This is a genomic window from Bradyrhizobium lablabi (assembly GCF_900141755.1).
Lineage (GTDB): Bacteria > Pseudomonadota > Alphaproteobacteria > Rhizobiales > Xanthobacteraceae > Bradyrhizobium > Bradyrhizobium lablabi_A.
Map to the genome: position 1 here is coordinate 2002656 of NZ_LT670844.1, position 57249 is coordinate 2059904.

Below are 57249 nucleotides of genomic sequence, written 5' to 3' on the forward strand. Positions count from 1 at the left end.
ACGGGTGACTTGCTGCGCCTCTCTGCCGGCGGCACACTAAGGGAGGATGCCAATTACCAGCGAGATCTCCTCGATGACACCACTTTCTTCTTACACGATCGGCAGACTCCGACAGAAGCCTCATTTGCAATGTCCGCCGCGGCCTGCATGATTCCTCTCGCCTTTATCAGTTAGATTGCGACCCTACAAAAATTCGGAACCAGCTTTGCTAATGGGTACATTGGCAGGTTACATAGAACTGCTGGATGTGAGCGTTGGGTTGTTGCAGCTGGAATGAGCTCGGCATTTAGTTATCATCCGCATGGGCAACAAGGCGCCCGCGCGATTTATAGTCGGTGAGAAATTTGTACGACGCAACCTCATCCGCCAAACGTCGCAAAGTAGCGGCTGCGGCCGGTCCCAAGACGGCCTCCACGCGGCGATTGGCTGAATCCCATAACACCAACGCCTTTCGGAGCCTGGTTTTTGCCCGAGCGCGTCAGGACAGCGCGTTTGGTCCGCGCATCTTAGTCATCCTTTCGCAGCTCGACGAGCCCGTCGCGTACTAGCCCGTCCTATTCGTGAGGGTACGGTTTTTTTGGTCCGATTGACGCGGCCGCAGGCTTGCTCTGACGAGGCGCACAGGATCGCCTTCGGCTTTTCACCGCCTGTGACGACCGGTACTTTGCAACGCGCTTGAGGGATGAGTTGGGCGTCCAGGGGCGCACGCCCCGCCGGTCAAGGACCGAGCGGGAGCAGTGCACCGGGCAAGCTGCGGAAGAGATCGGCTTCGGGACATGCCGCGACGAACGCAAGGCGAATGCGGCTCGTGGTCTCGACGACCCGGGCTGCGACTTTCAGAGACGAAGACGCAGCGTCGCGAACTCGGCAGTGGCCAATTCCCGGACTTTAGGAATGGCGTCACCCACGGTCAGCATCAACCAATAAGCCGCGGTGTGGAGAACGAGGCGAACTTGATTGGCGAGCGCCGAACGGCAGCTGGTGCGATCGGAGGCGAGCTGCGTCTTATGCAGCTTGATCAAATTCTCGGCTTGGCCGCGCGCGCAATACAGGCTGTCGTAGATCCACTCGGCCGAGCCGACATCGAGGCTGGTGACGACGAAGCGGATGTCGAGGCCGAGCATTGTCGCCTCAATACGGGCGACGGTGCGTCGTTCGCGATCCCAGGACTTTGCCTTGTGGCGCGTCTCGGTATAACCGCGCAGAACAGGCAGGTTCTCGATGGCGCGTCGCGTGCGGATGTCGTCAGCGGCCTCGTCGACTTTTCTGGCGAGAGGCTTGGTACCGGACAGACCGAAGATGTAGTCGATGCCGTTGTTCTCACACCACGTCATCGCCTCCGGCCGAGCATAGTGCCCGTCGCCACGGAACGTAATTCGCGTCTTGTTTCATCGCGTCCGGATGTGCCGTACCAGGCGTCGAAGATGGGCACGCACCTCGACGCCGCCCGGGGTCTTGCCGGACCGCAGCACGACCGCCACGGGTCGGCTCTTCTCCGTGTCGTAGATGTGAATCGGCAGGAAGCAGCGTTCGTCATAATGAGCGTTGAACAGCGAGAGTTGCTGATGGCCGTGGACGACATCGCAGGTATCGTCGATTTCGAGCGTGACGGATGCCGGCTCGCGCGGATAGCTATCCATCCATGCATCGACCAAAGTGTAGGTCAGGCGGATCACGTCACGCAGGCGCGGAGCATTCTCCAGGCGCGACAGCCGGTTGGGAACACAGATCGCGACCCGTATCCGGCAGCCGTCCGCAGGCCAGCTTGAATGCGGGATCGGACCGCAGATGATCGAGGTCGTCGGCGTCCTCGTAGCCGCAGCAGATCGCGAACATGCGGGCGCGGAACATATCGACAAGGCTGTGCACGACCCGCGTCGGATCGCGCCGATCCGGGAACACCCGGGCCAGATTGTCGGCCAAACCGAGACGCCGCTCGGCCATCGCCAGAAGCATCACGCCCCCGTTCGAGGTCAGGCGACCGCCATCGAAGGCAGCTGTGACTTTCTTGGAACCGCTGGAAACGAGAATGGCAGCATCGTATCATCGGTCATGGCGGGCGTGGCGTTCGCGGTTGAAGGTGATGGGGTTGGCTTCGCAACCGAATCCTACGCCGCATCAGCGCTTTACACCACGCTCGCCAGCCTCTCAGGCGCCCTCTGGCGAATAAGACGGGCTAACGGCTGACCGGTGGCATATCCTTGAAGCAATCGCGCACAAATCAGTCCAGTCACCGCGTCGGCCGCGGCGAAAACAAGCATTGCTAAAGTGTTGGCAAGCAGTGAAGCAAATATGACCGGACGCCGTCCGACATAGTCCGAGACACCGCCGACGGTAAGCAGCGCCAGCAGAAGGCTAAATGCGTAGACGGCAAAGATAACGGTCAGCATGACGGGCCGGAATGCCCTGTGCCTACCGCAAATCAAGCCCGGGGGATGGTAGAGACGAGCCTTGAAGCGGTAGCCCTTTGCGGAGCCTCGCTGTTATCTGACGCTTTCGCGCCAGTGCCCTCACCGAGCGAGCGTGGCTTCTTGAACTCGTCTCCCCAAGCAGAACCCAGCGTGCAGATTTCCTGCACTGGGCTCGTGCCGGTTTTTCGCTCGACGAAGACCGCAGCAGCCGCGCACGCAAGCCGGGTCGCGGCGACCACATTCAGAAGTAGCAGTGACTCTATTACTTCAGGATCTTCGCCAAGCAGAGCGGGACCCGCAATGCCCGCATTGTTCACGAGCATCGCCAGCTTCGGATCGGTACATACGCGGCGCTCAACCTGTTTGAGACTGGACGCATCGGTAAGGTCGGCCCTCATTACCTCGACAATGATTCCTGCCTCGGCACGGAGACGTCGTGCCAAGGTCTCAAGGTTTTGCTGATTGCGAGCAACCAGAATCAGGTCGTAACCGCGGCGTGCAAGCCTGTCGGCGTATGTAGCACCAATTCCTGTCGAGGCCCCTGTTATCAGGGCGGTACCGAGTGGTGGGAGCATGGCTTCCTCTAGATCTCAGGATCTCAATCGTGTTGCACAATCGAAATCACGCTGTCTGGCTGATGTGGGTGGCCGGAGCGCAGTCAACTCCCCCGAGGGCAAGAACTTAAATGTCGTTCTTCAGCACGATCCGGTAGCGGGCATTACTGGAGCGTAGATGATCCAGCGCGTCCTTCACCTGTGAGATTGGGGACATCTCGAACGTAGCATAGGACGCGAGCAGTTTATGGGCACCAGGAGGGCTGCATTACGTGGATAGTCCCATTGGGACGCGAATAAAGGCGACGGTGAGTCCGTCAGGATGGCGTGCAATATGGCCCTTGCCTTCGGTATCTTCAATAAGCGCAACGTCGCCAGGGTTGATCATCCTGACATCGCCATCGCTTACTTGGAACTCCATACGTCCCGACAGGACGATGCAGAGCACACGTGTCGGTGGATTGTGGTAATCTAAGTCTTTGTCGCTAGGGGCTACGGTTATAAACTGTACGCCTTCCGCTGCATACATTGAAGAGATCTTAGTAGGTATGCCGAACATAATATTCTCTAGCTGCGGCGCTTCCACTTCTCCGATGTGCGACTCCCCGTCAGGGCTTGAGTAGATATGTAGACACTTCATTTTATCACTCTCATGTTCCCATTGGTCTTCAATTTGATGCCGGGGTGAACGCTTCAGCCTGTACTCATTTTCCGGCTCCTCATACTCGAGCGGCTTTAATCATACCGAGCGGGAAGCCGGTCACCGGCCGTATGTCGTCCATCCGCCAACCACGTGATGCGCCCAGCCGCAGCGTCTCGCCGCGTTTGCCATCGCTCGACCTGAACGCGTGCACGTCGCAGCCCACGTGTTCAAGAATTGCAGCGCCAGATGTCCCAGGCCACCGATGCCGATGACCCCGACACGATCCGACGGCTTCACGCCGAATTGCACCATCGCATTGAACACGGTGATGCCGGTACAAAACAGCGGTCCGGACATTTCGAAAGTGAGCGTCTCTGGCAAAGCCAGGGCAAAGGTCCAATCGCAACGGACCCGATCGGCGAAACCGCCGTGTCCATGCGCGATGGTGCGCTCTTGCTGCGGGCGAAGATTGTGTTCGCCCGACCGGCGTTGATGGCAGAACATGCAGCTCGCCGACTGCCAGCCCAAGCCAACCCGCTGGCCCATTTGTAGGTGTTACACCTGCGGCGCAGCCGAGGCGATGGGTGCCTACGACCTCGTGGCCCGGCACCAGTGGAAAGGCGCTAAATCCCCAAGCGTCCTCGATCATCGAGATGTCGGACGGAGAGACACCGCAATAGTTCACGGCGATATCGACCTGTTCGGCACCAAGCGGACCGGGACTGTATTTGAAGGGGAGGAGGGGCGCGGCTCGAGAGAGCGCGGCGTAGCCTTTGAAAGTCGTAGGCGTATTCATAATGGCATCTCTGCAAACGGACCCGCACCGGTGTCGCAGAGAAATCTAGGTCACGGGCCGGTCGGCGTTATGACCCTAAACCGCACTTTCACTATTGGTGGTGCGCACTGTTCCATTGACGCCGCGACCATCTCCATCGGAGTGGGCGCTCGGCGCGTAACCGACGACGGAATTGTTGTGCAAAATTAGTGTAGTCGCGAAAGCCGCAGGTATAGGCAATCTCGCTGAGAGACTGGCCTGTCTTTATGTCTGGCCTCTCCACAACGTCGAACTTGCCTTGTACTTGTTTCGGATCTGGTGGTCGGAAAGCCCACTACAAGCCGTCCCGACGGCGGCTGTTCGACATTCAGGGCGACGCAATAAAGTTGCGATAATTCCTGCGATGTCATAACCGCCTCAACCGGCCCGGTCATGAAGCGATCGTTACCAAGTATCCGACCCTATCGGCAATCACAAAAGCATGTTCGGGCTCGTGGGTCGATAGCACGATGGTAAGGCCACCCTCGGGGCGGGGGTACGGTATCCGACAATTCGACGACGATATCCGCTCCGTTCTCTCCAGCGAAGATTTTCAACTTCGCCATGCCGTCCCGGTCGGAAGTGGGAAAGTAGTTCGACGGAAAGACAATAAGCCTCAACGACATGGTTTTTGCTTTCGCTGCGTCGATGGCCTTGCGCGCAACATCCAACACTGCCCCCCACGGATCCAATTGATGCCCTGGATCGACCGTTATCTGTTACTGCAACAAAGCCTGTTCCCTCGCACTCGCGCGTAACCGAAATCTTCTTTTCCATAAATTATCTTTTACTCTTGTACCTACCAATTGCACCAAAGCGCTTGGCTTTGTCATGTGGATTACACATTCGGAAACATACTCTCGAACGTGTCAAATCGCATTACGAAATTGTCAGTTGGCCTTGATAAGGAGTGGGTTAGGCTGAGCAGCGACCGGAAAGCCCATGTATTCAAAAAAACAGTTCGCAGCGTTGGAGGCCATGTGCCGTGAGCTGGCTGCACTTGCCAGAAAGGAAATGGAATACTCGCTGATGGAATACTGGCTGGCAGAAGCGGAGGAATGGAAGCAATTCAGGCAGTCTGACCCATTCAAAGAAAGAATTGCGAACCGCTCGAATGACCTAGCGGAGACGAGCAACGCCTAAGTCGAATGACACGCGATGGAAGACGATTGCTGGAGCATTGGGGCTTCCAGATGTGAACAGCTTGGCGGCTTCTATCGCGCTTAAAGAAGAATTCATTGGAACTATCAATTACCGAAAAAGCCCAAGATTCAATAACAGCCGAATGTTCTTCAAGCTGCATTCGGTTATCCCTGCGAGGTCACGCGACGCACGAGCTCGGGATCACCAAGAGCGCTACCGGGCTCGATCAGCTGGCGAACCCCCATCATAAGCTTATGGACGGTCGCGTCCTGGCCCGCAAGACGCAGAAGCCCTCCTCCAAATCGGAGCGAATCGTCCAAATCGGCAGGCCGTTCTCCCCGGGTCTGCGGATGCGCAAAATCGGGTACCGCCGACTGCGACCACGCATCCGTGAGCAAGGGTTGGATCCCCGCAAGGAAGGCCTGTCCCAGTCCAGCGAGAGGATCCTTCGACCCTGCCCGCTTTGCAAGCAGATCTCTGAGGATGCAGGCTTCCCCTGCGGCGACGGTCATGCCCTGGCCATAGATCGGATTGAAGCGGCAGATCGCGTCACCGATCGGAAGCAGTCCTCGCGGGAAGTCCCCGAGCTGTTCGTAATGCTGCCACGAGTTTTCCGGGATGCTGAAGCGGTGGATGCCGTCCAGCCGCCGGGCATCCTTGATGGCGTCATAGATCGTTGACGTCCGGAGCTGCTGCATTCGGCCCATGAACTCGTCCGGATCCGGGGAGGGCATTTCGATATGCCGTTCGCTGATCAGCGCTATCCAGCGGTTGCCTTCGATCGACACCAGATAGCCGGTTCTGCTGCTCGCCGGTATTTCAGGGATCGTTACCACAGCCTTCCAGTTTCTCGAGCCCTCCGGAATCGCAAAGGTCGCGGTGGCATAGGAGAGATCGACGCCGATCTCGGTCTGTGCGGGTCGCGGACGCCCGGTCGCTTCAAGGAAAGACAACGCAAGGGCCCCGCGACGAGACGCGTCAATGACGAGATCGGCCGGAAGCGTCTCATCAGTTCTGTCTTTGGTCTCAAGCCGAACCCCAGTTGCGGAGCCGTCTTTGCTGGCAACTATATGCAGAGCGCGGCAACCGTCGCGCATGGCGATATTGGGTAGTTTCCGCGCGTTTCGTCGCACGATAAGTTCGAGCAGTGGTCGCGACATGCCATATAAGTCCCAGCCCAGATCGCGCTGCGGGAAGAAGGGGTCGAAGCCCGGGAACTCTTCGCGAAAATCAAGATTTAGCCGAATCGGCACAGCTCCAGCTCGGGCAAGATCATCAGCAAAGCCCGGGAAAAGCTCGCCGAGCGCACGCTGTCCGCCGGTGAGCAGCACATGTAATTGGTTGTCCTGGGGCGTGCCCGGCCGTGGAGAAGCGTCAAGCGGGAGCACGTCACGTTCCAAAACGGTAACACGTTCGAAGTGGCCGGCGACCGCAGCAGCGGCTGCCAAGCCGCCGATTCCCGCGCCTATCACAATCGCATGCTTAGCTATGGGGGTGAGTATCACGATGATGGCCTCGCATCATTTCCTGTGCCTTATGGTCGAGCAAACAGCGAAGTCTTCGGAAGCGAAGCGCGCTGGGGACACAAGTTGGTCAGCGATCCACTGCTCATGCCTTTGACGGACACAGAATCAAGGGTCCGAACTACAGCAACATTTCTACTTTGGAAAAGCGCGTTACGGCTGTAATATAGTTTTATTAATAAACCTGTCCTAGGTGCAATCGTACTGCGCGGATACCGAAACCTGCCGTTGGGTCGATGCGGCTGGGAGCCTGTGGCCGACTAGTTTCACAAGTGCGTGACGAGGTCGAGGGAGTTAGCGATCTCACGTCCAGAAGTCCGCGCGATCAAAATACCTATTTACAAGTTTAGAAAGGAAACCTAGCATCGCTTAATCGTGATGCAGGTTTCAGTCGATCCCGCGTCTTTGGCGCTAACGCTAGGACCGATGCGACCGAACGCGAAGCAGTCCGCAAGAGACGGGCGCTGGGGGAATCATGCACGGCACGACCGCGCTGAGCGATCAGCGAAAGACGACCGTCTGGATGCAAGGGCGCTTACTCTTAGGTGCGTTCCTTGGCGTGTCTACCGGCATCAGTTCGCTCTATTTCTATTTTCTTGGGCCTCTGATGAAGCCGATCGCGGCCACCTATGGGTGGTCTCGCGGCGAGGCGTCGCTGGGCCCCTTGGATCGCTGTTGTGGTGCTCTGGGCTGACGCTGATACTGTTGCGAGAAAGGTAACACTGGCGAGTAGAGGAACCAAGCCGACCGAACTCGTAAACGCTAGTGACGGGGCTGATGTCCTGCATCATCTTCGTCATCATGCCAGTCCGCTGTTCCTCGGTGCGACCCGCGCGTATATCACCGCGGACCCAAATGTGATCAGACGTGTGTTCGCCGCCCAAATAGCGATCCGCTCGGGCCTCCTCGATCACCACTTGCACGAAATAAGAAGGGGCGCCGGTCGCCTCGGTATGGCGAAAGGTGATCGCGTCCACAATCTGACGTTTTTGATCTGGGCTGAACCTGTCTCTTGGCAGGTAACACACGTAGGTTGGCATCGATCTCTCCTTACGAATGAACTTCTTTTTCGAACGAACCGCGTTTCGCCCGAAGCGACTTTGTGCGTTGCATGTAATAGTCGGCACACGCACATAAGCCATAATTGGCAACTTGCGATCGTGACACGATGGCGGCGACTTGGCGATGGGACGGCGGAATAGGCCATGATGACCAAACCCTGCTGGTGCCTCGGAGCTAACGATTCGGAGGCACACCCGCATCAGAAGATTGGTGACATGGCCGTTCACGGGACTACGCACCTGCGCCCGCTTGAGGTTGATGTCGGCCTGCGCGACTTGCTGCTGGGCGGCGTCGAACGCCGCCGCGCCTGAATGGCGCTGCCGACATATAGCTGCTGCTCCTCCGGTGCCGTGACGAGGTCGCTGAGGTGCTGCCGGCACTCCGCCTGCATTCGCTTGACCTGCAGATCGGCGGCTTTATCAAGCTTCTGATACCAACACTCTAGGGTGGAATACGGGCAACGGAAATGCTGGCGTCATTGTCGGCGGCCCTGGCGGATAGCGAAAATCCGGCGATCGTGACCGTGCGGCAAACGCTTTTGCGTATCGTTTACTGACCGATAGTGCACTTGTGCCGGGGCGACCTTGGCTTTCACTTCGGCGCATATTGCATTTCGCCATCGCCGAACGACCAGTCTTCACGATTTGTGTTGACCAGGCTGATCCAGATATCCTCTTTTCGCACATGAGCCTTCTCGTGGATCTCGTCAGCGACCTGGTGGAAGAATTTCTTCTTCACGTCGACCGAACGCCCGCTGACCCAGGTGACCTGTATGATGATGAGGTCGCGTGTATAGCTCAGGCCGAGATAACCCTCTTCCGGGTATATGATTTCGTCGGGAGCATGCCGCGTTACGACCTGAAACGTGTCATGCAACGGTACATTGGCGACCTCGGCCATGGCATGGTAGATCGCTTCGCTCGCGACCCTAACACGCTCGGGCGGCGCGTCCTTACTCAAATCTATTCTCGCCAACAGACTTGTTGATCTCCTCTCTCCATCTCGAGCAGTCTCGGGTTGTCCCGCATCAAGCGCGTGCAGTGGACCCGCCGCGCCCGCGACACCCGCGACCGCGCCGATCAGCAAGCCCGCCTTTATCACGTCGCGTCGTGGGTACGCGGTGGGTAGCGCCTGTTCGTCCATCTGAGCCTTCCCTCAAGAGTTAAAGATATCTAAATCGCGCACGTTGACGGTTCGCCTTGTTCAATTTCGTCAGGCAGAAGAGTGTTTTGGCCGATGTGCGAAACGCTGGATGCGATGCCTCAAGCCCCTTTGACCTGCAGCCCAAGGTCCAAGAGCGATTGACGTGCATCTCCGAACAGCATCGACGTCTTCGGTTCTACGAAGAGATCATTTTCCACACCGGAGAACCCCTTCCCTTTGCCGCGCTTGAGCACAAGGACACTCTTGGCCTCGGACACCTTGAGGATCGGCATGCCAAAGATCGGCGAGGCCGGGTTAGTGCGAGCAGCGGGGTTGACGACATCATTGGCGCCTACGACGACTGCGACGTCGGTTTCCGAGAAACGACCGTTGATCTCCTCCATGTCGACAAGTTTGTCATAAGGGATCCCAGCCTCGGCGAGCAGTACGTTCATGTGACCGGGCATGCGGCCTGCGACCGGATGTATGGCATAGCGGACGTCTCCTCCCCGCTTCTCAATGAGATCGCCAAGCTCCCGAATTTGGTGCTGAGCCTGTGATACGGCCAAGCCATACCCGGGGACCATGATCACGCGATTGGCATATGCCAATCGCAGCGCGGCGTCTTCCGCGCTTGTGGTGGACATTTCGCCTCCGGCGGAGGCGGTCACGACACCGCCAGCCTCTGCAGAGCCGAAGGCGCCAAAGAGCACATTGGCAAAGGAGCGATTCATAGCCTTGCTCATCGCGATCGAGAGGATGAAGCCGCTGAGGCCGTCGAGGGCGCCAACGATGATCAGAATGTTGTTGTCGATCGCAAATCCCGTGGCGACGGCAGCGAGGCCGGCATAAGAATTCAGCAACGACACGACTACCGGCATGTCCGCGCCGCCGATCGGCAGGACAAAGAGGATCCCGACGAGCACGGCGATCGCCAGCATCGCGGCGAAGACCCACACTTCATTTGGCGAGACGATCAGCCAACCCAAACCGATGACTGCCGCGGCGAGCAGCACCAAATTCATGGTGTTTTGCCCGCGAAAGGTCAGGGGTCGGCCAGGCAGGATTTCCTGCAGCTTGCCGAACGCCATCAGGCTTCCGGTGACGGTGAGTCCACCGAACAGCACCTCCAGCCCCAGCGCAAGGACATGTCCTCCAGCAAGCGACCCGGTGGCCGCATTGTGCGTGTATTCGCCGACGCCCACCAAGGTAGCTGCCAGCGCACCGAACGCGTGGCTCAAAGCTATCCGCTGCGGCATTGCGGTCATCGGCACCCACATGCCGAGCGGATAGCCTACCACCGCGCCAATCATGGCGCCGACGGCGAGCCACTCATAACTGACGATGCGGGCATGAAGGAGCGTGGCCAGTACGGCGACCGCCATCCCGAAGGCGGCGAGTTGCATGCCGCGGCGCGCGCTTTCCGGGCGTCCCAGAGCCCGAAGAGCCATGATGAAGAAAAACGCTGCCAGGAGGTAGGCGAGTTGGATCAATGTCTCGATCATGATTTCGTGACGCTCGATGCGCCATCCCCTACTTGCTGGGCTTCCGTGGCGGTTGGCGTGCGCTTGAACATCGCCAGCATGCGATCCGTAATCAGGAATCCCCCGACGATATTGGCGACGGCGCAAGCCACTGCGATGGTCCCCAGCACTGTGGCAAGATCCCCCTCATTGCTTCCGGCCAGGACCAACGATGCGACCAGCGAAATGCCGGAAATCGCGTTGGTGGCGGCCATTAGCGGCGTGTGAAGCAAGGGAGGTATGCGGTTGATCGCCTGCATTCCGACGAAACCGGCGAGCAGGAAAACAAAAAGCTGAATGGTAGTGGTCGCACTCACGAATCGGCCTCCTTACGCTGCCGCTGATGAAGTCGTGGCGGGCGGTTGGACGCCGAGCAGCGGCCCGGTGATCGGATCGGCAGGGTCCAGTCTCAGGCGGCCCGCCTCGTCGATGAGGTGATCAAGCAGGGAGCGGATGTTCCCGCTAAAGAGCCGGCTTGCGTCCGTCGCTGCGGCACTCGCAAGATTCGTCGGACCGAGAATGCGAACGCCATCGACCGTGACCAACTCATCCGGCCGAGTGTGCGCACAGTTGCCGCCGGTCTCCGCCGCGAGGTCAACGATCACAGAACCCGACGGCATCTGGGCAATGGTCGCCTCGTCGATCAATAGCGGCGCCGGTCGGCCAGGGATCTGGGCGGTGGTGATGACGAGGTTCATAGCGGCCAGATGCGGCGCAAGCGTCCGGCGGAGCCGCTCCTGCTGTTCCAGGGATTGCTCTCCGGCGTAGCCGCCGGCGCCTTCCGCCGTTGGCATGGCGAGATCTACCGATACAAATTTCGCACCGAGGCTCTCAACCTGCTCCCGCGCGGCGTCTCGGACGTCGAACCCGTGCGTGATCGCACCCAGCCGGCGCGCGGTCGCGATCGCCTGCAGACCGGCGACCCCTGCGCCGAGCGCGATCATCTTGGCCGGCTTGATGATGCGCGCGGCCGTCGTCAGCATCGGCAACAGAATATCTAGTAGGCGGGCGCCCTCGAGAACGGAAACATAGCCCGCCACCGACGCCTGGGACGAAAGCACATCCATCGCTTGTGCCCGGCTTATCCGCGGCACACGTTCAAGAGCGAGATGGGAGACTGGTCGCTCTTGAAGCCGTTTCGCCAAGCCGGCGTCGCGGCCGCCGAGCGAAATAAGGACGCCGCCGGCGCGGGGTGTCTGACTGGCGTCCGGAGCCCGAACCTTGGCGATGACAGCCGAGCCATCGAGAACCTGTTGCAGGTCTGCCAGATGGGCTCCAGCATTCGCATACGCGTCGTCGGGGAAACCGGCCTCTAGCCCTGCGCCCGTCTCAACAGTCACAATCGCCTTTGCAGAGAGCCTCTTCACATCAGCGGGTGTCAAAGCGACGCGACGCTCTCCGGGGAGCCGTTCGCGCAGTAGCCCGAGCGATACAAGGGCCGAAGATCCAGTAGTCATGATTCATTCCCTGGGTTAGCGCCACGCCCGCCGTCCCTGCCGCAAAACGGCTCCGATGTTCGATCCGGCGGCCCAAGGCGATTTCACAGGCATCGGAGTCGGCGATGTGGGTGAGAGAGCGGACCGCCGTTCGTCAGATCTGGGCTAGGCCGCCATCGACGAAGATCTCGCTGGCGGCGATGAAGCTGCTGTCGTCGGAGGCCAGAAAGGCGACGACCTTCGCAACCTCCTCATCGGTTCCCGTTCGGGCAAGGGGCGTTATGCTTGCCGCGTGTTCCATGAAGCTGTTCAGCGCGTCACGGCTGGCGGCGGCGTTTTCGTGCGCGGGCGACGGGATCACCCCAGGGCTGATCGCGTTGACCCGGATGCCCTGGCCCCGCAAATCCGACGACCATGTCCTGGCGAAGTTGCGGACCGCCGCCTTTGAGGCGCTGTAGACGCTCCAATTAGCCCAGCCTTTTGAGGCGACGATCGAGGCGTTCAAGATGATCGAGCCGCCCGGCCCCATCAGAGGCAGGGCCTTCTGGACGGTCCAGATCACGCCCTTCACATTCACGTCGAGCTGATAGTCGATGTGCTCCTCCGTCAGGCTGCCGAGCGGGGTCGGAATCACCACGCCGGCATTTGCGAAAACGACGTCGACCCGTCCCACGTCACTGCGGATCTGGTCGTAGAGCCGGTCGAGATCAGCCGGCTTGGCGACGTCGCCCTGGACGGCCTTAGCACTCGGTCCAAGAAGGGCGGCGGCGGCATCGAGTTCTGCCTGCCTGCGGCCCGTGATGTAAACGCGCGCGCCTTCTTTCACGAAAACCTTGGCCGTCGCCAGGCCGATCCCAGAGTTTCCACCAGTGATGACAGCGATCTTTCCATCGAGTTTCGGCATTTTTTCCTCAATTGTCGGTTGAACCAGGCAGTTCTCCAGGACGCAGCGCGTTCGGCCTTGCCCTCTCCTCGCCCGCTCTTCTTCTGTCACGGCTCCAAAGGTCGAAAATGGTTTGCTCGCGCACCCAGCGTCCCGCATGGATCGTACGAGCGCTTCCCTCAGGAGCGGGGAGCGAAGCCTGAATACGGCTTCAGTGGAACGATCATCGGAGGCTGCAGGTAGCCTTCGCGGATGAGAGGAAGCGCGTTGAACTTTTCTGCGACTTCGTCAGCCGAGGGGGCTTCCACAATTGCGCAGGCGCCTCCGGCGTCACCGCGAAGCCAGATTTGTTGAACCAAACCGGCCGCGTAGAGGCCACGTATCATCTCGAACTCCGCCTCCCTGAGATCTGCGGGAGCGGGGGTTTCCGCCTTATCGGGATGCCAGGAGAACAGGGTCATGAACTGCATTTTGAGCGCTCCTAGAGTTGATACCAGCATATGCTTGCGTTTGACAAAATAGCAGCATATGCTTACAAATCAAGGCGGAGATCATCACATGAACGAGAGAACCCGGTACACACGACCGGAAAGCGAAGGACGCTGCCATTGCACGGAATTGCGAAAGGCGTCGCGACGAATCTCGCAGCTTTACGATACGGCGCTCGCGCCGAGCGGCCTGAAGACGACGCAACGAGCGATACTGGCGGAAATCGGGCGTTACGAGCCGACGACGGTCGGCGCGCTGGCCGACGCGTTGGTGATGGACGCCGGCGGTCTTGCTCACACCTTGAAGCCGCTCACCCGCGAAAAGCTGGTCACGATCGCCGTCGATCCGCAGGACCGGCGCAACCGGCTGATCAGTCTGACCCGCTTGGGACGGTCCAAGCTCCGTAAATCGGATGCCCTGTGGGAGGCCGCCCAGCGGGGCTTCGAAGCCGCTTTTGGGGCCACCGAATCCGAGGACTTGCGCGTAGTGATGCAGTTTCTCGCAGCGAACGACTTCACTGAAACTTTCGAAACGGCGCTGGCGTCGACCAGCCGATAAATATTCCGGACACCTTATGATCGATTTGAGAAGCGACATTTGCAGCCGGCCGACGCGTTCGGGGCTGGGAGCACGCGGACAGAATTTGGGACTTATCTTCCTGCCCGGCTCGTTGCCGGCGCCTTCCGCCTCGTCGCATCGCTTCTCGTTGTGACCCTGTCCAAGCCAGGCAAGCCGAACGTCGTTGCGGCCACGGCTTGAACAAACCCCGTCGAATGAAAACCAAGTTGGAGAAACCCCAATGGACTATCGATATCTCGGCCGTTCCGGCTTCCGCGTTCCGGCACTAAGCCTTGGAACCGCTACCTTCGGCGGCAAGGGTGCTTTTTTTGCCGCTTGGGGTGATACCCAGGCGGAGCAGGCGACGCGCCTCGTCGACATGTGCCTCGACTTTGGCCTGAACATGTTCGACAGCGCCGACATCTATTCCGCCGGGCTTGCAGAGGAAATCCTCGGCGCGGCGATCAAAGGCAAGCGCGATCGCGTTATCATCTCAACGAAGGCCACTTTCCGCTCGGGAGAAGGCCCCAATGACGTGGGTTCTTCTCGCTATCATCTGATCAACGCTTGCGAGAAAGCCCTGAAGCGCCTTGGGACCGACTATATCGACATTTTTCAGCTTCACGGCTTCGACGCCAGGACGCCGATTGAGGAAACCTTGAGCGCCCTCGACGATCTCGTCCGCGCCGGCAAGATCCGCTATGTGGGCTGCTCGAACTTTTCAGGCTGGCATCTGATGAAGTCGCTGGCGGTGGCGGAGCGTTACAATTTGCCACGCCATGTCGCGCATCAGGCCTATTATTCGCTGGCCAACCGCGAATACGAAAGTGAACTCATGCCGCTCGGGCTCGACCAGGGGGTCAGCGCAATCGTCTGGAGCCCCTTGGCGTCCGGGCGCCTCACCGGCAAGATCCGGCGGGGTCTATCCGTGCCTGAAGTGAGCCGGCGCGGCCTGAGGCCCGAAGACGGTCCTTTCGTGGAGGACGAGCATCTCTTCACGATCATCGACGCAATCGATGAGACCGCCCGCGAGACAGGGAAATCGGTGACGCAGATCGCGCTCAATTGGCTCCTTCAACGTCCCACCGTCGCGAGCCTCATCATCGGCGCGCGCAACGAAACGCAATTGTCGGAAAATTTCGGAGCCATTGGCTGGGCCCTGACGCCCGATCAGGTTCAGCGCCTGGATAAGGCCAGCCGGGTCATCCCGACCTATCCTTATTGGCACCAGGAGGGATTTGCGGAGAGAAATCCATTCCCTGCCTAATAGAGATCCCGAGAGCACATCAGGCATCCTGATCGGGATTATCGTCATAGCCAGCGAGAAGATCCGTCAAGTCGGAGCTTCTTAAGCAGTTTTTTAAAGTCTCTTCATGAACAGGCTCGAAGATCAGAGTGTTGTGTGTTCGAGCGCCGTTATTGTGTCCGCGGCGCTAAGGATAGCGGTGGCATAATTGGGGAGATTGATTTCCAGTGTCGTCCGCATCTCTTCAAAATTGTAGCTGGCGATCGCATCCTTCACCAGAGTGACGTCGTATCCGAGTTCTGCGGCGTAACGCACCGTGGCTTCGATGCAGGTATTCGCCTTTTGGCCAATCACGATCAACCTATGGATACCGTGCTTCTTAAGCTGCAGATCCAGGTCTGTTTCCGCGAAACCGCTGGAGCACCAGTGTTCTTGCGCAACTACTTCGCCAGGCAGCGGCGTGAATTCTTCGCGAAAGGTTCCGCCCCAGGTTCCAGCTCCGAAGATACGTCGTTCGTGGCCGAATTTCTGAATGGGTGCGATGTACTTCCAGCCCTCGATTTCATCCTCGGGCCCCCGGTCTCGGTGATGCGGTGCGAAGAAGACCCGGATGCCTGCGGCACGGGCGGCCCGAAGGACGGCAAGCATGTTCGGTACGCAGTCGACCGCTTCTGCTACCTCCTTTATCAGCGGCCATAGAATACCACCCTCCGAGATAAAGTCGTTGTAGGGATCAACTACCAGAAGGCCCGTCAGATCCTTCTCAAACACTGGGGCGCTCATCGTAAAGCCTCTCACAAGAAAAGTTACAGATGAAGAGACAAATGTCAGGGGCGTTAGGCCATGACATTGTATTCGCGGGTGTACAGGAGCTCGCAGCGCTTGCGATCCATGAATGCTTCTTCGTCAGGGATCACGTTCTTCCGATAGCCATCCGATTCGAAGAATGCTTTTGCCCCGGCGATGTCATCGAACCAAATCTCAGCGATGCCGTCGAAGTTGGAGGCTGTTGTCCCTGGCAACGCATCGCCCGTTCTGTGATCTTGAATGTAGCGCCGAACGTATTTCTTCGATTCCGACTGGGCGGCGAAGAGGGGCGCATGAACCTCACGCCAGTATTGGATGAACTTGTCGTATGTAAAATCGCTTCGGCGCACCATGAGAATACTTAGTTTGATCATTTCATTCTCCGATCGAGTTGACCAAATCCCTTAACCACGGATCAGCGGATGCATTCTTCCAGTCGCGCTTCGGGCCGGGTCGTCGCGGACCCGACCCGGGCGCTTCTGGCCGTTACGCCGCCACGAGCACGTTATCGATCGCGTGGACAAATGCCGCCAGATCGATGGGCGCGCGCTCAGTGACGATCTTGCCGTCGGTGACCGCGGGTTCATCGATAAAGGTCGCGCCTGCATTTTCCAGGTCCGGCTTGATACTCCACCAGCCGGTGGCGCGCTTGCCGCGAGTCAGTCCGGCATCCGAAAGGACCCAAGGACCATGGCAGATCGCAGCGACGATCTTGCCCGCCGCGGCGGCGGCCTGAACGAACCCAATCGCCTTCGCATCGTTGCGTAGCGCGTCGGGATTCCAGACGCCGCCCGGAACGATCACAACGTCGTAGTCTTTGGCGGACGCGTCCTCCAGAAGCCGGTCGATCTTGATCCAGCCGCCGGTAGCGATAAAGGTAATCGTCATGATGTGGGTTTCACGCACGTCGGGAAACTGGATGCCATGGAAACCCGGGTAGCTGGGCTTTTTGGGCGCGACCAAGTCAACCTGCGCACCGCGCGACCGGAAATAGTGCAGGACAGTGGTCAGCTCGATCTCCTCGACACCGTCGGTCGCGACGACGGCGATCTTCCGGCCTGCATGGAGCTTGGGTTTGTCGGGTGGCAACACCCAGATATCGCGGATCGCGCTGTTTTCCGGTGCGTCGAGCATTTGCGCGTTGGAGAGCCTGGGCAGCGAAGCTGACGCCTCGACGTTGAGAAGTGCCCTCAGTGGTGAAATTGTCTGGGTCATGATTGTCTATCCTCGGATGCGAATTCATTCGGATGTTCGGTAAGTACGATTGCTGTCTTCACACACGGATCGAGTTCGGTATCCGTCGAATCGAAGCGATGTCGCGCGCACGCCACGGACTGGCGATCTAGACAAAGCAGTTGAGCCTGAAGACTCTGGCGTCAAGGAACAGGTCTTCGAGACGCGATCAATCGTAGTAGATGTTCGGGGGACCCGTTCTGCTCATGGAGCCGTGGCGGCCTCATCGGGTGAGCATGTTTAACCTCAGACACACTGCTACGCTCGACGGATCATTGCGGCAAACGCAAGTTTTTCATGCATAGCATGACCGGTGGGCATTGTGATCGATGGCCCCCCAGATGTTCGTCGCGGTCATCAAAACTAAATCGCCAACCAGGGCGGCGCAGCGCGGTGGAGCCCGCCCGGATCCGCGCGAACTCTTTCGCCGGCGCTAGGCGGCGGCGTAGCGGGCGAAGCCGTCAGCCACCATCGCCGTCAACCTCTCAATCGTGCGCCCCAGATTGCCGAACTCCCCCCGATGGATCGGCCAGATATCGAGCTGCATGGCGAAACCGCTTGCATCCACGATCGCGATTTCATCGCGGCTGGCGCTGGCCCGCAGTACGCCGCGCAGGCCGGACGCGATCATGCGCAGCCGGAATTGGGGATCGAATGTCGCGGTGACCGTGGTGTTTCTGGATCTCATCCGGCGGCTCGGGCCCGGCCGGCACCTTCCTGCTCTTCGCCGTGCTGACGGTCGGAGGCTTTGCCTTCGCCTGGGCCCTGGTGCCGGAGACCAACGGCCGCACTCTGGAGCAGATCGAGGGCCGACGCGGACAGCGGGCTGAAACCCGCCGTCTCGTGGCCCGAGGCCCTAAATGCCGGCGTTGCGGGCGACGGTCTTGCCGATGCCGGTCCAGTCGATGTCCTCGCCCTCCTTGGCGATCGTCTCCAGCAGATGGTCGCGCACCAGGCTCAGCAACGGCATGGCCACGCGGCTCTTGTCGGCGGCCTCGCCGACCAGTCGCATATCCTTCAAGCCGAGCGGCGCCTTGAAGCCGGCGGGGGTAAAGCGCTCCTCGACCAGGATGCGGCCGTAGGTGCGGTAGACCGGCGCATCGAACAGCGTGCCGGTCAAAACCTCGAGCAGCTTGGCCTTGGCAACGCCGCCCTTTTCGGCGAGCGCCATCGCCTCAGCCATGGTCTCGATCGCCGCGAGGATGGCGAAGTTGCCGCAGAGTTTGACGAGGTTGGCGGCCGACGGCTTGTCGCCGATGCGAAATACCTTCTGGCCGATCGCCGCCAACACCGGTTCGGCCTCGTCGAGGTCGGGCGCGGCGCCGGCGGCGGCGATGAACAATCTGCCGGCGGCCGCGGCGTCCGGCCGCCCGAACACCGGCGCCGAGACATAGCGCTGCCCGCGCTCGTGATGCAGCGCCGCGACCTGGTCAGCCGTGGCCACGGCGATCGTGCTGAGCGAGACGTGGAGCGCGCCCTTGGGCAGCCCCGCCAGCAGGCCGTCATCGCCGGAAAGCGCCGCGTGCAGGGCGGAATCATCCGCCAGCATGCTGAAGACGATGCTCTTGCCGGCGCCCGCTTCCTTGGGCGTCTTGGCGAGCTTGGCGCCCACCGCGACCAGGGACTCCGCCTTCGCCGCAGTCCGGTTCCAAACCGTTATGGCGTGGCCCGATGTGTTGACGAGATTGGTGGCGATGGCGGAACCCATGGCGCCGAGACCGATGAAGCCGATATCCACGTTCGATACTCCTTGTGATGTTTTGCTCGTGTCGCGTTCCACGCTTGGCGTCGCCAGCATTTTTTCAAAATAGCCCATCGCGATTCGGAACGGGACGATCCGGCGCGAACAACACGACCTCGCCCGCCTCGTCGGTAGATCCGAAGGTCAGAACCTCCGATATGAACGGGCCGATTTGTCGCGGCGGGAAATTGACCACGGCCGCCACCTGCCGCCCGATCAGGCCCTTACGCGGATCGAGTTCAGTCCCCGTCGAATAGAAACGATGTCGCGCGCACGCCACGGACTGGCGATCTAGACAAAGCAGCTGAGCCTGAAGACTCTGGCGTCAAGGAACAGGTCTTCGAGACCGCGATCAATCGCAGTAGATGTTCAGGGGACCCGTTCTGCTCATGGAGCCGTGGCGGCCTCATCGGGTGAGCATGTTTAACCTCAGACACACTGCTACGCTCGACGGATCATTGTGCCAAACGCAAACTTTTCATGCATAGCATGAGCGATGGGCATTCTGATCGATAGCCCCAAGATGTTCCTCGCGGTCATCAAAACTAAATCGCCAACCAGGGCGGCGCAGCGCGGTGGAGCCCTCCCAGATCCGCGTGAACTCTTTCGCCGGCGCTAGGCGGCGGCGTAGCGGGCGAAGCCGTCAGCCACCATCGCCGTTTTCGGCTCTTCCGCCGGTCGGGTTTGCGATGAAAAGCACTAGCCGGCATCCGCGATCTTGCGCAGCGGCACTACCGGTTCGTTCAGATAATTGCCCCTTGCCGTCCCGCAAGCCTCCGTCACGGTCCTCCAGGAAGAGACGATGGCGGCGAGAGCGTGACTTCCCGTCAGCGCGGCAGCTGGATGGCGATCGCCTTGTCGGATCCACGATCCCCTACCCACAGCATGTCGCCCGACGGCTCGATGGCGGTGGGTTGGCTTAGGCCGTCTAGCACAGTGGTGACGGTGGCCTGATCGCCATTGACGGTGATCATGCTGGCTCGCCCGTTATGGTTCTCCGCCAGAAACAGCTTGCCATGGGCGGCGCGCATGCCGTCCGGCCCCTTGATCGGGCGATCCGGCCAGATTTGCTCGGGCACACCGGCCTTTCCTGAGCCATCCAGCGGGATGCGGTAGAGATTGTTGGAAATCACGTTGTTGACATAGAGAACACCATCCAGGAAGGCGATGCCGTCGATGCCGTCGAGCGTGCGATCTTCAATCAGCAGTTCGCCTTCCTGTGCGCCCGGTCTGAGGCGATAGACTCGGCGAGCGAAAGTGTCGCTCACATAAAGAGCATGATCGGGGCCAAGCGTAAAATCGTTGCAGAGATTGATCTCGCCGGGCAGAGCCCAGCGAATTTTGGCCGCCCCGGTCGAAAGATCGAAGCTGCGCAAGGTGGAATGGCGGTTGTTGCCGGCCCCCATGATCTGGCAGGCCCAGAGCGTGTTGGTGGGCGCATCCGCCAAGACGCCGAGGAAAGTGACCGCGCCCTCCGAACTGGCGTCGATGAAGACACGGGCCTGGGTATCGCCTTTGGCGGCGCGATAGATCACCGGCTTGCTGGCGCTGCCCAGGATCAGCGAACCGTCTGGTGCCACGGTGACGCTTTCGGGCTCGGAGTGCGGATCGGTGGCGACGACGACGAGCCCGGGCTCCGCCGCCGCGGCTGCGACTGAAAAAGCCAGCATCGCGGCGAGGCAAGAAAAGAGACGTGTCATGGCTTTCCCTCAGTTGGCACTGTGACCGATTGCCCAGACATAAGCGGCAACGGCGGCGACATCGTCGTCCGAAAGCGGCGCGCCGCCTTTCGGAGGCATGACCCCGGTATAGTCCCTGGGATGGGTCACGCCGGTTGTAATGATGTGGGCAATCGACGGCAGGCTGCCGTCGGTCTGCGCCCAGACGCCGCGGTTGAGAGGGGGGCCGACCGAGGTGCCACCGGCATCCGAGCCGTGGCAGCCGCTGCAGGTCCCGTCGCTCGCCTCGCCATGGAAGATGCGATCGCCGAGGGCGACCTGCTCCCGCGTCGCGCCAGGCGGCAAGGAGAGCGCGGCCGTCTGGCGGCCGGCATCCGGATGGATGCCTTCGGGCGGCAGGGGCGAATTGGGTGAAGCTGCAGCGACAACCGGCTGGGGCGCCGACTGCAACTGAGCCGTCGCGCCGCCCTGGTAGGTGACGCGCCAAATCCGTCCATGCACGTCGTCAGCGATATAGAGTGCGCCGTCCGGCCCCATTGCCAGCCCGGTCGGCCGGAACGCCGCCCGGCCAGGATCCTTGTGGGCGCCGGCAAAGCCGTCGGCAAAGACGATGTAGGGTGCGGACGCCTTGCCCTTGGCCATTGGCTGGAAGACGACGTTATAGCCGCTTTGAGTCAGCGGCGCCCGGTTCCACGACCCGTGGAAAGCGACGAACGCGCCGTCACGATAGGGCTTGGGAAACTGGGTGCCGTTATAAATCAGCAGGTCGTTCGGCGCCCAATGGCCCGGGAATGCCGCGACAGGGGGCAGCTTCTCGGCGCAAATTCCCGCCGTCTTGCCGCCGTCTCCGCCATACTCCGGCGCCAGCACCAGCCTCTTCTGATTCTGGTCGTAATAACACTCGGGCCAACCGTAATCGCCACCTTTGCGAAGTTGCACAATCTCTTCGGCCGGCAGGTCGACGCCCTGCTCCACGGTATAGAGCTTGGGCCAGTTCTGCGAAAGCTGGTCGCGCCCGTGCTGGGTCGCAAACAAATCGCCCGCAGCATCGAACGCAAATCCTTCGCCATTGCGGATACCGGTGGCAAAGCGCTCGGCGGGCGAAAAAGTCTGGCCTGTCTTGTTGGCGTCGTAGCGCCAGATACCGCCCCGCGTCTCTAGCTCGGTACAGGGCTGAATTCCGGCCGAGTCCGGCATCCGGTTCTCAGACTGGCAGGAATTGGTCGCCGAGCCGGAATCGACGAACAGATTGCCCTTGGCATCGATCACGAACGGATGCATGGGATGGTCGCCGCCGAGCAGCATGCCCGAAAGGATCGTTTCGGGCTTTCCGCTCGGCACGATCTCGCCCGGCTTGAGCGCATAGCGCACGATCCTGTCGTTGACCTCGGCATAGATCGCATTGCTGTAAAAGGCGATCCCGGTGCCTCCGGCGGCACCGTCGGAGACGCCCTCGCCGAATCGCTTGACGATATCGGCATGCCCGGCTCCGACGCTATCCTTCAACGCAAGCAGAAATCCACCGGGCGGCGGAGTGTCGTTATGATAATAGCGGCCGCTCCAGCTGTTTGCGTAGATGGTCCCGTCGGCAGTGACCACCAGATGGCGGACATGCCCCAGATTGTCGGCAAAGACTGTCGCACAGAAGCCGGGGGACAGCGTAATGCCGGTGTCGCCGCCCGGGCAGGCGGTAGCAGGGGCGGCCGAGGCCGGCGCAGCCGCCGGGCCGCGCAAGGCTCCCGCCGCCAGTACGATGGCGACGGCCATGCCCGAGAGGGCCGAGTTGCGGCCGGGATGGGTGAGACGCGATTTCATGGCAAGGATACCTCAGGCTTAGAGAGAAGAGATCGCGTCTACGACTTCCTTTGTGGTCACAATGGCACTGGCGTAGTTCGGCATATTGATCTCGAGAGCTGCGTGCATCGCCTCATCCGAGAAATCCGCGGTCGCGTCTTTCACTACCGTGACCTCGTAGCCGAGCTCAGCGGCAAAGCGAACGGTCGCTTCAATGCAGGTATGCGCTATCAGTCCGATGACGATGAGCTGATGGATGCCGTGATTCTTGATCTGCAAATCCAAATCTGTGTTGGCGAAGCCGCTCGAACACCAATGCTCCGTAGCGACAATCTCGCCTGGCTTAGGCTCGAACTCGGGACGGATCTCGCCACCCCACGTGCCGTTTTCGAAGGTCTTTCCCTTCCACCCCGCCTTCTGGATCGGCGCAATGTACTTCCAGGTCTCGTAGTCGCCCGGACGATATCGATGATGCAACGCATAGAAGATTCGAAGCTCCGCCTTCCGCGCCGCATTCAGGACCTGCAGCATATGAGGGACGCAGTCATTCGCTTCTGCAACAGCCCGAATGCGGTCCCATAGCTTGCCGCCCACGGAAATGAAGTCGTTATATGGATCGACCACCAGAAGTGCAGTCACCTGCTTGTTGTATGTCACGTTTGCCATGGTCTCTCTCTGGGTTGGCTGAGAGGGCCGTACAGTGTTTTCGTCAGCCGCGGCAGCTAAAGTGCTCGGGAGACTGGCGGCGCCCGCGACAGCGATGCCCATCGTGACGGCTCCCAAAAGCCCGCGGCGATCCTGGTCGATTCCTTCAATGGTTTCGGTCGTCTTCATGAGTTTCTCCTGAGGTCAATCGTTTGCTCGGCCCTACTTGCGTGCTGCCCATGCCTAGGCCCACGAGGCGAGAAGCAATGCTATCTGCATATGCTTGTATTCTCACTCGAACATAAGCATATGCTGATAACGGCCGTCAATGCACGAAAAGGTGAGAGAGATCGCAGGCAGGAAAGATCACGTCGCGGGGCCCTGCAAGGGCAGCGGGTGCAGTTGCACGGCGCTGCGCAAAGCCTCACGCCGTATCTCGCAGTGATGGACTCCGGGGCGCTCGCCCACACACTGAAGCCGCTGGAGCGCGACGGTCTCATCGCTGTCGCAGTCGATCCGCTGATATCGCGATTGGAAACTGGCGCGCGGCACACGAACAGGGTTCATCGCTGCCGATGCGGGCATGGAGATGATTGAGTGAGCCGCAAGAGTCTGACTAAGGACAAGTGCCCGGTTGCCCGAAGTCTTGACATCATCGGCGACTGGTGGGCGCTTCTCATCGTTCGCGATGCTCTGGCCGGCGTGACCAGATTCAACGACTTTGGGCGTAGCCTTGGTGCCGCAAAGAACAGTCTCAGCACGAGGCTTAAAACGCTGGTAGATCATGGGATCTTCGAAATCCGTTCCGCATCGGACGGAAGCGCCTACCAGGAATACGCGCTGACCTCAAAGGGGCGCGCGCTGGCGCCGGTGCTGATAGGTTTGGCACAGTGGGGGCACCGCACACGCCTTCAAACCCGGGGACCCCATCTCTTCGTTTGTTGACAAGAAGAACAAGCGCTCACTCAAAAAAACAGAGCTGAGATCAGCAGACGGAAGGGTGTTGCGAACAAGCGATATTCAGTGGCTTTCGGGCCTGGATTGATCGATGCTGCAATCAACCGAGCCACCATTTACCTGCCAGCATGATTATTTCGCCGCAGATCACGCCGGCAAAGATCGACTTTCGCAACAGCATGAAAACTGCAAAACCGGCGGCGACCGCGCCGTAGCGCAGCCCGCCGGGCACGCTCGCCAGCGCCCCCCGGCGGCTGTACCAGGATTTGCGCGATGACGCCGGCAAGGATCGCGGTCGCAACCGCCCTCACCCACACCAAGAGTTCCGAACCTTCGTCGATGCCGCCGCCGAACCACAGGCCAAGCATGCGCCATATCTGATTCGGGATGACGCCCGCGATCAGCAGGATCACCAACGCATGCCAGTCGCCCAAGAAACTACCGAGCAAATCGCTCATGCCTGCGCCCTTAAGCGGTGAACGCCGTAGGCGATGGTCCCCGCCGCCACGCCGCTGACCAGGATATCGACGCCGCTGTTCAACATCGTCGCCAGCGGATAAAGCGCCAGTCCCAGTGCCAGCGCGACGACATCGGCAAGCTCGCGGCAATTGCGGGCGGTGGAGAACAGGAACGCCAGCGGCGTCAGCATCAGGATGGCCGCGGCGAGCAGTTGCGAGAGATTGGCCGCGAGCCCATAGCCGATCGTGGTCGCCATCAGGCAGACGCAAACAAGCCCGCCGCCAAGGCCATGGATGAACGCGATTCGCCGTTCGCGCGGCACCAGCGGCAGGAAGCGGAAGCATTCGACCCACAGCGTCACCGCGGTGAGATGGGCCACCAGGATCAGATGCCGCCGCTTGGTTTGCGGCGTGCGCATCATCGGCAATACCGATACCACCATTGGAAACAGCCGGATGGCGCTGACGGTGACGGCAATCGCCGCCTGCACGATCGTGGCACCCGAGCCGAGCGTCGAGATTAGGATGATCTGCGCCGGTCCTGCCCAAACGAAAGCCGTACTCGCCAGCGCCCACGCCAGGCTGAAATGCGTGTCATGCGCGAGCGCGCCGATGCCGAGATAGGTCGCAAACAGCACCAGCGTCAGGACCGTCGAGGCGACCGAGCGCATGCCCCAGCCGAACGCGCGAAAGGAGCTTTGCCATTGCGGAGAATCGAGCGGAGGTAGCCCCACGGGGTACCGGAGGGTGTTGAATCGTCGGCGGCCGGTGCTCACTTTCCGATCGCCCGCCAGCGGATTTTCATTCAGCAAGTTCATTCTTTATCAGAAGGCGGGCCGAAGGCATCGAATACGTCCTTCATACTCTCGACATAAACGAGACACGCACACCGGAGAAGAGATGTGAAGTCGTTAGCCTCGCCGTGAAATCTTAAAGTCTCGTCGTGAAGCTTTGTAAGGAACCGGTCAAGGGTCGCACCTTTTTCAGCAGCAAGCTTTTCCAAAATGTTCCAGAACATGGCCTCAAGACGAATTGAGGTGACATGGGCACCCAACCGTACCGATCGAATTTGAAAGGCGCAGCTTTTTAAGTCCAGTTCAGAAAACAGCTTGCACATTTTTTCCTCTAATCCTTGTTCGCCAAGGCCGCAAAGATCTGGCTACATTTTGTAGTCGAGCTGGCTTCACTTTGCCGATGCTCACTTTGCCGATGCTCACTTTCCGATCGCCTGCATGAACTCGCGATCGGCGGCCGGCAGTGCTTCATTCCAAGCCGGCTCGTCGCCCGCTTCAGGAAGGAGACATCCGAATTCAATCATCTGTCGAGCAGGCAGTTCGCCGACATAGATCCAAATGCTGCGCTGATCAGTCGCGCCGGCGGCTGCACCAACCGCCTTCGCCATGAGGTGAATCATTCTGGTCTTGTCGATGGCAGCTCGGCCAGCCCGGATGTGGCCGAAGATAAACAGGTGATCGTGCTTCAGTGCGGCTCCGCCTATAAAGTAATTGCCAGGCTTGACCTCATCAAAGATGACCTGCGCAAAGTAAGTTGGGGCGCCGGTCACCTCTGCGTGGATGCGGGTGATTTCTCCTGCTATTTTACTTTTCTGCTGCGCCGACAAGCGGCCTTCGATGCTCGTGCAGTAATAGGTCGGCATTGGTTTCAAACCTCTCTGAATTGTTTGAACGCTATGACATCATCGTCACAAACGATCCTGCATTATTTGATGACCATCGCAGTGAACGGATAGACATACGCCTGCAAGGTCACGAACAGGCCGACGAGACACGCCAACACTATGGAGTACCGGAAGACGTAGCGCAGGACCGCACCTTCGTGGCCGTACCAGTTGGTCGCAGTGGAGGCCACCACGATCGACTGTGCGTCGATCATCTTGCCCATGACGCCGCCAGAGGAGTTCGCCGCTGCCATCAGGATCGGCGAGATGCCAAGCTGTTCAGACGTGATCTTCTGCAGGTTACCGAACAGCACGTTCGATGCCGTGTCGGAACCCGTCAACGCTACGCCCAACCAGCCGAGCAGCGTACCGAAGAACGGGTACAGCACTCCGGTCGCCGCGAAGGCGAGACCCAGCGTGGCATCGACGCCCGACAGGCGCGTCAATGTGCCGATCGCCAGCACCGCCGAGATTGTGATCAGCGAGATCGCGCAGACCCTGATGGTGCGGCCGTATTCGCCGATCAACTTGGCCGGCGAGAAGCCCATCAGGAAGCCCGAGATAAGCGCCGCGATCAGCAGGCCCGTTCCAGTGAAGGACAGGTAGGTGAATGAGAACACGGCACCTTCGGGCGTCGGCTTTGTGGCCACCGGCGGCCCCTTGTTGATCATGTTGTGCAGATCGGGAACGGGGTAGTTCCAGGTAAAGATCGAGTTCGCCCAGATCTTGAACGAGTTGTTACCCCAGATCAGCATCACCACGCAGACGATGATCCATGGCAGTATAGCGCTCCAGAGTTGCGACTGCGACAAAGGCGTCGTGTCCAGCGGCTTCGCGGCTTTCATCGTGGACGCCGACTCGTCCTTGCCGCGTAGCGCTGGCGACAGCCAGAGTTTCTTCGGTTGCCAGACTTTCAGGAACAGGATCAGCGCGGCCATGGAGATCAGCGACGCGCCGATATCGACGATCCATGGGTTGATGTAGTTCGAAATCACGAATTGCGGTAACGCAAACGAAACTGCGGTGACCAGAATTGCCGGCCATACCTGCATCATTCCGCGCCATCCGGCGAAGGCCCAGATAACCGCAAACGGAACGATCAGCGAGAACAGCGGCAACTGGCGTCCGACCATCGCGCCGAGAATGTACGGATCAAATCCGGTGACGGATGCGAGGCCCTGGATCGGCGTGCCGAGTGCGCCGTATGCCACGGGCGCCGTGTTGGCGATCAGCGACAGGCCGGACGCCGCGAGCGGCGAGAAGCCGAGACCGATCAGGATCGCGCCAGTGATCGCGACGGGCGTACCGAAGCCGGAAGCTCCTTCAAAGAACGCACCGAATGAAAATGCTATCAGCAGCAACTGCAGTCGACGGTCCGTGGTGACGCCGCCGATGGCTCGCTGCAGCAGTTCGAATCGTCCGGTTTCCACCGTGATGCGGTAAAGGAAAATGACGTTCAGCACGATCCAGCCGATCGGGAAGAAGCCGACGACGACGCCGAGCAGTGAGGCGCGGATCGACATGCCCGCCGGCATGGTGAAGACGAAGATCGTGATGATGTTGGCGATGATCAGCGCAATAATCGCAGCGATATGCGCCTTGACCTTGCCGCTGGCGATCATCAAAAGCAGCGCAATAACCGGCACTGCGGCCGCGATCGTCGATATCGCGGCATCGCCGAGCGGGTTATAGATTTGATTCCACATGTTGTTTCTTTCCCCCAGTGAAACGCTTGTTTGACTTTTCTTCTCGTAACGCTGTCGTCATTGCGATCAGCGGCTGGTCATTGTCCGCGACAATGCCGATCCCGGCGCCCGGGTCATGGGTCTGCTATGTTGTTCAAACTGATGTTTCGTACCGCTGTGGTGCCCGTCAGCGCCATCGAAACATCCAGTTCCTGACGGATGATATCGATTGCCTTGGTAACACCCGCTTTGCCACCAGCACCGAGACCATAGACATAGGCACGACCTGCCATGCAGGACTTCGCCCCCAGCGCAATCGCCCGCAGCACGTCCTGCCCCGAGCGAATGCCGCCGTCGAATATGATCTCGACATCCGACCCGACCGCTTGGGCAATCTTCGGTAGCGCGGCCGCGGATGATGGCGCGCCGTCAAGCTGCCTTCCGCCATGATTTGAGACGACGATTGCAGAGACACCCAAACCAGCAGCGATCCTGGCATCTTCCACATCGAGAATTCCCTTTAAGACGATCTTTCCCGGCCAGATGCTGCGAATCCATTCGATATCCTTCCAGTTCAGCGTCGCGTCGAACTGGGTCGCCATCCATTTGGCGAGAGTCGTCACATTTTCCATTCCTTTAATGTGACCGGCGAGATTGCCGAATGTCTTGCGTTTCCCCTTAAGAATGCTCATTGCCCAAGTCGGCTTGGTCGCCACGTCGACAACATTGGCGAATGTGATCTGAGGCGGCACCGTCATGCCATTTTTCACGTCGCAGTAACGTTGGCCCAGAATGGGCAAATCCAAGGTCGGGAAAAGCGCGCTACATTTGGCCGCAATGGCACGCTGGATCAGTTCGCGTACAAATCCCCGATCGCGCATCACATACAGCTGAAACCAGAACGGGGCATCGACGGCGGCTGCAACATCCTCGATCGAACAGATCGACATGGTGCTCAGACAGAATGGAATTCCGGCTTGCTGCGCGGCACGACAGGCCAGGATTTCCCCATCGCCTCGTTGCATGCCGAGTAAACCGATGGGAGCGAGTGCCAGCGGCAGGGATGACGGCTCGCCGAGAATGGTGGTTGTTAAATCACGCTTGTCGACATTGATCGCAACCCGTTGGCGAAGCTTGATCGCCTCCAAGTCGCTCCTATTGGCGCGCAATGTCGACTGCGAGTACGAGCCGTGATCGCCATACTCGAAGAAAGCCCTGGGGACCCGCCGTTCGGCAATTCGACGTAGATCGTCGATGCTCGTAACCTTTCCCAGATTTTGATTCCGTAGCATAGTTTTAGGAACTCCCGAACGAATGACGTTTCCGACCAGGCTTCGCCTTCGCGCGACCGACTGCCACGCTGAAGTTCGATTGAGCCCAGCCGATGCATTCTTGTTTTGGCCGATGGGCGACTAGTACCTTTTGGAGACCACGCCAATTCAGGCTGGGCCCACTCTGTAACTCCGATGTTTTGCAGCCCCGGTGGTGCCGGTCGGCGGTCTGCGGCTTCCGGCGGGCTCAACCAAAGGGATTGCTGAGCGTGCCGAGCCCGCTAATCGAGATCGTGACGGTGTCACCAGGCTTCAGGAATTTTGGCGGGTTGAACCCCAGGCCAACCCCGGCTGGGGTGCCCGTTGCGATGATATCGCCTGGCACGAGGGCGAGGCCGGCGGAGATGGTCTCGATAAGTCCAGGGATGTCAAAGATCAGATCGCGGGTGTTGGCGTCTTGGCGAAGTTCACTGTTGACCCAGGTCTGCAGCTGAAGGTTCTCCGCGTCGACTTCATCCGCTGTCGTTATCCAGGGTCCCATCGGACAAAACGTATCGAGCGCCTTTCCGAGGTACCATTGGCGATGATCTTTCTGGCGATCACGCGCGGTAACATCATTGATGATGGTGTAACCCCAGATGTAACCCTTTGCATCAGAGCGCTTGATATTGCGTCCATGACTGCCGATGACAACTGCAAGTTCGCCTTCGTAATCCACCGCTGCCGTCACGCCCGGATGAGTCTCTACCGTAGCCCCTGGGCCGACCACACAATTGGCAGGCTTCGAAAACACGGCGGGGTGATCGTCGATTTCCGCTCCCTTGATTGCGCCAGCTTCATATCCACTACTAGCGAATTCCTTCGCATGATCACGATAATTCTTGCCTACGCAAAATATGTTGCGGCGCGGCCGCGGGATCGGCGCCAACAGCTTGACCAGGTCAAGGTCCAAGCTCGCACCTACAGAGCTCGACGTCGGCGCGATCTCTTTGAAACGACTAATCAGGTCGACCATATCGGTCGCTTTGAGCGGAACAATACGCCCTTTGTCAGCGTCTACGAGGCCGGCCTGCTCACGACCGCCATGCCGAAACGTGGCAAATTTCATACGTTGCTCCCGGGGTTTCCGCGACCAGGCTACAAGCCTAATCCAAGTTTCTTTTCGAATGACGATGTCCAAGCCCGCTCAGACCACCGCCGCCGTTTTTGACGACCGCTTCTATTGTGATCGATTGCCGAGGCTCACGGATGCTATCGCGATGACTGGTATTGCTTTGGTTGGCGCGCCCCGAGCAAACCTGATCGGGACGACCATGGAACAACATGCGGGCCGGAGCTGCCGCGACTGCCGCTTGCCGCTGACATCATCCGGCCCGGCGATCGATCACTTGGGCGCGTACTGCATTTCCCCGTTGCCAAAGGACCAGTCTTCGCGCGCGGAATCTACAAGGTTGATGAAAATGTCGGCCTTCGAGACCTTCCCTTTGACGTGAATGTCATCGGCGATTCTCTTGTAGAATTCCTTCTTTACTTCGATCGATCTTCCCGCGACCCAGGTCACCTGAATGAAGATGATGTTACGCGAGTACTGAATGCCCAGGTAGCCGTCAGCAGGAAACACGAGCTCTTCGGCTGTATGACGCGTGATGATCTGGAACTTGTCGTTCGCAGGAACTTTCGCGACTTCCACCATCGCATCATAAACCGCCTCACTTACGGTGCGCACGAGTTCCGCGGATGCGTCCTTGCTTAGATCAATTCTGACTAACGGCATTTCTCTCTCCTTCTTGGTGAATTTCCGGCAGCGTCAACGAACGTTCGGAAGGCGCCGATCCGAAATTTTTCTTGGCAAACTCGGTGGGCGGAACTGGGCGCGAACTACTCGGACTGTTTTGCCTTCGCGTTGATGGACTAGAGCGGAATAGGCTAGACAATAGCTTGCATCAAGCGCATAATTTTCATAAATAGCATGCGAGTATGGCATCATGATCGAGGATTTACGGGCTTTCGCGGCTGTGGTGGATGAGAAGTCGCTCACCAAGGCCGCATCAAAATTGCATCTGACTCAATCGGCAATTTCCCGACGCATTCAGCAGCTGGAAGAGACATTGGGGGCGTCGTTGCTTGACCGCTCGAATAGACCTCCCAACCCAACGCTCTTGGGCAGTCGCGTGTATGAGAAGGCTATTCCCATTCTTCAGGCCATCAATCAGTTGGTGGTCCTGCCGAAGGAAGACGAAACACCTTCGGGAATACTGCGCCTCGGTGTTACTCATGCAATCAGCGACATGATTTTGGCCGACTCCATCAAGCGAATGAGGGAAGAATTTCCGTTGCTCGACGTCAGGCTACGGACTGAGTGGAGCACAGGGCTTTCGAAACAAGTGATCTGCAGCGATCTCGATGCAGCCGTCATTTTCCTGCCCCATAGTGGGAAGCCGGCTGCGCCCCTCATCGGTCGATACGTTACATCCCTTGAGGTCGTCATCGTTCAGAGCAAGCAATATCCAATATTCAACCGCAGGATTTCGATGACTGCGCTTGCAAAAGAAGGTTGGATCCTGAATCCGCAAGGCTGCGGATATCGGGCAGAATTGGAGCGCGCGATCGGAGAGGTCGGCGAAAGCCTACGTGTAGTGGTCGACACCTACGGGACGGAAATCCAGCTCCGAATGATCGCTTCCGGACTCGGTCTCGGGGTGGTGCCGCGAAGCGTTCTTTATGCGAGCATGAGTCTGGAAGAACTTTCGATCGTCGAGGTATCCGATTTTTCGATGACTTTGGATATTTGGGTCGTGCATCTCAAAGAAATTGGCAATCTCAAAAAAGCCATCGAGGCTCTTCGAGAAACGGTGGCGGCTGGATTTATTCCCTACTCCGACGTGCGCACTCCGAAGCGTGCCAAACTTAGAGACAAGAAGCGCGGCTGAGATTGCAGGTCACGTGGTCATATACGCGAACACACGCTGGCGAGCCGACGGTCACGAACCTAGATGATACACGGGAATCAAATCTCCATCGTCAACTTAGCCATTGTTCACGGCCGACTATGGAATTTGTGGCAAAGCTACGTGGTGACAAGCCAGTCGCTCCGGAAAATAACCGGCTGAAATAGGTCGGGTCGTTGAGACCGAGCGCATCGGCGATCGTCGAAATCGGCAGATTGGTATTGGTCCGCTTCCCGCGAGCGATCTGCGCTGCTGCTAGATTTGGATGCAAATAGCGAACGGCGTAAGCGCGCAAAATGGCCAACCACATCATCGCCACTCTCTTCGATATCATCGGATTGCCCACACTACGCCTCCCAGGAGTTTCGCGGCCAGTACGGGGGCCCGGTTCGGGCTCTATTTGCCTGTGAGGTCTGGCCTGAATGCGAATTCAAACATTCATGATGGGTATCGCGTGGCCGCTTCGCTCACGCGTCGGGCGTATTGCCATATTTAGAAAAGGGTCGAAAATCTCGTTACAATCGGTGCGCCAAGGATGTCGTTTCGCGACTCACTCCTACTTGGCGCCAGAGAGAGACGCAAATAAATGAATTCCTTCACTGGTCGGCTCGGTGGGCTGCGACCGCTTCCTCATTCCATTCGATACCAACGCCAGGCACATCGGGAATGTGCAGCAATCCGTCGCTAATTTTATAGGGGCTTTGCAAGATAGGATCGGCCCAATCTTGCCATTCCAGCCAATGCGCGGTCTCCGTGATACGCATTACATGAGCGGCCACCTCGGGGTACAGATGTGTGGACATCGGTATGCCAGCCGCTCCCGCGATTCCCGCTGCTCTTAGCCAACCTGTCACACCGCCAATGCGCATGAAATCTGGCATGACAAGATCGCATGCCTTTCGCTGTAGCGCGGTGTGCAGATCGCGAGAGCCGTAGAAATTCTCACCAATCTGGATCGGGGTCTTCAACTCGGCCGCCAGCTGCACATAGCCATCGAGGTTGTCATAAACGATAGGTTCTTCGATCCACGCCAGGCCCGCATCATCAATCATGTGGCACCGTTGCAGGGCTTCTCCAAGGTGTAAGCCCTGGTTGAAGTCGGCCATCAGTTCGATGTCATCGCCGACAGCAGCCCTAATGGCATGAATGGCGGCCAGATCGTCGCTTGCGCGTTCGCGGCCAAGCCGCAGCTTCAGCGCAGTGAAGCCTCCTTCATCGCGCAACGCAATCGCGTCTGATGCTACAACCTCCGGTGCCTGAAGCCACAACCCGTTGCTGTTGTACGCCTTCACAGGCCCCACCGAACCGCCCAGCAAAACGCAAAGCGGCACACCTCTCGCCTTTGCCAGGGCATCCCAGGCCGCCATATCCAGTCCGGATACAGCAATCATGGAAAGCCCTTGATAACCTACAAAATGCAACGACTTGCGCGCGAGTTCGTAAAGCTCGACGGGCGCAATGCGCCGACCCTTAAGCATATCGCCGAAATCTTCCAGCGCCGGAACCAAATAGCGCATCGTCTTGATCGTATAGGGCTCAAGATAGCTCCGCCCCACGATGCCTTCTTCAGTGATGAGGTCGATCAGGATCAGCGGCCAGTCGGTGATGTTAGCAATTCGGGCGACAACCGGGCGCTTCAGCTTGAGCACGACCGCTCTCGCCCTGATAGATTTTAATTTGAGCGAAGCAACTTGCATTGCAACACGTCCTAATCCTGTCTTGATGCCTGGCGGAACTTCCGAGAGGCTGCAACTGCAGAGCCTTTCAAGTAATGGCGAAGCTGTAAATACACTCACCGGTATACTTCTTGGATGGGAGCCCCACATGCGCCTACAGAAGGCTGAGATCCGACGGCGAATTATCGATGCTGCTTATGGATGTTTCTGGCGCTCGGGGTTCAGGCGAACCAGCGTTGACAAAATTGCTGAACAGGCCGGAGTGACGAAGCGTACAATCTATTCATATTTCCGGAGTAAGGACGATCTGCTCGCGACAGTACTTCTGCGTTACGGAGAACTGGCCGCAGAGCGGCTGCAACATATTGGCGACCGCATGCCAGCCGATCGCAACGGATTGATCGATTCGTATTTCGCTCAGTTGGGAGGATGGGCGAGCACGACGCCACGTTGGTCGGGATCGGGTTTCACCCGACTGGTTGTAGAACTCGCGGACTTACCCGGCCACCCGGCTCGCGCCATCGCGCGCCGTGCCAAAGCCGCGACGGAATCATGGCTCGCCGAGCGGCTCACAACTGCGCGCGTACCATACCCGCACGAGCGCGCGCGCGAAATAATGTTGTTGACGGAAGGCTCGATGGCGTTGACGCTCATTCATGGTGGTAGCAACTACATCGATGCTGCGGCACGCGCTGCAAAACAACTCGTTAAGCAAAAATAATCGTCTAAGAAGCGCAGGCCGACTTCCGGTGTGGGTCTGTCCTCCTAGGCGATGTGTCATGCGAGCCTAAGGGGGCATGTCGGCCCGCCCAGGAAAAGAATAATGACAACGGGAGGCCGCCATAACCCCTTAGAATCTTTTGATCCGGATGTCCGACCAACACAAGGCGCGGATGATGGGGTACGCGGGACATCCGGTGGCAAAGATTTCGAATCTGGATGCGGCGGCGGTGCGTGGGACGCGCTTTGTCGACGCCTAGACCTTGCCGTCCAGCAGATCCAAATGCTTGGCGCCCGACAAAAAACCGAGCACCTGTCCGGGCGGCGAAGATTGCGAAAGCGCTCGATCTTGCTGTGAGCCCGAGACCCGCAGCGGATTGTCCGGGGCTCGGTGGGCTGCGTCGGACACGAGCGCGACCATGTGCGCGTCACGTCCACTGACTTGGGGCAAGGTAACTCGCGGTTTAGTTTTGCGGCGATGGATTCATCCTGATCTCGCGCAGCCCAGGCATCGTCCGCCGACTAAAAGCGAAACGGTCGAAGCCACTCTGCTGCGAGTGCCAGCGTTTCCTTTTTCTCGATGTCCAACTCGAGATGATATCGACCCAAAAGATCACTCGGACGTCACCTCGGGATGGGCTCCAAGCTTCTTGCGGACGGTATAAGCATCGAGAAATTCCTGAGAGGCGACTTGATCCGCCAAGCTTCGCAGCTTCTCCGCCGAGACTGGCCCTAACACAGTTTCCACGCGGCGGTTCGCCGCTGCCCACAGCAGGTACGCCTCCCGGAGCCGCGCCTTGCCTAAGCGGGTCAGAATACCGCGCTTCGTGCGCCCGTCCTGGGGGTCTTGCCGCAGTTCAACCAGTCCGTCCCTAACCAGCGGCCGCAGCGCGTGCGTTAGCGCCGAGATTCCAATGGCCAACCGCTCCGCCAAATCCTGCAGCGTCGGCCCTTCCTGACCGCGGGCTAGTTCGCCGATCTGGGCGAGCACACCGGCCTGCGTGGCCTTTAGTCCAATCGGGGCAAGCGCCTCATCATACAATTGGCCGAGGCGACGCGCCGCACGGCGCAACGCGTTGTTCGTGCAAGCAAATTTGGCCGGCACAGCGACTGCCTCCATGCCCTGTCATCCAGATCAACTGCTGGAGGACTACGCTTCTTTCCAATGCGTGTAAAATATAGTTGAGCACTGTACCATTGAAAAGGGGTTATGCTCCCTACATAGTTGAGGGCTCAACCAATGGAGAACCCCATGCCTGTCGCCATTTCCAAGAAAATCGCGGTCGTTACCGGAGCATCCTCAGGCATCGGCGCTGTTTATGCCGACCGCCTCGCCGCTCGGGGCTACGATCTCATCCTCGTGGCGCGACGCGCCGACCGCTTAGAGGCCCTCTCGAAAAAGATTTTGAAGACCTATGCTGGTGCCAACGTTGAGGTGATCGCCGCGGACCTCGCGAAGGAATCTGACCTTGTCCGTGTCGAAAAGATCCTTGCAACGAACCCGGCGGTGCGCATCCTCGTAAACAATGCCGGACTTGCTAGGCTTGCGGCGATTGCGCTGGCGCCCGTACAACAATCCCTGGCCCAGATAGCGCTGAATATCACTTCGGTGACGCGCCTCACTCATGCTGTTCTTCCCGCGCTGCTGTCGAGAAATGACGGAGTGATCGTCAACATTGCCTCCGTGTTAGCCATCCATTCGCTCCCGGTCAGCTCCGTGTACAGCGGCACCAAGGCCTTTGTGCTGAACTTCAGCCGAGGCCTTCAGGACGAACTGGTCGGGACTGGCGTAAAGGTCCAGGTGGTCCTTCCCGCCTCGACAGCGACCGAAATTTGGGATGCATCTGGCCTTCCGCTATCAGCCTTGGACCAGGACACCGTGATGTCGGCGGAGACTCTAGTGGACGCTGCCCTCGCCGGCCTCGACAAGGGTGAAGCCATCACATGGCCCACGGTGGCGGACGCGAGCCTTTGGGACAAGTACGACGCCGCCCGTTCGACGCTGTTCGCCGCCACCCAGACCAACAAGCCGGCCGCGCGCTACAAAGCCATATGACATCGCTCAGGGAGCGCAAGTCGCTTCGGCTTTGGTCAAACTCTCGACTTCCGAGACGTGGCGGTCTCTTCTGCATGAATGACCGCCAAGCTCCATCGTACGCTCGCGCAAAAGCTAGAGTTGCGATGACCGGCGCATCTTCTACGAGCCCGTCGAGCGTGATCGCAAGAAGCGGGTCGAGTGGTCACGAATCGCTACGGTCTATCGAGAAACGTCGTCGCCGCCAGAGATGTCTGGAGCTTCCGCCACTAAAGGAAGATGAGGCCGACGCCGACGACCCGCGCCGTCACTTTCATTCAATATCAGGACAACATCATGCCGTTCACTCACCTAGACATCGGCGGTCCCGTCGCCACGCTCAGCCTCGATCATGCCGGCGGCAACCGGATCAGCTTCGATATGCGTGTTGAGCTTAGGGAGGCTGTTCAACAAATAGAAAAGAGCCCGGCACGGGCTCTCCTTATCCGGGGCGAAGGCGGCGACTTCTGTTTTGGCGGGGATGTACGGGATTGGCCAGGCACTCCGGCGGAGATCCTGCGGCCAAAGATACAGGTGCTCGCCGAGGCGCTAGACCATCTGGAACGCCTGCCGATTCCAACCATCGCTGCTGTGCAGGGCGGATGCATGGGCGGTGGGTTCGAACTCGCGTTGAGCTGCGATCTGATCCTCGCCGCCAGGTCCGCCCGTTTCGCATTTCCGGAAGCGCGTGTCGGCATCGTGACTCTGCAGGGCGGCATGATGCAGATCGCCGAGCGTGTCGGCAGCGCGAAAGCCGCCGAGATGGTGTTCCTTTCCGAGCCGGCGTCTGCCGAACAGATGCGGCACTGGAACGTGGTCAACTGGGTCGTAGACGACGCCGAGTTCGAGTCGCAAGCCGCCGCGCTGGCCGCCCGCCTCGCCGAGGGACCGACAAAAGCGTTCGCTGCGACCAAGGCGCTCTGGCGCATGCAAGCCGAGCAGGGCGTGAAGGCCGCCAAGGCGAAGCTTTACGACGTCTCGATGCCGCTTTTCGAGACCGAGGATGCGCGGACAGCCCTGCGCAATGCCGCCGAAGCGATCAATGCTGCCAAGCCGTTACCCACGGCAATTTTTGCCGGCAAGTGAACCCGGCGGCGACCGGATTAGCGATAGTCAGTGAGGAACGCACCTATGAGCTTCATAGACCAGAGGTCAACGCAATGAACGTCACGCATGGACTACGGCGTGCCTTGCAGGTCAAGTCGCGCGGCACTGCCACGATCTTCGAGGGCCGCCGCCGCACCTGGCAAGAGATCGGGGACCGCGTGTCACGCTTTGCGCGGGCGTTGCGCGCGCATTCCCTCGACCGCGGCGATCGTATTGCGGTCCTCATGCTCAACCAGGATCGTTACATCGAGTGCTACCTGGCCGCCAGTTGGGCGGGTGCCGTGATTGTTCCCCTCAACATCCGCTGGAGTATCCAGGAAAACGCGGATGCCCTGAGTGATTGCGGCGCCAAGCTGCTCGTCGTCGATAATGCTTTCGCGAAAGCCGGAATGACGCTTGCAACAAATGCGTCGGGTAGCCTGATGCTGATTTACGCGGACGATGATCCCGTACCGGATGGAATGTTCGGGTACGAAGCGCTGATAGCTGCGAGCGGGCCGATGCCGGATGCTATGGCGGCGCCCGACGATCTCGCCGCCATATTCTATACGGGCGGCACCACCGGCCGCTCGAAAGGTGTAATGCTCAGTCACCGCAATATTGCGGCGAACGCGTTCAACTGCCTGGCGGAGGGCCTATGTGGCGAAACCGCGGTTTATCTGCATGCAGCACCCATGTTCCACATGGCGAACGGCGCCGGAATGTATTCCCTGTTTCTGAGTGGCGCGACCAGCGTAGTCATCAGGGCATTCACGCCCGAAACCGTATTTGACGCGATCGAGCAACAAAAGGTGACCGAGACCATCTTGGTACCCACCATGATCCAGATGGTGGCGGACCACCCGGCGGTGCGTTTGCGTGATCTCGGTTCGCTCAAGCAGATCCTATATGGCGGCTCGCCGATCAGCGAGGCCGTGCTCGACCGAGCGACTGCAGCCCTGCCGCGGGTTGCGTTCATACAAGCCTACGCCCAGTCGGAACTGTCTCCGATTGCCACCATTCTGCACGCGCGCGAGCGTCTCGGCGAAGGGCGCTCTCGGGGACGCCACCGCTCGGGCGGCCGGGCGACGCTTGGCGTCGAAGTCCGGATAGTCGATGAGAACGATCGAGAGGTGCCGCGCGGCACAGTCGGTCAAATCTGCGCCCGTGGCGATGTGGTCATGATGGGTTATTGGAACCGTCCCGAGGAGACCGCTAAGGCAATCGTCGACGGCTGGATGCACACCGGAGATGCCGGCCACATGGACGAGGATGGATTCGTCTACATAGTGGACAGGTTCAAAGACATGATCATTTCTGGGGGGGGGAGAATGTCTACTCTGCGGAGGTCGAGAACATTGTGGCGCAGCATCCTGCCGTGGCGCAGTGCGCGGTCATCGGCATCCCGAACGAGACCTGGGGCGAACAGGTGCACGCCATCGTGATGCGCAGGCCGGGCACCAAGGTTGACCCAGTCGACATCATCGCGTTCTGCAAGGAGCGCATCGCCCACTACAAATGCCCGCGCAGCGTCGAAATTCGCGACGAACTGCCGATGTCTGGCCCTGGCAAGATCCTTAAGCGCGAACTGCGTGCACCGTTCTGGGAAGGCCGAAAGCGGCAGGTCAGCTGAAAGTCATCGCCTGGGCCGCAGTGATTCGCGGAAGAGCAGTCGGAGCTCGTCAACATTCCATAGTGAGACAGAAGAAGCGGAGCCATTCGGCTGAAAATGGGAGGGCAATAATGTTTCGTAGCACTCTTGGACTTTCGCTCTTCTAAGCCTGACTGGGTATTCGATTGGCCGGACCTGTCCCCGGTGCCGGATGGCGGAATTACATCGGCACGTCTCGTAAGCGACCTAAGCGACAAATTTTGACACGATCTGATTGAACTTGGTCGGGTTCTCCACGAACATAAAATGGCTTCCGCCTTCGTTTTCCTCAAAGATCTCCAGCTGGGCGCCCGGTATCTGCTTCGCAATCCATGCGAGTGACTTCCAGGGTATGAGGCTGACCCGCCCCCCGATCACAAGGGTGGGGAGCCTGATGCGTGGAATGATGTCGTGCCAATCCTGACATCCATGATTAAGGAACAGAGTTGCGGCGTCCTTGCCGGCCATGCGCAAGGTACACCGGATTATCCATTCTTTCACATCCGCCGGACAGTTTCTCGACACGCAGTGCTCGATGAAAACGCGGGCGGCTGCTTCACCGTCTGGATCCGACCGGGCATTGGCCGTTTCCCACAAGGAGGCGGGTGTGAGAATCGATCCGGCCGCCTCAACTTCTTCGGGAGTCCAGGCAGGGTTCGAGGTCAGCATCGGCGGTTCGTCGGTCAGCACGATCTTGCCAAGGCGATCCGCGCCGAACAGTTCCCAGTAGGCCCAGATGACCGAGCACCCCATCGAATGCCCGAGCAGGGTGACATCGTCCGCATTCGCGGCGACCAGCGCCTCGCGCAAGTCCTGGGCAAGGCGGTGTATCTTGAGACCAAAGTTTGGTTTCTCCGATTCTCCATGGCCGCGTAAATCAAGCGCGATTACCCGGTGACGATCTCCCAGGCCTTCGATCTGAAACTTGAATTGCTCCGCACTTTGGGAGAAGCCGTGAATCAGAACCAGCGGTTTTCCCGAACCGGCCTCCAAATAATGCAATCGAACCCCGTCATTTGTCCTGAAGTACTTCGAAGCAATTTTGGTGTTCGATGCAACCGGCATTCGATCTGGCCTCCAATGTCAAGGACACGGAAGTAGGCCGAGTACATAGCAAAATCATTTCATGATTTCGTGAGTGAGTTACGACGGTAAAAAGCTCGAATCTAATTGCTTATCCATCGAGACCGAGCGCCCCTTGCAGTGTGTTTCGGCTCCGAGAATATTGACCCCTTTCGGCGTCCAGCCTTGGGCGCCGATTGGGCGTCAAAGGCCACGCCGATTCACACGTGGGATCAGCGATTACCGCCCGACCACTGTTTATTACCGCTGTAACCGCTTTCCTGGGACAGGAAACATTCGGGTAGCTCGCCTCCATAACAAATATGCTCGCATTCACATCAGCCGAACCGCCGATTAACATCTAAAAGGAAGCATCGTGTCCGATAACCTCGCCACGCGCATCCGTGTCAATCAGCAAAAGCTGGGTGCCGAGCTAAAGCCGCACTACGACTTCATCATCTGCGGCTCGGGATCGTCAGGGTCGGTGGTGGCGCGGCGATTGGCAGAGAACGCTGATGTCAACGTCCTCTTGCTTGAAGCCGGTGGTAGCGATGATGTCGCGAGCATCAAGGACGCATCTGCGTGGCCGTCCCTTCGCGGTGGCGAACACGACTGGGCCTTCAGAGCCAAGCCAAATCCACGACTGAACGGACGTGCCATTCCCATGTCCATGGGCAAGGTCCTGGGTGGCGGCTCGAGTATCAATGTGATGGGCTGGTCCCGAGGCCATAAGAACGACTGGGATCATTTCGCGGCCGAGGCCGGCGATGACGGCTGGAACTATCAATCTGTGCTGCAGATCTATCGGCGTATCGAGGATTGGCATGGAGCGCCCGATCCCGCTCGTCGTGGCAAAGGCGGCCTGCTCTTCGTGCAGCCGGCCCCCGATCCCCATCCTCTCGCCGCAGCGATGCTCGATGCATTTGCGGCTGCCGGCGTTCTGACCTTCGACGATCAGAACGGCGTCATGATGGAAGGCGACGGTGGAGGCGCCATCAGCAATGTGTGCGTCCGGGACGGCCAACGTCAATCCGTCTTCCGGGCGTATGTCTACCCCTACATGGACCGCCCCAACCTGACTGTACTGACGCAAGCATTGGTCACACGTCTGGCGTTTGAGGGGAAGCAAGTGGCCGGCGCGGAATTCCTGCGCGAGGGCAAGCTCCATCGCATCGGGGCCACGCGCGAGGTCGTGGTGTCGCTGGGTGCGATCCATACACCCAAGCTGCTCATGCAATCCGGTATCGGCGACGAGGCCGAGCTGAAACGTGTCGGTATTCCTGTCATCCAGCATCTGCCCGGCGTTGGCCGGAATTTCCAGGACCACTTCATGGCGCCGTGTGTATGGGAATCGCGGGACTCGATTGAGCCGCGCAATAACCGGGGTGAAGCGACCGCTTTTTGGAAGAGCGATGCCGCGCTCGACAGACCGGATTTGCAATCGTTCATGGTTGAGGCGCCTTATGCAAGCCCACAAGCGGCCAAGGTCGCGCCGCCGGCGAATAGCTGGTCGCTGACGACGGCGGTGTTGCGAACCGCCAGCCGGGGTCGGCTGCGTCTCACCGGATCCGATCCGCTTGACCCGATCGACATTGACGCAAACGCCCTCGACGATCCCGCCGATCGGAAGGCACTCAAGATCTGTGTCGAATTTTGCCGAGCCATCGGCAACTCGGCGCCCCTGCGCCGCTTCGCGAAGCGCGAAATCCTGCCGGGTCCGCTCGAGGGCGCAGAATTGGAGGCTTTCATTCGCAATGCCACGGTCAGCCATTCCCACCAGACCTGCACGGCCAAGATGGGGCGCGATGCCATGTCGGTCGTGGACCACCGTCTCAGGGTTTACGGCATCAATAGGCTGCGGATCGCGGACGGATCGATCATGCCGCGCATCGTTACCGGTAATACCATGGCGCCCTGCGTTGTGATCGGCGAGCGCGCTGGCGAGATGCTGAAAGCGGACCATAACGTGTGATAACTGACCAAAATCTACCGCGGCATACTGGACCGCTATTTCGCATGACCGGAAAAATCCTTGTTCTCACCGCGATCGACGACGAACTCGACACGGCGCGCGCCCCCGAGGGCGTCGAGGTGATCTACAGCGGCGTCGGCAAGGTGAACGCGGCGAGCGCCGCGACGCTGTCGCTCGGGGTGCTGCGGCCGTCGCTGGTGATCAACTACGGCACCGCCGGGAAAATCAACGAACAGTTGCGCGGGCTCGTCGAGGTGGCGCATGTCGTGCAGCGCGACATGATGGCGATGCCGCTGGCGCCGCGCGGACGCACGCCGTTCTCCTCCGACCTCGACAGGCTTTCCTCGGGCCATGGCGATGTGATCTGCGGGACCGGCGACAGCTTCGTCACATCGAGCGATCCGTGGCTCAACGAAAACAACATCGACATCGTCGACATGGAATTGTTCGCGATTGCCCATGTTTGCCAGCGCCACTCTATGCCCTGGCGCGCGTTCAAATTCATCACCGACGATGCCAACGACTTCGCCGCCGAACACTGGACCGCCAACGTCGCCGACGGACAGGAGCTGTTCTGGGATGCGGTGAAGAAGCTGACATCGGGTCTCGACCTTCGATCGTGAGGTTCTGGCGGATATTACGTCAACAAGGTGTCTCTACCGGACAAGGAGGAGTTTTCCGCCACAGTTGGATGCATTCATGCGGGCGGCGGGGGCTCCCGGGCTAGAGGCGCGAGCCCGTAAAGCCTTCGACCAGGGATTTCAGGCGCGCTCAGATGTCGAACTTCGACTCGCGGAGTATATTGGAGAGGTCACCGACACCAGAGTCTCTTCCCGGCGAACAAAGCCGTCGTGAGAGAAATCGTAGGTAGGCATGGCGAGGGGATAACCATGGGTGCGGTCGGAAGGCGAGCGACATTTGGACGGATGGCGACAGATCGTCTCCCGGCCTTACCCACCTACAAGCGTAACCCAACTTGCTGACTGCTCGAAGAAAGCCCGTGACAAATGTGAGCCGGATCGCTTGGGTAGTTGGCGTCGGCGCGAGCCGTGGACTCGGCGCTGCGTCCGTCAGACGCTTCGCACGGGAAGGTTATAAGGTAGCAGTAACCGGGCGGTCGCTGGACGCCCTTCAAGTGATCGGTCCTGTTGAGGTGGGCGTTTACAATGCGGGCAACGCGATTTGGGGCCGCCGCTCGAAACAAAAACGGCAGACTTCGAGGCGGTATGGCAGGTCGGTTGCCTCGGGGGCTTCATCTTCGGGCGGGAGGTTGCCCCCGCATGTTGCCGCGCGGTTGTGGTACTATCATCTACAGCGGGGGCCTCAGCAGCTCTTCGCGGAAGAGCAGCATTTGCTGGATTCGCCGCTGCTAAAGCTGGCCTCAGGATGGTCAGTCAATCCCTCGCACGCGAATTCGGGCCACGTGGTATTGACGTCGCTCACGTCATCATCAACGGTTCCATCGAGGGCGATAAGATCTTTAGCAAGATTCCTGATATCGGACAGAAGGGGCCGGACGCCCTGCTGCTCCCTGATGTGATCGCTGACAGCTATTGGTATCTACATACGCAACATCGTTCTGCTTGGTCGCAGGAGCTCGATGTGCGTGCACATGCAGAAACCTTTTGAGCCTAGGCAGGTCCATCGTCATATCGGTCGCGTCGTGATATTTTTGGCCTTGGATTATCGAGAATGACGTTGTTTGTTTTTTCCGACGCGTCCGTGTCGAGAAGAATCGGAAAGAGTGGAAACGTCCTACCTCTCGCGGGAATCTGGCAGTGAGTCGCCAACGATATTCGATTTAGCGGTGGGACTGTCCAGGAGCAGCTTGCCCGAATTTACGTAATGTCGCTGTTGCACACCCACATGTTGGGCCGCGACGTGAAGGTCGCGCATTCGCTGCTGCAATGGCGAGGTCTCATAAAGCGCACTGCCGCCGCCTGCAGCAAAACATGCATCGACGACACGAACGCAGGTCGCGGTGACCCAAATCGCTGTTTGCGTGCCTTGTGCCAGGAGAGCATCATTATTCAGCGTTCCGGCAAGTGCGTGGTGCCAATGACTCCGGGCCTGGACTTGGCAAAATGCCCGCGCTGCTCTGAGTTCAGCTTCGATGCAGCCGAGTTCGTATTGGAATATTTCTGAAGCCCGCATCGGCACGGCGGCCCGCTGCTGCTGCCGCCCGGTATTGGCGAGTTCGACGAGTGCATCTAGCGCGCCCTCGGCTATACCGACGGCGAAGGCGGAGTGGAACAGCGGAATAAGCTGCAGCACGGCTTGATAGAGCGGCCCCGGCTGACATCGTCCGCCGCTCACCGGATCGAAGGAGTTCGCCGCCGGGACCAACATGTCCCTGAGCGTGACATGATGGCTCCCGGTACCCTTGAGCCCTGCGACGTACCAGGTGTCCTCGATCTGCCACTCGCGCGCCGGCAACACGAAGCCCCGAAGCATTGGCGGGCCGTCCTCCCCGGCCGGTCCGGGTAATGGCTTCCCACCTTCGGTCACGATGCAGAACCCGAGGATCCAATCGGCATGCTGGCAGCCGCTCATGAACGGCCACCGTCCGTTGATCCGCCAGCCACCAGGCACCGCCTCGGCCGTACCCGCGGGCTGGGCCGACGCGGCAATAATCATGTCCGGACCGTTCTGGTAGACTTGATCGTAAGTCTCCCGCGGCAGGTAGGGCACGAAGATGGCGGACCCGGCGCCGATCATCGCGGTCCAAGCGACCGAACCGTCTAGTCTGCTGAGTGTCGCGATGACCTCCAGCGCCGTCGGCAGATCGAGCTCCAGCCCGCCATGAGTCTGAGGCACGAACATGCGAAACACGCCGATCGATCTCAGCGTTTCCACCAGATCGGGCGGAATACGGCGTCCGGCTTCAATCTCTGTTGCGCGTGCGGTGACGTGAGGCGCCAACTCCCGGATATCGGCGAGAAAACGTTGGGCTGTTTGACTCATCGCTCAGCCCTATGGCGCTCAGGTTGCCGCTGAGTTTCAACATTTGCGAAAGAGGCTACGGTTGTAACATTCGGAAACGCGGGAAAGACACTTACCCATTGCAATGTTCGGAAACATACTCACGAACGTGTCAGTTGGCCCTCATAAGGAGCTGGTTAGACTGGGGAAACGATTAGGGGATCTCAATGAATTCAAAAGATCAATTTGCAGGGTTGGAAATCATGAGCCGCGAGCGGGCTGCGCTCGCCAAGAAAAAAATGGAATATTGGTTGGCAGAATCAGAGGAATGAAAGCAGCTCAGGCAATCTTCTGACCCATTCGCAGAAAGACGCATCACCCCGACCGAGGGCTATCCCGGATCCAACTATCAATAGGCTCGACGCAACGGCACCACCGAAAGGAACGCGATTATACCTGACCTAATTGGTTGCAGTCGCTATTCTATGCTGCTTCGTGGGGACCTATTCAACAGGTACACCGCGAAAAATTGGAATGCGGCAATGACGAGAGGTCCAATTGATTTCCCCAGATCATGCTGCAACAACCCAACCCCGGCATCCAGCAATTGAATGAAACCCGCCAGTGTACCCAGTATGAGCAACGCTGGTTCCGAATGTTTGTAGATCGCGATTAGAGCCATAAGGGCGAGCGGAATCGTACGGGCCGCGGCGTACATCGCAAATATGAATGAGGCATCTGTCGGAGTGGAGCTCGCCGGCAGTATCGAATTCGGGCTCATAAGTCCTGCGATCGAAAATCCGACTGCGATCAGGACATTGATGGCGGTCACCAGCGAGGCAATACTCATGGTTACCGATGGGGACGAAAGTGGTGTCATCGAGAAGATCTCCCAGGCGCTCGGCATCACGCCGCTGGATGTGATTTGCAGGTCGGCAAGATAATAGTATACTATCATCGTGTCAGCGTAACGTTGTCGTGTTGCGCCGCGACCTTCTGGAGGCCTAAACCGTGTCTAGACCCTACATCGTCGGACTGGGCGGAACGACCCGAGAAGGATCGTCCACCGAAAAAGCGCTATCGTTGGCGCTGCGAGCAGCCGCATCCCAAGGGGCTGATACCTTGCTGCTCTGCGGGAGCGACATCAACCTGCCAGCCTATGTCCCGGGGGCTCCATCGAATACCAAGGCCAATCGGATCACGGCGGAACTGGGCAAGGCTGACGGCATCATTCTTGGGACGCCCGGGTATCACGGTGGCTTGTCAGGCTTGGTCAAGAACGCACTCGATTACACGGAAGACCTGAGAAGCGATAAGCGTCCCTATCTGGAGGATCGGCCGGTCGGTTGCGTGGTCACGGCCGCCGGAGAACAGGCGGCCGTCACGACTCTCGCTGCCCTCAGGTCCGTCGTTCATGCTTTGCGGGGTTGGCCAACGCCCTTGGGCGTTACAATCGTCACCTCAGATCAGGTGTTCGATACTGCGGGCAATTGCATCTCTCCGCGAATCGAAACCCAACTGAGAATTTTGTCGCAGCAAGTGGTGGAATTTGCGCTTCTAAGAGCCAGGGCTGTTAGCTAATCGTCAGTCGGATCCAGGCACGGATAGCTCCCGAGCCTCTCGGCAAGAAACACCGTAGACTGGCTGTGGAGAGCCGCTACAGACCTGCTTGTACGCCCAGCAGCGATACCGATCCATTTTCCGGATTTTTAAGCACCTCCCCGGCATGGCTCGCCGAAGACCGCGACGCTGCTTGCCCCAGCACAATTGTGCGGTAAATGACTATGCTGCCTAGGACCGGCAGCGCAAAACCCTTTTGCCGGAAAAATAGATGTCAAAAAAAAGCACGCGCCTCCAGTCTGCCGAACCGACCGTCCCCGTCGACCACCAAAAGATACTTGGTCTTGCCGTCAACACCCTGGGGCGGAATATCGTTTGGAGTTTGTCAAAACGAACGGCGCGGCACGGCGTCCTGCCCGGAGTTTATCCGATTATCGCCTGGCTCATGCAATTGCCGGATTCAACCCAGGCAGAGCTTTCGCGTCTGGTAGGGATCGAGCAGCCCACAATGGCTATTACCTTGCGGCGTATGGAGCGAGATGGGCTCATTCAACGCAAACCCGACCCTGATCATGGCCGGCGCAGTCACGTCACACTTTCGGCCAAGGGTCGAAAACTCAGTCAGGTTATGCGCGCTGCAGCACACGAGGTTGAGAAGCTCGCGACTGATGGGCTTAGCGCAGCAGAAGTCGATCAGTTCTTCCGTCTAGCGGGAATCATGATTCAGAACCTGAACATTGAACGCTACGGACGAAAATAAAGGTTCTCGTTTTCGTACATTTTCGATCGGCTTCCCGTGACTGACGCGACTACGCGTTTCACATAGGCGTGTCTCATCCAATTCCGCTTGACGCAGCCACGCCACGAATAATAGCATGCTATGTCAAGGGAGCGCATCTTGAAACGCCTACCGCACGTGGCGCAGGCATCGGCCGTTAGCAATGGTAAAGGCCAGATATAATGAGCAGTGCCAGGTTTGAATCTGATCCCGAGCAGAACACTCACACGGCAGGATTTGCCGAACGGGTACGTGCCGACCAACAAAAACTCACGGCTGAACTAAAGCCGCACTATGACTTCATCGTCTGCGGATCTGGCTCATCTGGTTCGGTGGTAGCGCGCCGATTGGCCGAGAACGCAGACGTCAGCGTTCTCCTGCTGGAGGCCGGCGGCAGCGACGATATGCCAAGCGTCATAGAGGCAGGCCAATGGCCTCTGAACCTTGGCAGCGAACGTGACTGGGCTTTTAGGGCCCAGCCCAATCCACACCTTAACGGACGCTCCATTCCGCTGAATATGGGCAAGGTGCTTGGCGGTGGACTGTTGCGATTTGCGGCCACAGCCTTCAGATGGCGACGGATGGCAGGCGTAACGGTGAGGGATATTCCTGTGCGCATCCAATAGATTCACATGCCCCGCCCAAACAGGAATCCCCCTACGGGATTCAAATGCTAAAATTCATCCACTAGCGTGGACCGGTCCAACCAAGGGGGCGACGATGGCGACATCACTCTACGACCTCAGCGTGCCAACCTTCTTGCAGACCGTTAGGGCCGTCGCGGGCTTCCTTCAGCGCGCCGCGAAGCACTGCGCCGAGACCGGCGCCGACCCGGACGACTTCGTGCATGCGCGACTGATCGCCGACATGGCGCCGTTTCACTTCCAGATCGAAGCCCTGTCGCATCATTCGGTGTGGGGGCTTGAGGCGGTGAAGACCGGCGTCTTCGCTCCGCCGGCGCTGATCGGGGCGATGCCTTTCGCCGGGCTGCGGGCGTTGGTAGACGAGGCGATAGCGGCGCTGGAGGCGCTCACGCCCGCCGAGGTCAATGGCTGGGCCGGCAAGGCGCTGAACATTGCCCTCCACCGCCCGCTCGACGAAGATGATCGCTCGTCGGCCTGGGCGCCGCGACAACTCGCTTTCACGTCGGAGACTTTCCTTCTTTCCTTTTCGCTGCCCAACTTTCATTTCCACGCCGTCACCGCCTATGACATCCTGCGCTCGCGGGGCGTGCCGCTTGGCAAGCGCGACTACGAGGGGCAGCTGCGCACTAGGTCGACCTCGCCCAAATCGGACTCTGCGACACACGGCTAGGGTCGATTCTCACAGTTGACTTCCGGCCCGAAACCGGAAGTTCGATCGATAGCATCGCCACCAGACCGCCGGGACTCAAGCGTCAGATTTTGACCACTAACATAACAAGGTACGAAGGTTTGGAGAGAAAACGTCGTGTCGGAGACGACAAGGCCGCAGGCCGCCAATCTCAAGTACAGCTAATCTAGAAAAGCCCCACTTTATTGGGAGATTTCCAGGGTATCCATCGTTGGAGAGGTCTGCGGACAAAAGTCTGTGGCGGAGGGAAAGGAACCCGGTTCGAACCCTCTCCCTACGTCGACGAGGGTAGCCGGTCACCGATATCACCAGCCGCCCCAGCGACGTCCGCCTCACAAATAGCCCCACCTGAACCTCCTCCGAATTGATGGACACCTGTAGTAGGCTCAAGGAGCCAGGAGGTGTCGGATGGAAGGACGTCAACGTCGGTCGTTTACGGACGACTACAAGCGGCAAGCGGTCGATCTGGTGGCTTCGAGCGGCCGATCGATCGGATCGGTGGCCAGGGAACTTGGGCTGCGCGATTCGGTGCTGCGGCGCTGGGTGGAACTACGTGGGGCTGGGCGGGAGCCGACGGCGGCGGCGCGGCGCCCCACAACGCAGGCGACGCTGCCGTCGGCGGACCACGCGGCAGAGATCGCTCGTTTGCAGCGAGAGAACGAGCGGCTGCGCATGGAGCGCGACATTTTAAAAAAGTCGATCGCGATCTTTGCTGGAACGCGGACATGAGATTCCGCTTCATCGAAGATCGCCGCGCCGATTACCCGGTGACGATCCTGTGCGACGTGCTCGGGGTCTCGCCGGCCGGCTATTATGCCTGGCGCTCCCGCCCGGAGAGCCGGCGATCCGCCGCCAATCGTCACCTCATTGACGACATCAGGCGGGTCCATCGCGATACCTGCGGACGCTATGGCAGCCCGCGCATCCATGTCGAGCTGAAGGCGCAGGGCCGCGGGGCGAGCCGCGGTCGCATTGAGCGATTGATGCGCCATCACGGTATCAGGGCCATCATGGCGCGGCGAAGCCGGGTGCGGACCACCGACAGCCGCCACGACCTCCCGATCGCCCCGAACCTGCTCGACCGCAACTTCACCGCCGCCGCGCCGAACCGGATCTGGCTCGCCGACATCACCTATGTCGAGACCGATCAGGGCTGGCTCTATCTGGCCACCATCTTGGACCTCTACAGCCGCAGGATCGTGGGCTGGGCGATGGAGAATCATTTGCGCGCCGACCTGCCGTTGGTAGCATTGAAGATGGCCATCTCGGCGCAGCGGCCTGGCGCCGGCCTGATCCACCATTCCGATCGGGGCGTTCAATATGCCTCGGCGGACTACCGCAAGGTGATGCAGTCCGCCGGCTTCCGGGCCTCGATGAGCCGCAAGGGCGACTGCTACGACAATGCCCCGATGGAGAGCTTCTTCCACACGCTCAAAACCGAGCTCGTTCATCACCGGCAATATGCAACACGAGCAGAAGCCAAACGCGATATCTTTGCCTACATTGAAGGCTTCTACAATCGAACTCGGCGTCACTCGGCCATCGGCTACATCAGCCCGATCGAGATGGAGCTAAAAGCAGCTTAACCCTGTCCATTTTTTCGGGGGAAGATCAACCCGCCCGCTAGGAGCTTTGGCGCGACCTTGGCAGTCGGCCCCCTCCCCAGATGGGACGTGTGCTCTGCGCCCATAGCGGCCATTTAACGCGTTTCTTGTCAAGTCCAGCTTCGCCTCAGGCGCAACCGATCTTAATCCAAACCCAACGACTCTACCTAATGGTAGCAACAGACTGATTAGGCTTTCGGTCTCTCCTATTCAGTTCGCCGGACCCATCTTGCTACGAGAGTATTGCGGCTTTGGGCCCTTAGACGGCGCCTCGCAGCGGCAACCCCTCTCCACAGCCGTCGAATGATGGCGCTCGTATTTGATCGTGAAAGTTGGACCAGCCAGCACCAGCAAAGTACAGCGCCTTCAACAAGAGAAAGGCCAACGTCCCCCCTCTAGTCGGACGTCGGAGTAGCGGCAGTCCAGGCTCTCTCGTCAGGTATGCCAGGCTACGGACATCGCGGTCTGAAGACCGTTGTCATTTGGAACAACTTGATTGCTGGATGCGGTGGGGTCAAATCCCGAATTATTCGCAGAATAAGTAGCCATCGCCTGAACCAATTGCGAAACTTGGCTATCGAGCTTCATTCCTCCCGCAGTGATCTCCTGCAGCTGGCTAGAGCCGCCCGCAAACCAACCGTTCACCGTTACGTTTGTGTTCGTTCCCAAGAGATCGATTTTCAGATCGTTACCCGACTTTATAAACCATAGGTTTTCGTCGGTGATGCCTCCGGTAAAATCGAGTTCGTTGTTGGTGCCGGAGGCTGCGTTGGCGTAGATGGTCGCTTGGCCAGTGTTCGATGACGCCAGGTATGTATTGTTGCCGCTGCCGCCATTGGCTTTGTTGCCGCCTGTGACCGATTCGCTTCCGGAACCGAGTTCGAAGGTGTTTGACCCGAAGCTGCTACCAGTTATTGAGGCATTGGCGCTTCCCACCCAGGTGAAGGTAAGCGGTGCTCCCTGGCCCGCGGCGGGCTCTCCGATATGCATAGTGGTTCCGTCGCTGAACTTCAGTTGGTTGAGCCCACTCGACACGCCCCACGAATTGTTGTTCAGATCGCCATTGACGAGGATCGAGTCGCTGCTGTTGCGAAGTGCGACAGTAAGATCTCCCCAAGCATCGGTCTGCAGCAAGACGGCGCTGACGGTGATGCCAGCGCCAAATTGAACGGTTCCCGTACCACTATTTAGATTAACGATGTCATGACCGTCGCCGGAGTTGAACAGGATCGTGTTCTGGCCGTCGCCACCATTTCTGGTATTTCCAAATTGGATCGAATCCCCGCCGGGAGCGACTTCGAAGACGTTCGAACCGTAGTTGCCACCGGTAAGGGATGTCACGCCGGCGCTTGCGACCCACGTGAAGGTAAGCGGTGATCCCTGGCCTGCGGCGGGCTGTCCGAGATTCATAGTGGTTCCGTCGCTGAACTTCAGTTGACTGAGCCCGCTCGACACGCCCCACGAGTTGGTGTTCAGATCGCTATTGACGAGGATCGAGTCATTAGTGCCACGAAGCGCAACGGTAAGATCTCCCCAAGCATCGGTCTGCAGCAAGACGTCGCTGGCGGTGATGCCAGCGCCAAATTGAACGGTTCCGGTACCACTGTTTAGATTAACGATGTCATGACCGTCGCCGGAGTTGAACAGGATCGTGTTCTGGCCGTCGCCACCATTTCTGGTATTTCCAAATTGGATCGAATCCCCGCCGGGAGCGACTTCGAAGACGTTCGAACCGTAGTTGCCACCGGTAAGGGATGTCACGCCGGCGCTTGCGACCCACGTGAAGGTAAGCGGTGATCCCTGGCCTGCGGCGGGCTGTCCGAGATTCATAGTGGTTCCGTCGCTGAACTTCAGTTGACTGAGCCCGCTCGACACGCCCCACGAGTTGGTGTTCAGATCGCTATTGACGAGGATCGAGTCATTAGTGCCACGAAGCGCAACGGTAAGATCTCCCCAAGCATCGGTCTGCAGCAAGACGTCGCTGGCGGTGATGCCAGCGCCAAATTGAACGGTTCCGGTACCACTGTTTAGATTAACGATGTCATGACCGTCGCCGGAGTTGAACAGGATCGTGTTCTGGCCGTCGCCACCATTTCTGGTATTTCCAAATTGGATGAAGTCGCCACCGGGAGCGACCTCGAAAACGTTCGAACCATAATTGCCGCCGATAAGGGATGTCGCGCTGGCGCTTGCGACCCACGTGAAATTGAGCGGTGATCCCTGGCCTGCGGCGGGCTGTCCGACATTCATGGTGGTTCCGTCACTGAACCTTAGTTGACTGAGCCCGCTCGACACGCCCCACGAATTGTTGTTCAGATCGCTATTGACGAGGATCGCGTCACTGCTGTTACGCAATGCAACAGTGAGATCTCCCCAGGCATCGGTTTGCAGCAGGATGTCGTTGGCGGAGATGCCAGCGCCAAATTGAACGGTTCCGGTACCACTGTTTAGATTAACGATGTCATGACCGTCCCCGGAGTTAAACAGGATCGTGTTCTGGCCGTCGCCACCATTTCTGGTATTTCCAAATTGGATGAAGTCGCCACCGGGAGCGACCTCGAAAACGTTCGAACCATAATTGCCGCCGGCAAGGGATGTCACGCTGGCGCTTGCGACCCACGTGAAATTGAGCGGTGATCCCTGGCCTGCGGCGCGCTTTCCGACATTCATGGTGGTTCCGTCACTGAACTTCAGTTGACTGAGCCCGCTCGACACGCCCCATGAGTTGTTGTTCAGATCGCCATTGACGAGGATCGCGTCACTGCTGTTACGCAATGCAACAGTGAGATCTCCCCAGGCATCGGTTTGCAGCAGGACGTCGTTGGCGGTGATTCCAGCGCCAAATTGAACGGTTCCGACGCCGTTGTTTAGATTAACTGTGTCATGACCGTCGCCGGAGTTGAACAGGATCGTGTTCTGACCGTTACCTCCGCTATTGGTGTTACCAAATTGGATTGAATCGCCGCCACCGGGAGCGACCTCGAAGACGTTCGAACCATAATTGCTGCCAACCAACGAGGTGTTGGTAGCTGATCCGAGCCAGGTGAAGGTTATAGGCTGCCCTTGGCCCGACGCCGGCTCTCCAATGTTCAACACGGTACCGTCGCCGAACTTGAGCTGATGCAAAGTGCTCGACACGCCCCATGAGTTGTTGTTCAGATCGCCATTGACGAGGATCGAGTCACTGCTGTTGCGAAGTGCGACCGTGAGGTTCCCCGAAGCATCGGCATGCAGCAAGACATCGTCGGCGGCGGTGCCTGCACCCATCCGAACGATGCCCACAGTGGTGTCGAGCGTGACCTTTCCAGCGCCCAGGTTGAATACGTAATCGCTGGAGCCACCTGTACCGCTATTTAGGATGCTCAGAACCTGAGCCTGATTCCAGCTAACGCCGTCGGCAAAGGTCATCGACCGCATTTGGCCGCGGTTCGCAAAGTCGAACTGGCCCCTCACTGTGACCGTTTTGCCGGTGCTGCCGACCGTCAGCACAAGGTCCTCGCTTGTGCCGTTGCGCGACAGCGTCACGCCCGTCGAGGCAATATCGCTGAACACCAGGCTCGACAGACTGCCGCCATCATCGATGACATCGTTGCCACCCGCCGACGAGTAGACATAGGTGTCCGAGCCGCCGTCGCCATTCAGATACTTGTCGCCGACGCCGGCAACCAGCGTATCGTTGCTGTTGGCATAGCCGTAAACGCTGCCGGAAGCCGCCGCCGTTTCCTGGTTCAGCAGTGTCTGCTTGATAAATGCCGGCGTCCACACCACGCCGTCGGCAAAGGTCATCGACTGCATTTGGCCGTTGTGCACCCAATTGAATTGGCCCCTCACTGTGACCGTCTTGCCGGTGCTGCCGACCGTCAGCACAAGGTCCTCGCTTGTGCCGTTGCGCGACAGCGTCACGCCCGTCGAGGCAATATCGCTGAACACCAGGCTCGACAGACTGCCGCCATCATCGATGACATCGTTGCCGCCGGCCGACGAGTAGACATAGGTGTCCGAGCCGCCGTCGCCATTTAAGTACTTGTCGCCGACTCCGGCCACCAGCGTATCATTGCTGTTGGCATAACCGTAGACCCCCCCGGAAGCCGCAGCGGTCTCCTGGTTCAGCAGCGTCTGCCTGATATACGTCGGCGTCCACACCACGCCGTCGGCAAAGGTCACCGACTGCATTTGGCCGTTGTGTACCCAATTGAACTGGCCCCTCACCGTGACCGTCTTGCCGGTGCTACCGATCGTCAGCACAAGGTCCTCGCTTGTGCCGTTGCGGGAAAGCGTCACGCCCGTCGAGGCAATATCGCTGAACACCAGGCTCGACAGACTGCCGCCATCATCGATGATGTCGTTGCCGCCAGCCGACGAGTAGACATAGGTGTCCGAGCCGCCGTCGCCATTTAAGTACTTGTCGCCGACTCCGGCCACCAGCGTATCATTGCTGTTGGCATAACCGTAGACCCCCCCGGAAACCGCGGCCGTCTCCTGGTTCAGCAGCGTCTGCTTGATGTATGCCGGCGTCCACACCACGCCGTCGGCAAAGGTCACCGACTGCATTTGGCCGTTGTGTACCCAATTGAACTGGCCCCTCACCGTGACCGTCTTGCCGGTGCTACCGATCGTCAGCACAAGGTCCTCGCTTGTGCCGTTGCGCGAAAGCGTCACGCCCGTCGAGGCAATATCGCTGAACACCAGGCTCGACAGACTGCCGCCATCATCGATGATGTCGTTGCCGCCGGCCGACGAATACACGTAGGTGTCCGGTCCTCCTCCGCCATTCAAATACTTGTCGCCGACCCCAGCCACCAATGGGTGGTTCCAGGAGCTGCCGTCGCCGTAGGTGATGGCGCTCAGCTGGCTATGCGTATGGTTGGAATTGTCCAGCGACAGGTCCCCCGCGAACGTGATGCTGTCGCCGGTGTCGAGCAGCTTCACGGTAAGATCGCCGGCTGCGTCCGACAGCAGGATCACGTCCGAGGCCGAGATGTCCGATGCCAATCTGAGCGTGCCGCCTCCGGCGAGCGTGACGTTCGCCTGGCCGTCGCCCTTGTCGAACACGAAGACGTCGTTGGCTGTACCGGCCACCACTGTGTCACCGCCGGGGCCGAGATCGAACACGTTCGAACCATAGTTGGTACCGGTCAAAGTCGTGTTGCCGGCCGAGCCAGTCCACGTGAAAGTCACTGGCTTGGTCAAGTCCCAGGAGCTGCCGTCTCCAAAGGTGACGGCGCTGAGTTGGCTATGCGTCTGGTTGGAAGACAGGTCCCTCACAAACGTGATGCTCTCGCCGGTGTCGAGCAGCTTCGCGGTGAGATCGCCGGCCGCGTCCGATTGCAGGATCACGTCCGAGGCCGAGATATCGGACGCCATCCTCAGTGTGCCGCCTCCGGCGAGCGTCACGTTCGCCTGGCCGTCTCCTTTGTCGAATACGAAAACGTCGTTGGCCGTATTGGCTGTCACCGTGTCGCCGCCGGGGCCGAGATCGAACACGTTCGAACCATAAGTGCTACCGGTCAAGGTCGTGTTGCCAGCCGAGCCCGCCCAGGTGAAAGTCAGCGGCTGGGTCAAGTCCAAGGAACTGCCGTCGCCGAAGGTGATGGCGCCCAGCTGGCTGAATGTCTGGTTGGAAATGGAGCGCCCAAGATCCCGCACGAATGTGATGCTGTCGCCGGTGTCGCGCAGCTTCACGATAAGATCGCCGGCTGCGTCCGATTGCAGCATCGCGTCCGAGGCCGAAATATCCGACGCCATCCTGAGCGTGCCGCCTCCGACGAGCGTCACGTTCGCCTGGCCGTCTCCCTTGTCGAACACGAAGACGTCCGTCGTCGCGGCAGCTGTTACCGTGTCGCCGCCGGGGCCGAGATCGAACAGGTTTGAACCATAGTTGCTGCCGGTCAAGGTGGTGTTGCCGGCCGAGCCTATCCACGTGAAGGTCAGCGGCTGGTTCAAGTCCCAGGAGCTGCCGTCCCCGAAAGTGATGGCGCTGAACTGGCTATGCGTCTGGTTAAAGATGTTGTGTATCAGATCGCCCCTTACGGTGACGCTGTCGCCTGCATCCAGGAGCTTGACGATCAGATCGCCGGCTGCGTCCGATTGCAGGATCCCGTCCGAGGCCGAAATATCCGGCGCCATTTGCAGCGTAATATTGTCGCCGGTCGGGGTCAGGACAACCTGTCCCGCTCCTTTCTCAAAGATCGCGGTTTGGCCAGCATGAATGATCCCGAACGTTTTCGGAACGTCGACGACCGTTCCGTCGTCGAACACAATGCGTTCGATCCCGTCGCCCTGCTCGTTGGAAAATTCCTGGCTGACCGTGATGGTCTCACCGGACTGCTGCATTCGGATCAGCAAATCGGTCCCGGATCGTAGCATGCTGATGGCGTTACTGGCTATCCCGACCAGCCGCAGCGTATCGATCGCGGTCGATGGAGCGCCCCGATCTAAGATCTGGACGTCTCCGTCACCGGGTTTCCAAATGTAGGTATCGGACCAAC

Annotated in this window: 54 protein-coding genes and 6 pseudogenes (1 of these 60 cut by a window edge); 21 read left to right on the forward strand and 39 right to left on the reverse strand. The window is 59.2% G+C overall.

From position 1 onward, the window contains the following. Positions 1-717 precede the first annotated feature (717 nt). From B5526_RS09345 to B5526_RS09360, 4 genes and pseudogenes are all read right to left on the reverse strand, one after another. Positions 718-2054: pseudogene (locus tag B5526_RS09345) on the reverse strand (IS1380 family transposase). A 72-nt stretch (positions 2055-2126) separates the two neighbouring features. Then, a complete protein-coding gene (locus B5526_RS09350) occupies positions 2127-2390 on the reverse strand; it encodes a hypothetical protein (protein ID WP_079537945.1) in 264 nt (87 codons plus the stop codon). A 32-nt stretch (positions 2391-2422) separates the two neighbouring features. Next, entirely contained in the window at positions 2423-2986 is a 564-nt protein-coding gene (locus B5526_RS09355; RefSeq protein ID WP_079537946.1) for an SDR family NAD(P)-dependent oxidoreductase, read from the reverse strand. 247 nt (positions 2987-3233) lie between these two features. Further along, complete coding sequence (locus B5526_RS09360) at positions 3234-3605, reverse strand: hypothetical protein (protein ID WP_079537947.1); 372 nt, start codon at positions 3603-3605, stop codon at positions 3234-3236. A 249-nt stretch (positions 3606-3854) separates the two neighbouring features. Here B5526_RS09360 and B5526_RS38890 point away from each other — a divergent pair, with 249 nt between their 5' ends. Continuing rightward, on the forward strand, positions 3855-4160 hold the full coding sequence (locus B5526_RS38890) for a hypothetical protein (RefSeq protein ID WP_244562240.1): 306 nt from the start codon (positions 3855-3857) through the stop codon (positions 4158-4160). 43 nt (positions 4161-4203) lie between these two features. Here B5526_RS38890 and B5526_RS39710 read toward each other — a convergent pair. Further along, positions 4204-4404, reverse strand: a pseudogene (locus B5526_RS39710) (alcohol dehydrogenase catalytic domain-containing protein); the annotation flags it as partial. A 960-nt stretch (positions 4405-5364) separates the two neighbouring features. Here B5526_RS39710 and B5526_RS37540 point away from each other — a divergent pair. Beyond that, complete coding sequence (locus B5526_RS37540; RefSeq protein ID WP_154071227.1) at positions 5365-5565, forward strand: hypothetical protein; 201 nt, start codon at positions 5365-5367, stop codon at positions 5563-5565. 164 nt (positions 5566-5729) lie between these two features. Here B5526_RS37540 and B5526_RS09370 read toward each other — a convergent pair whose 3' ends face one another. Together B5526_RS09370 and B5526_RS39715 are read right to left on the reverse strand one after the other, a co-directional pair. Continuing rightward, positions 5730-7013, reverse strand: coding sequence for an FAD-dependent oxidoreductase (locus tag B5526_RS09370; protein WP_154071228.1), 1284 nt, complete (start codon positions 7011-7013; stop codon positions 5730-5732). A 647-nt stretch (positions 7014-7660) separates the two neighbouring features. Next, a complete protein-coding gene (locus tag B5526_RS39715) occupies positions 7661-8350 on the reverse strand; it encodes a tautomerase family protein (protein ID WP_079537950.1) in 690 nt (229 codons plus the stop codon). On the opposite strand from B5526_RS39715, the gene B5526_RS38425 reads away from it, so the two are divergent. Beyond that, the gene (locus tag B5526_RS38425) at positions 8294-8461 is read left to right on the forward strand and encodes a hypothetical protein (RefSeq protein ID WP_172842021.1); all 168 of its coding nucleotides are present in this window, start codon (positions 8294-8296) and stop codon (positions 8459-8461) included. The two genes, B5526_RS39715 and B5526_RS38425, sit on opposite strands and share 57 nt — an antisense overlap. A 280-nt stretch (positions 8462-8741) precedes the next feature. Here B5526_RS38425 and B5526_RS38895 read toward each other — a convergent pair whose 3' ends face one another. The 6 genes from B5526_RS38895 to B5526_RS09405 form a co-directional block, all read right to left on the reverse strand. Beyond that, the gene (locus tag B5526_RS38895) at positions 8742-9293 is read right to left on the reverse strand and encodes a tautomerase family protein (RefSeq protein WP_079537951.1); all 552 of its coding nucleotides are present in this window, start codon (positions 9291-9293) and stop codon (positions 8742-8744) included. A gap of 119 nt (positions 9294-9412) precedes the next feature. Continuing rightward, the gene (locus tag B5526_RS09385) at positions 9413-10798 is read right to left on the reverse strand and encodes an NAD(P)(+) transhydrogenase (Re/Si-specific) subunit beta (RefSeq protein WP_079537952.1); all 1386 of its coding nucleotides are present in this window, start codon (positions 10796-10798) and stop codon (positions 9413-9415) included. After that, positions 10795-11133 carry an NAD(P) transhydrogenase subunit alpha gene (locus B5526_RS09390; RefSeq protein ID WP_079537953.1) on the reverse strand — a complete coding sequence of 113 codons (339 nt, stop codon included), beginning with the start codon at positions 11131-11133 and terminating at the stop codon, positions 10795-10797. Before B5526_RS09390 ends, B5526_RS09385 begins: the two co-directional genes overlap by 4 nt. A 12-nt stretch (positions 11134-11145) precedes the next feature. Beyond that, positions 11146-12273 (reverse strand): NAD(P) transhydrogenase subunit alpha, encoded by a 1128-nt coding sequence (locus B5526_RS09395; protein WP_079537954.1) that lies wholly within the window; start codon positions 12271-12273, stop codon positions 11146-11148. Between the two features lie 133 nt (positions 12274-12406). Next, the gene (locus tag B5526_RS09400) at positions 12407-13156 is read right to left on the reverse strand and encodes an SDR family NAD(P)-dependent oxidoreductase (RefSeq protein WP_079537955.1); all 750 of its coding nucleotides are present in this window, start codon (positions 13154-13156) and stop codon (positions 12407-12409) included. 158 nt (positions 13157-13314) lie between these two features. Beyond that, positions 13315-13605, reverse strand: a complete 291-nt coding sequence (locus B5526_RS09405; protein WP_172842022.1) for a muconolactone Delta-isomerase family protein — start codon at positions 13603-13605, stop codon at positions 13315-13317. 88 nt (positions 13606-13693) lie between these two features. Here B5526_RS09405 and B5526_RS09410 point away from each other — a divergent pair, with 88 nt between their 5' ends. Beyond that, positions 13694-14182, forward strand: a complete 489-nt coding sequence (locus tag B5526_RS09410; protein WP_244562242.1) for a MarR family winged helix-turn-helix transcriptional regulator — start codon at positions 13694-13696, stop codon at positions 14180-14182. Between the two features lie 241 nt (positions 14183-14423). After that, positions 14424-15449 (forward strand): aldo/keto reductase, encoded by a 1026-nt coding sequence (locus B5526_RS09415; RefSeq protein WP_079537958.1) that lies wholly within the window; start codon positions 14424-14426, stop codon positions 15447-15449. A 123-nt stretch (positions 15450-15572) separates the two neighbouring features. Here B5526_RS09415 and B5526_RS09420 read toward each other — a convergent pair whose 3' ends face one another. From B5526_RS09420 to B5526_RS39575, 10 genes and pseudogenes are all read right to left on the reverse strand, one after another. After that, positions 15573-16211, reverse strand: a complete 639-nt coding sequence (locus tag B5526_RS09420; RefSeq protein WP_079537959.1) for a cysteine hydrolase family protein — start codon at positions 16209-16211, stop codon at positions 15573-15575. 53 nt (positions 16212-16264) lie between these two features. Further along, on the reverse strand, positions 16265-16609 hold the full coding sequence (locus B5526_RS09425; RefSeq protein ID WP_079537960.1) for an EthD domain-containing protein: 345 nt from the start codon (positions 16607-16609) through the stop codon (positions 16265-16267). Between the two features lie 112 nt (positions 16610-16721). Next, on the reverse strand, positions 16722-17450 hold the full coding sequence (locus B5526_RS09430; RefSeq protein WP_079537961.1) for a DJ-1/PfpI family protein: 729 nt from the start codon (positions 17448-17450) through the stop codon (positions 16722-16724). Positions 17451-17901: 451 nt separating this feature from the next. Then, a complete protein-coding gene (locus B5526_RS09435) occupies positions 17902-18156 on the reverse strand; it encodes a hypothetical protein (protein WP_154071230.1) in 255 nt (84 codons plus the stop codon). Positions 18157-18324: 168 nt separating this feature from the next. Then, the gene (locus tag B5526_RS09440; protein WP_349642769.1) at positions 18325-19284 is read right to left on the reverse strand and encodes an NAD(P)-dependent oxidoreductase; all 960 of its coding nucleotides are present in this window, start codon (positions 19282-19284) and stop codon (positions 18325-18327) included. Next, positions 19271-19429 (reverse strand): annotated as a pseudogene (locus B5526_RS09445) (tRNA-binding protein); the annotation flags it as partial. The gene B5526_RS09440 and the pseudogene B5526_RS09445, both read right to left, overlap by 14 nt. 607 nt (positions 19430-20036) lie before the next feature. Further along, on the reverse strand, positions 20037-20909 hold the full coding sequence (locus B5526_RS09450) for an SMP-30/gluconolactonase/LRE family protein (protein WP_079537963.1): 873 nt from the start codon (positions 20907-20909) through the stop codon (positions 20037-20039). 9 nt (positions 20910-20918) lie between these two features. After that, on the reverse strand, positions 20919-22703 hold the full coding sequence (locus B5526_RS09455; protein ID WP_079537964.1) for a PQQ-dependent sugar dehydrogenase: 1785 nt from the start codon (positions 22701-22703) through the stop codon (positions 20919-20921). An 18-nt stretch (positions 22704-22721) separates the two neighbouring features. After that, the gene (locus B5526_RS09460; protein WP_079544831.1) at positions 22722-23348 is read right to left on the reverse strand and encodes an isochorismatase family cysteine hydrolase; all 627 of its coding nucleotides are present in this window, start codon (positions 23346-23348) and stop codon (positions 22722-22724) included. Positions 23349-23693: 345 nt separating this feature from the next. Next, positions 23694-24113: a hypothetical protein gene (locus B5526_RS39575; protein WP_349642790.1), complete on the reverse strand. Its 420-nt coding sequence runs from the start codon at positions 24111-24113 to the stop codon at positions 23694-23696. Here B5526_RS39575 and B5526_RS39580 point away from each other — a divergent pair. Then, entirely contained in the window at positions 24030-24272 is a 243-nt protein-coding gene (locus tag B5526_RS39580; protein WP_349642781.1) for a winged helix-turn-helix transcriptional regulator, read from the forward strand. The two genes, B5526_RS39575 and B5526_RS39580, sit on opposite strands and share 84 nt — an antisense overlap. Positions 24273-24384: 112 nt before the next feature. On the opposite strand, the pseudogene B5526_RS09475 reads toward B5526_RS39580, so the two are convergent. The 8 genes and pseudogenes from B5526_RS09475 to B5526_RS09510 form a co-directional block, all read right to left on the reverse strand. Continuing rightward, positions 24385-24742, reverse strand: a pseudogene (locus B5526_RS09475) (AzlD domain-containing protein). Then, positions 24739-25476 (reverse strand): AzlC family ABC transporter permease, encoded by a 738-nt coding sequence (locus B5526_RS09480; RefSeq protein ID WP_079544833.1) that lies wholly within the window; start codon positions 25474-25476, stop codon positions 24739-24741. Before B5526_RS09480 ends, B5526_RS09475 begins: the two are co-directional and overlap by 4 nt. 80 nt (positions 25477-25556) lie before the next feature. Beyond that, the gene (locus B5526_RS09485; RefSeq protein WP_079537967.1) at positions 25557-25859 is read right to left on the reverse strand and encodes a ribbon-helix-helix domain-containing protein; all 303 of its coding nucleotides are present in this window, start codon (positions 25857-25859) and stop codon (positions 25557-25559) included. Between the two features lie 96 nt (positions 25860-25955). Then, complete coding sequence (locus B5526_RS09490) at positions 25956-26399, reverse strand: tautomerase family protein (RefSeq protein ID WP_079537968.1); 444 nt, start codon at positions 26397-26399, stop codon at positions 25956-25958. Between the two features lie 62 nt (positions 26400-26461). Beyond that, positions 26462-28126 (reverse strand): L-lactate permease, encoded by a 1665-nt coding sequence (locus tag B5526_RS09495; RefSeq protein WP_079537969.1) that lies wholly within the window; start codon positions 28124-28126, stop codon positions 26462-26464. Between the two features lie 113 nt (positions 28127-28239). After that, the gene (locus B5526_RS09500) at positions 28240-29397 is read right to left on the reverse strand and encodes an alpha-hydroxy acid oxidase (protein WP_079537970.1); all 1158 of its coding nucleotides are present in this window, start codon (positions 29395-29397) and stop codon (positions 28240-28242) included. A gap of 226 nt (positions 29398-29623) precedes the next feature. After that, positions 29624-30484, reverse strand: coding sequence for a fumarylacetoacetate hydrolase family protein (locus B5526_RS09505; RefSeq protein WP_079537971.1), 861 nt, complete (start codon positions 30482-30484; stop codon positions 29624-29626). A gap of 276 nt (positions 30485-30760) precedes the next feature. After that, complete coding sequence (locus tag B5526_RS09510) at positions 30761-31150, reverse strand: tautomerase family protein (RefSeq protein WP_079537972.1); 390 nt, start codon at positions 31148-31150, stop codon at positions 30761-30763. A gap of 211 nt (positions 31151-31361) precedes the next feature. On the opposite strand from B5526_RS09510, the gene B5526_RS09515 reads away from it, so the two are divergent. Beyond that, positions 31362-32306, forward strand: a complete 945-nt coding sequence (locus tag B5526_RS09515) for a LysR family transcriptional regulator (protein WP_079537973.1) — start codon at positions 31362-31364, stop codon at positions 32304-32306. A gap of 91 nt (positions 32307-32397) precedes the next feature. Here the strand turns inward: B5526_RS09515 and B5526_RS39720 are convergent, their stop codons facing one another. After that, a complete protein-coding gene (locus B5526_RS39720) occupies positions 32398-32637 on the reverse strand; it encodes an AraC family transcriptional regulator (RefSeq protein ID WP_433994622.1) in 240 nt (79 codons plus the stop codon). Positions 32638-32920: 283 nt separating this feature from the next. Continuing rightward, positions 32921-33973 carry an enolase C-terminal domain-like protein gene (locus B5526_RS09525; RefSeq protein WP_244562243.1) on the reverse strand — a complete coding sequence of 351 codons (1053 nt, stop codon included), beginning with the start codon at positions 33971-33973 and terminating at the stop codon, positions 32921-32923. 175 nt (positions 33974-34148) lie between these two features. Between B5526_RS09525 and B5526_RS09530 the strand changes: the two genes are divergently transcribed. After that, a complete protein-coding gene (locus B5526_RS09530; RefSeq protein ID WP_172842023.1) occupies positions 34149-34721 on the forward strand; it encodes a TetR/AcrR family transcriptional regulator in 573 nt (190 codons plus the stop codon). Between the two features lie 255 nt (positions 34722-34976). On the opposite strand, the gene B5526_RS37555 is transcribed toward B5526_RS09530, so the two are convergent. After that, positions 34977-35141, reverse strand: coding sequence for a hypothetical protein (locus tag B5526_RS37555; protein ID WP_154071232.1), 165 nt, complete (start codon positions 35139-35141; stop codon positions 34977-34979). Positions 35142-35333: 192 nt separating this feature from the next. After that, positions 35334-35825: a MarR family winged helix-turn-helix transcriptional regulator gene (locus B5526_RS09535; RefSeq protein ID WP_244562244.1), complete on the reverse strand. Its 492-nt coding sequence runs from the start codon at positions 35823-35825 to the stop codon at positions 35334-35336. A 147-nt stretch (positions 35826-35972) separates the two neighbouring features. On the opposite strand from B5526_RS09535, the gene B5526_RS09540 reads away from it, so the two are divergent. The 4 genes from B5526_RS09540 (at position 35973) to B5526_RS38905 (ending at position 39513) form a co-directional block, all read left to right on the forward strand. Continuing rightward, positions 35973-36776, forward strand: a complete 804-nt coding sequence (locus tag B5526_RS09540) for an SDR family NAD(P)-dependent oxidoreductase (RefSeq protein ID WP_079544837.1) — start codon at positions 35973-35975, stop codon at positions 36774-36776. A 315-nt stretch (positions 36777-37091) separates the two neighbouring features. After that, entirely contained in the window at positions 37092-37880 is a 789-nt protein-coding gene (locus B5526_RS09545) for an enoyl-CoA hydratase/isomerase family protein (protein WP_172842024.1), read from the forward strand. 74 nt (positions 37881-37954) lie between these two features. Continuing rightward, positions 37955-39325 carry an AMP-binding protein gene (locus B5526_RS09550; RefSeq protein WP_244562245.1) on the forward strand — a complete coding sequence of 457 codons (1371 nt, stop codon included), beginning with the start codon at positions 37955-37957 and terminating at the stop codon, positions 39323-39325. Then, positions 39259-39513: an AMP-binding enzyme gene (locus B5526_RS38905; protein WP_244562246.1), complete on the forward strand. Its 255-nt coding sequence runs from the start codon at positions 39259-39261 to the stop codon at positions 39511-39513. Before B5526_RS09550 ends, B5526_RS38905 begins: the two co-directional genes overlap by 67 nt. Before the next feature lie 225 nt (positions 39514-39738). Here B5526_RS38905 and B5526_RS09555 read toward each other — a convergent pair whose 3' ends face one another. Next, positions 39739-40596, reverse strand: coding sequence for an alpha/beta fold hydrolase (locus tag B5526_RS09555; RefSeq protein WP_079537978.1), 858 nt, complete (start codon positions 40594-40596; stop codon positions 39739-39741). A 373-nt stretch (positions 40597-40969) separates the two neighbouring features. Here B5526_RS09555 and B5526_RS09560 point away from each other — a divergent pair, with 373 nt between their 5' ends. From B5526_RS09560 to B5526_RS38915, 4 genes and pseudogenes are all read left to right on the forward strand, one after another. Continuing rightward, complete coding sequence (locus tag B5526_RS09560) at positions 40970-42565, forward strand: GMC family oxidoreductase (protein ID WP_244562247.1); 1596 nt, start codon at positions 40970-40972, stop codon at positions 42563-42565. Positions 42566-42609: 44 nt separating this feature from the next. Next, positions 42610-43188 carry a 5'-methylthioadenosine nucleosidase gene (locus B5526_RS09565; protein ID WP_079537979.1) on the forward strand — a complete coding sequence of 193 codons (579 nt, stop codon included), beginning with the start codon at positions 42610-42612 and terminating at the stop codon, positions 43186-43188. 559 nt (positions 43189-43747) lie between these two features. Continuing rightward, positions 43748-43951 (forward strand): annotated as a pseudogene (locus B5526_RS38910) (glucose 1-dehydrogenase); the annotation flags it as partial. After that, positions 43952-44194: a hypothetical protein gene (locus B5526_RS38915; protein WP_244562436.1), complete on the forward strand. Its 243-nt coding sequence runs from the start codon at positions 43952-43954 to the stop codon at positions 44192-44194. A 126-nt stretch (positions 44195-44320) separates the two neighbouring features. Here B5526_RS38915 and B5526_RS09575 read toward each other — a convergent pair whose 3' ends face one another. Together B5526_RS09575 and B5526_RS37560 are read right to left on the reverse strand one after the other, a co-directional pair. Then, a complete protein-coding gene (locus tag B5526_RS09575) occupies positions 44321-45529 on the reverse strand; it encodes an acyl-CoA dehydrogenase family protein (RefSeq protein ID WP_079537980.1) in 1209 nt (402 codons plus the stop codon). A gap of 436 nt (positions 45530-45965) precedes the next feature. Next, positions 45966-46367, reverse strand: a complete 402-nt coding sequence (locus B5526_RS37560; protein ID WP_154071235.1) for a hypothetical protein — start codon at positions 46365-46367, stop codon at positions 45966-45968. A gap of 131 nt (positions 46368-46498) precedes the next feature. Between B5526_RS37560 and B5526_RS09590 the strand changes: the two genes are divergently transcribed. From B5526_RS09590 to B5526_RS09610, 5 genes and pseudogenes are all read left to right on the forward strand, one after another. Continuing rightward, positions 46499-47068 carry an NADPH-dependent FMN reductase gene (locus B5526_RS09590; protein WP_197688429.1) on the forward strand — a complete coding sequence of 190 codons (570 nt, stop codon included), beginning with the start codon at positions 46499-46501 and terminating at the stop codon, positions 47066-47068. 250 nt (positions 47069-47318) lie between these two features. Further along, positions 47319-47807, forward strand: a complete 489-nt coding sequence (locus tag B5526_RS09595; RefSeq protein WP_079537983.1) for a MarR family winged helix-turn-helix transcriptional regulator — start codon at positions 47319-47321, stop codon at positions 47805-47807. 200 nt (positions 47808-48007) lie between these two features. Continuing rightward, positions 48008-48367 (forward strand): annotated as a pseudogene (locus B5526_RS09600) (GMC family oxidoreductase); the annotation flags it as partial. Between the two features lie 178 nt (positions 48368-48545). Further along, the gene (locus B5526_RS09605; protein ID WP_079537985.1) at positions 48546-49139 is read left to right on the forward strand and encodes a DUF1993 domain-containing protein; all 594 of its coding nucleotides are present in this window, start codon (positions 48546-48548) and stop codon (positions 49137-49139) included. 426 nt (positions 49140-49565) lie between these two features. Beyond that, positions 49566-50743, forward strand: a protein-coding gene (locus B5526_RS09610) for an IS3 family transposase (protein ID WP_244562063.1) whose coding sequence is annotated in 2 segments (ribosomal slippage) — positions 49566-49863 and positions 49863-50743 — 1179 coding nt in all. Because the reading frame shifts where the segments join, the coding sequence is not laid out codon by codon here. A 453-nt stretch (positions 50744-51196) separates the two neighbouring features. Here B5526_RS09610 and B5526_RS09615 read toward each other — a convergent pair. Beyond that, positions 51197-57249 carry the 3' portion of a calcium-binding protein gene (locus B5526_RS09615; protein ID WP_079537986.1) on the reverse strand. Its footprint extends 6976 nt past the window's final position, so 6053 of the gene's 13029 nt are visible here — the last part of the coding sequence; its start codon lies beyond the right edge, outside the window; it ends in the stop codon at positions 51197-51199.

Excerpts from the sequence above, each read along its gene's own strand:
- B5526_RS09385 (WP_079537952.1), bottom strand. The coding sequence starts at position 10,798 with ATGATCGAGACATTGATCCAACTCGCCTACCTCCTGGCAGCGTTTTTC.
- B5526_RS09545 (WP_172842024.1), top strand. The coding sequence starts at position 37,092 with ATGCCGTTCACTCACCTAGACATCGGCGGTCCCGTCGCCACGCTCAGC.
- B5526_RS09490 (WP_079537968.1), bottom strand. The coding sequence starts at position 26,399 with ATGCCGACCTATTACTGCACGAGCATCGAAGGCCGCTTGTCGGCGCAG.
- B5526_RS09550 (WP_244562245.1), top strand. The coding sequence starts at position 37,955 with ATGAACGTCACGCATGGACTACGGCGTGCCTTGCAGGTCAAGTCGCGC.
- B5526_RS39720 (WP_433994622.1), bottom strand. The coding sequence starts at position 32,637 with ATGATGTGGTTGGCCATTTTGCGCGCTTACGCCGTTCGCTATTTGCAT.
- B5526_RS37560 (WP_154071235.1), bottom strand. The coding sequence starts at position 46,367 with ATGACACCACTTTCGTCCCCATCGGTAACCATGAGTATTGCCTCGCTG.
- B5526_RS09510 (WP_079537972.1), bottom strand. The coding sequence starts at position 31,150 with ATGCCGTTAGTCAGAATTGATCTAAGCAAGGACGCATCCGCGGAACTC.
- B5526_RS09425 (WP_079537960.1), bottom strand. The coding sequence starts at position 16,609 with ATGATCAAACTAAGTATTCTCATGGTGCGCCGAAGCGATTTTACATAC.
- B5526_RS38915 (WP_244562436.1), top strand. The coding sequence starts at position 43,952 with ATGGTCAGTCAATCCCTCGCACGCGAATTCGGGCCACGTGGTATTGAC.
- B5526_RS09485 (WP_079537967.1), bottom strand. The coding sequence starts at position 25,859 with ATGTGCAAGCTGTTTTCTGAACTGGACTTAAAAAGCTGCGCCTTTCAA.
- B5526_RS09495 (WP_079537969.1), bottom strand. The coding sequence starts at position 28,126 with ATGTGGAATCAAATCTATAACCCGCTCGGCGATGCCGCGATATCGACG.
- B5526_RS09450 (WP_079537963.1), bottom strand. The coding sequence starts at position 20,909 with ATGACACGTCTCTTTTCTTGCCTCGCCGCGATGCTGGCTTTTTCAGTC.
- B5526_RS09410 (WP_244562242.1), top strand. The coding sequence starts at position 13,694 with ATGAACGAGAGAACCCGGTACACACGACCGGAAAGCGAAGGACGCTGC.
- B5526_RS39575 (WP_349642790.1), bottom strand. The coding sequence starts at position 24,113 with ATGATCTACCAGCGTTTTAAGCCTCGTGCTGAGACTGTTCTTTGCGGC.
- B5526_RS09400 (WP_079537955.1), bottom strand. The coding sequence starts at position 13,156 with ATGCCGAAACTCGATGGAAAGATCGCTGTCATCACTGGTGGAAACTCT.
- B5526_RS09455 (WP_079537964.1), bottom strand. The coding sequence starts at position 22,703 with ATGAAATCGCGTCTCACCCATCCCGGCCGCAACTCGGCCCTCTCGGGC.
- B5526_RS09435 (WP_154071230.1), bottom strand. The coding sequence starts at position 18,156 with ATGAGATCCAGAAACACCACGGTCACCGCGACATTCGATCCCCAATTC.
- B5526_RS09415 (WP_079537958.1), top strand. The coding sequence starts at position 14,424 with ATGGACTATCGATATCTCGGCCGTTCCGGCTTCCGCGTTCCGGCACTA.
- B5526_RS09505 (WP_079537971.1), bottom strand. The coding sequence starts at position 30,484 with ATGAAATTTGCCACGTTTCGGCATGGCGGTCGTGAGCAGGCCGGCCTC.
- B5526_RS09595 (WP_079537983.1), top strand. The coding sequence starts at position 47,319 with ATGTCAAAAAAAAGCACGCGCCTCCAGTCTGCCGAACCGACCGTCCCC.
- B5526_RS09500 (WP_079537970.1), bottom strand. The coding sequence starts at position 29,397 with ATGCTACGGAATCAAAATCTGGGAAAGGTTACGAGCATCGACGATCTA.
- B5526_RS09420 (WP_079537959.1), bottom strand. The coding sequence starts at position 16,211 with ATGAGCGCCCCAGTGTTTGAGAAGGATCTGACGGGCCTTCTGGTAGTT.
- B5526_RS38890 (WP_244562240.1), top strand. The coding sequence starts at position 3,855 with ATGTCCCAGGCCACCGATGCCGATGACCCCGACACGATCCGACGGCTT.
- B5526_RS09515 (WP_079537973.1), top strand. The coding sequence starts at position 31,362 with ATGATCGAGGATTTACGGGCTTTCGCGGCTGTGGTGGATGAGAAGTCG.
- B5526_RS09575 (WP_079537980.1), bottom strand. The coding sequence starts at position 45,529 with ATGAGTCAAACAGCCCAACGTTTTCTCGCCGATATCCGGGAGTTGGCG.
- B5526_RS09360 (WP_079537947.1), bottom strand. The coding sequence starts at position 3,605 with ATGAAGTGTCTACATATCTACTCAAGCCCTGACGGGGAGTCGCACATC.
- B5526_RS38425 (WP_172842021.1), top strand. The coding sequence starts at position 8,294 with ATGATGACCAAACCCTGCTGGTGCCTCGGAGCTAACGATTCGGAGGCA.
- B5526_RS09540 (WP_079544837.1), top strand. The coding sequence starts at position 35,973 with ATGCCTGTCGCCATTTCCAAGAAAATCGCGGTCGTTACCGGAGCATCC.
- B5526_RS09355 (WP_079537946.1), bottom strand. The coding sequence starts at position 2,986 with ATGCTCCCACCACTCGGTACCGCCCTGATAACAGGGGCCTCGACAGGA.
- B5526_RS09350 (WP_079537945.1), bottom strand. The coding sequence starts at position 2,390 with ATGCTGACCGTTATCTTTGCCGTCTACGCATTTAGCCTTCTGCTGGCG.
- B5526_RS09605 (WP_079537985.1), top strand. The coding sequence starts at position 48,546 with ATGGCGACATCACTCTACGACCTCAGCGTGCCAACCTTCTTGCAGACC.
- B5526_RS09430 (WP_079537961.1), bottom strand. The coding sequence starts at position 17,450 with ATGACCCAGACAATTTCACCACTGAGGGCACTTCTCAACGTCGAGGCG.
- B5526_RS09460 (WP_079544831.1), bottom strand. The coding sequence starts at position 23,348 with ATGGCAAACGTGACATACAACAAGCAGGTGACTGCACTTCTGGTGGTC.
- B5526_RS09555 (WP_079537978.1), bottom strand. The coding sequence starts at position 40,596 with ATGCCGGTTGCATCGAACACCAAAATTGCTTCGAAGTACTTCAGGACA.
- B5526_RS39715 (WP_079537950.1), bottom strand. The coding sequence starts at position 8,350 with ATGCGGGTGTGCCTCCGAATCGTTAGCTCCGAGGCACCAGCAGGGTTT.
- B5526_RS09565 (WP_079537979.1), top strand. The coding sequence starts at position 42,610 with ATGACCGGAAAAATCCTTGTTCTCACCGCGATCGACGACGAACTCGAC.
- B5526_RS09440 (WP_349642769.1), bottom strand. The coding sequence starts at position 19,284 with ATGGGCTATTTTGAAAAAATGCTGGCGACGCCAAGCGTGGAACGCGAC.
- B5526_RS09530 (WP_172842023.1), top strand. The coding sequence starts at position 34,149 with ATGCGCCTACAGAAGGCTGAGATCCGACGGCGAATTATCGATGCTGCT.
- B5526_RS37540 (WP_154071227.1), top strand. The coding sequence starts at position 5,365 with ATGTATTCAAAAAAACAGTTCGCAGCGTTGGAGGCCATGTGCCGTGAG.
- B5526_RS09405 (WP_172842022.1), bottom strand. The coding sequence starts at position 13,605 with ATGCAGTTCATGACCCTGTTCTCCTGGCATCCCGATAAGGCGGAAACC.
- B5526_RS09395 (WP_079537954.1), bottom strand. The coding sequence starts at position 12,273 with ATGACTACTGGATCTTCGGCCCTTGTATCGCTCGGGCTACTGCGCGAA.
- B5526_RS38895 (WP_079537951.1), bottom strand. The coding sequence starts at position 9,293 with ATGGACGAACAGGCGCTACCCACCGCGTACCCACGACGCGACGTGATA.
- B5526_RS37555 (WP_154071232.1), bottom strand. The coding sequence starts at position 35,141 with ATGGTCGCGCTCGTGTCCGACGCAGCCCACCGAGCCCCGGACAATCCG.